The sequence below is a fragment of the Natrialba sp. SSL1 genome, assembly GCF_001861355.1.
Classification (GTDB): domain Archaea; phylum Halobacteriota; class Halobacteria; order Halobacteriales; family Natrialbaceae; genus Natrialba.
Genome location: NZ_MASN01000060.1, coordinates 229,511 through 287,181 on the forward strand (window position 1 = coordinate 229,511; position 57,671 = coordinate 287,181).

A 57,671-nucleotide genomic window follows, 5' to 3' on the forward strand; every position below is an offset into this window, starting at 1 on the left:
CGAGGAGCCAGTCGCGAACGCGCTCAACGCGCCCTCGATCGACGAGAGCGCCTTCCCGCGTCTCGAGCCCTACATCGAAATCGCCGAGACCGGCGGCAAGGTCGCCGCCCAACTCCTCGATGGCCGCATCGAGAACATCGAGGTCACCTACGAGGGCGACATCGCAGACGAGGACATCGAGTTCGTCACGGCCTCCGCGCTGAAGGGCGTCTTCGAACCGCTGGAGTGGCAGGTCAACGCGGTCAACGCCCCACAGATCGCCGAAGACCGCGGTGTCGACGTGACGGAGTCGAAGACCCGCCAGGCCGAGGACTTCCAGAGCCTGATTTCGGTGACGGTCAGCAACGACGACGATTCGATCACCGTCGACGGAACGCTCTTCGCGGGCGACGACCCGCGGATCGTCCGCGTCGATGGCTACCGCGTGGACGCCATCCCGCACGGAAAGATGGTCGTCACGCGCAACACGGACGAACCGGGCGTCATCGGCCTCATCGGAACCGTGATGGGCAAACACGGCGTCAACATCGCCGGGATGTTCAACGCCCGCGAGGCCCACGGTGGGGAGGCGCTGACGGTGTACAACGTCGACAGTCAGGTGCCCGACGCGGCGAAGGACGAACTCAACGAGGACGAGCGGATCATCGGCGTCGATTACATCACGCTGAACGGTCAGAACTGACGGCTGACGGTGAAGTCCGAGGGCTGAGAATCGAGTATACCAGAACGCCGTCTTTTCGCCACACTCACACGGACTCTCTGAACGCGTTCCGTCAGTCTGAGTGAACACGTTCCGCCAGTCTGAGCGCCTACTCGTCGGGTCCGGGCGACACGTTCGGCGCACCGCCGGTAATCGTCACCGTCCGCCCCTCGACCTCGGTGTCGTGGACGTCGTCCGAGATACCCTCGAGTTCGGCCACGATATCGTCGGTCGGCTCGACACCCTCCTCGAGGATGAACACCCAGGTCATGGTGTCTGCCATCGGCGACTCACTCGAGACACCCCAGATGTAGATCTCGTCGAGCGAGACGTCGCTCCCCTCGGGCGCGTTGTACTCGCCGGTAACGGTCGTCGTGTGGGGGAACTGCCGGAAGAGGTGGGTGAACTCCTGGTCGATATCTTCCAGTCGGTCGTGGCTGCCGTGGTGGGCGTCGATCCGCTCCTCGTAGTCCGGGCCGATGACGATGGCCGACTCACTGACGGCGATGTCCCGCCGGCCCGACGTGTTCGGAATCGGCGCGTCGATGATCGCGAAGCCCTCGTACTCGTCGACGAACTCGTACTCGTCGTCGTCTTCGACGCCCGCGACGATAGCGTCCCGGTCGAACGAGCCGAAAAAGACCTGCGTGAGCGACTGGATCAGGTGCGCGTCCACGGTCTCCGAAGAAACCTCGAAGTAGTCGGGGAAGACGCTCCCGAAGTCGGTCCCCTCGGGGAACGCCTCGGTGTAGTCAAAACGGCGGTTGCCGCCGTTGAACGGGTCCGCGTCGGTGAGCCAGGTCCGGAAGGCGGCCGCCTCCTCCCAGTCCGCCTCGATATCACGGTCGGGAATCTCGCGCTCGAAGCCCTCCTCGCCGTTGGCATCGCCGTTTCCGTCGTGGCCGTTCGAATCGTCATCGGACTGATGCCCGTTGTCCGATGGATCGTCCATCTCTTCGCTATCCGCACAACCGGCCAGTCCCGCCAGTCCGAACGCAATGGCACCGATCGCGCCGCGGCGCGTGATCGTGGTTACCGAACTCGAGTTGCTCATGTGGTAGGCGTCGACCACGGATGGACCCATAACTGCTCGTGACTGTCTATCGCTGTGAGAACGTCCGTAAATCGAGACAGTCACGGGCCGAACGGGTTCGGTTCCGGTAAATCGCCGGGTGGCGACGTTTGCGAGGCGGCAAAAGACCTATCGCCCCGACGACCAACCCATCAGACATGGACGACAACGGCGACGTTGCGGTCGACTTCGGCGAGGACGGCCTCGTCCCCGCGGTCACACAGGACGCCGAGACGGGCGAGGTCCTCATGCTCGCCTACGTCTCGCCCGAGGCCCTGGACCGCACGCGCGAGACCGGTCGCGCCCACTACTACTCGCGCAGTCGGGACGAACTCTGGGAAAAGGGCGCGACGAGCGGGCACGTTCAGGACGTCCGCGAGGTGCGCGTCGACTGCGACGCCGACACGCTGCTCTATCTGGTCGACCAGGAGGGCGGCGCATGTCACACCGGCCATCGCTCGTGTTTCTACCGGACCATCGACGGCGAGACGGTCGGCGAGGCCGTGTTCGATCCCGACGCAGTCTACGCGGACGGCGGGACGGTCGACGAGACGATTGATGGAGACGAAAGCGGCGAGACGACCACCGAATCCGAGTAACCCAGACGATGAGTGAACGCGTCCACGACACCCACGATCACAACGCCACTGACGGCACCGAGGGCGACCGACGGGACGGCCACGAGCACGTCGACTCACCGGCACTCGCCGACCTCGAAGCCGCCCGCGACCGATTCGAGCGCGCAACTCAGCGCATCGAGGACCACGGCGGAGATGCCGTCCACGAAGCCGCAGCCGCCTACCGCGACGCCGACGAACTCCTCACGGGGTACGTCGACCGCGCGACCGGCACCGGCCGCGAGAACTTCAAGGCCTACGTTGAACTCGAGGGCAAGTTCTCCACGCTCGTCGAGAACCTCCCGGACGATCTGAAGGGGCGCGCGGCGTTCGACGACGCGCTGGATGCCATCGACAAGCGCCGCCTCAGCGAGTCCGACTTCGAGCGCGCCCACGACGCACTCGAGCCCGCCGCACAGTACGCCGAACTGCTCGACGAACGCGAGGCCGCCCGCGAAGCGATCGACGACGCCCGCACCGCCGCCGCCAAGCGCCGGCGTGAAATCGAACGTCAGATCAGCGAGCACGAACGACTGCTCGAACTCGGCACCGCCGACCTCGACGCGCCGGTCGAACAACTGCGAGACCCAGTCGAGGCCTACAACGATGCGATCCGCGAGGCGTTCACCGAGTACCGACTCGAGACACCCGCCCGCGAGGTGTTCGCCCTCGTCGACCGCAGCCGGTGGTATCCGTTCGTCGGCTTCAGACAGCCGCCGGCGGATCTCAAAGCGTACGTCGAAGAGAGTTCCGACGGCGAGTATTCGATCCCGAAGCTACTCGAGTTCGCCGGCTACTCACACTCGAAGCTCGAGCACTACGTTGAGGATGCGGACGTACTCAAGCGCCGTGTTGCGACCCAGCAGACGTATCTGGACGGGATCGACGCCGAGGCGCTGACCATCGACTGGCCGCCCGAACCTGCGGGTGCACTCGAGCGCCGTGTGCGAGAGTACCGGCCGTTCGTCGCTCGGGTGGCTGACGAGGAGACGGTCGCACAGCTTCGCGAGATCCGTCTGCGGACGTACGATGACGAGTACGACCGGCTCCAGACGGCCGCCCAGGCGGTCGAACAGCTCACTGCCGAGGAGCGCGAGCAACTCGCAAACGGTGCGCTCGCGGACGACCTCGACTCGCTGCGCGCAGAGAAGGCTGCACTCGAGTCGGCGCTGGATGTGGACGATCCGGTGTAGAGTTTGCTCGCAAGGGGCGCCAAACGAGCGAAAACGCGGAATGCAACGCCGGGTCAGAACGCGATCCCAGCGGCCGGTTTCCGAACCCCGATCCAAGCGGTGGCTTCTACCACCAGTTACCACCAGTGTCGTTAGTGAACGTACTCGTCGGCCATCTCCGCCGGCGTGATTACCTCCAGATCGCCGGCTTCGACGTGGGCATCGAGTTCTTCGAGCGTTTCCTCGAGCCCCTCGATCGCTTCCTCCTCCTCGAGTTGGTAGAACGCGAGCGACGTGATGCCGCCGTGGGTCGCGGTCCAGTCGAGTATAGTAGCCGCTTCGCCGGGCGCAGGGTTCGACACCGTCGAACAGAGGTGTGGGTTGCCGGCATACCCCTGTGCCTGTGTCTGGCCCGCGAACGCGAGGTCGTAATTGTCCTGGACGAGTTCGTAGGCAGATTCAGTGTACTGCGAGCCGGGGAACGCGAAGAAGCGTGCGCCGTCGTCGTACCCTTCATCCTCGAGCCAGTCGATCGGTTCGGTGATATTCTCCTCCATTTCGTCCGGGCCGATGTTGCTGACGTGCGTTCCGTAGTGTGAATGGCTGCCGATCGTCCAGCCGTCGTTGGCGAGGTCAGCAACCTGATCTTCCGTGAGCCGGTCGCCTTCTACCGCAACGTCCGACCGAATGCGACTGGTCGGGACGAACGTCGTTGCCGGGAACCCGTACTCGGAGACGCGCGGCAGCGCTTCCGAGTGGTGGGTCTCGTAGCCGCCGTGGAACTGGAGCATCACTTTGCCGGCGTTCGGCTTCGGAACGAAGTGGAAGTCATCGACCCACATCCGGCTGTCGTCGTCACCCTCGTCGTCACTGCTGCCAAACCAGCGGATGATCTGCAAGACCATGATCTCGCTCAGGTCCGGTTCGCCGCGGACGCGAGTGAGCCCGAAGTTTTTGCGAGCCAACGGCATGTCCGACATCACCTGTTGGCTGTATTCGACGTAGTCGCCGTCTTCATCCTGCAGTTGAAGGAGTACGACACCGTCGTCTTCCGCGGTCATCGCGAGGCCAGGGACGACATCCCGGATATCGATTGGGTCGTCGAGCGAGCGTCGGGCCCGGACCTGGCCGTCTTCTGGGTCCGGCGCGAGAACCATCGATTGCGAGCCGTCGTAGGACCGCTCACTATCGGTGTCGATCGCGCCAATGTCCTGGAACGCCTCCCACTCGTCGATGGATTCGAAGTCGTCGAAGGTGCCGACCAGACCGGATCGGTCGCCGCCGTTGCCGCCGTCGTCACCGTTCTCACTCTCGGCGTCACCACCGTTTTCGTCGCTCGGATCGTCACCGCTCTCATCACCGCCCATACAGCCCGCAAGCGCGAGTCCAACGGCCGTAGCCGATGTCGTCGTGAGATACGTTCGTCGGTTCATCGGTGTACTACCGAGGCAATTCAGGAAGCCCGATTGTTATGTACGAAATAGATCAACTCGGCCATCGCTACCACAACGGTTACCGATAGTAATGGGAGCGAACGCCGCGACAGCGACATGCTGTTTACTCGTACGCCCGCTATGCGTTTCCCAGCCCACAGACGCAACCGGATTCCCGATCCATAATCAGTGGGCTACGTGTCAGGACTCATGGGTACACGCTTGCTCGCACCGGGACAAGTGACCCAGTCGACAGCGCAAACGTCGGACTAGTCGAGCTGGTCAGCGTGCCTACTGTCGGTAGGTCCGTGTTTCAACTGGTCCCGAGTGATGACTCTCTGGCGGATGGAAATAACTTATATTCGACACGATGAGGAAGCGCCGTTCCATGGCCCTCGATACCATCGTGGAACGGTCCCTGTCGCTGCTCGGGTATCCGTCCATCACTCACGGGCTGCTCAATCGACGCGTCGACGCAACTGCGCTCGATGTCGCACCCTCGGCACGAATTTCGATGGGATGTCTCCTTCGAGGGCACGTCACACTCGGCCCGCACGTCCGGTTGAGTCGTGGCTGTATCCTGAATGGCTCGATCGATGTCGGACGACGAACGAACTTCGAACCAGACTGCGACCTCGTTGGCGACATCGAGATCGGCAACTACTGTGCAATCGCCAGGGAGACGACGTTCCAGCAAACGAATCACGAAACGACGAAACCCGCGATGCAGATCAGACTGTACGACGAAGTTCTCGACAGTGAGCTGCCACCCACAGCAGACGGGCCAATCGAAGTCGGCAACGACGTCTGGATCGGAACGGATGCGACGATCCTCTCCGGCGTCACGATTGGGGATGGCGCGATTATCGGTGCCGGTGCCGTCGTGACGAGCGACGTCGATCCGTACGCGGTCGTCGCCGGGGTCCCAGCCAAGCGAGTGCGGTGGCGGTTCCCAAAGGAAACGCGGGAACGGCTGCTCGAACTCGAGTGGTGGGAGTGGGACGAGGAGACGATGCGCGAGAATCGCGACTTCTTCGAGCGGACGCTTCCCGACTCACGGGCCGTACAGGATACACTATCGCTTGAGACGGTGAACTGACGCTGCACGCGAGGGACACGACAGTCGAACAGCCGTCGAATAGTGGTGGAGGTCAGCGGCGTTCGGCGGACACAGCAGCGGACAGATGCAGTGGCCAGCATCGAGCCGAGCGCGGAAGGGGCCGGGGATTTTCACGGAGAACCCCGTACGAACACCCATGACCCGGCAGCTGCTCGTTCCGATGGACGACTCCGAGCCCGCGCGTGCGGCATTCGAGCATGCTCTCACAGTCTATCCCGATGCCGAGATCACGGTCGTTCACGTCGTCGACGACCTCGAAACCGGCTATGCGGGAGAGTCGGCTCCAGCGGACGCTGACGAGGCAGAACCCGAGTTCTTCACCGAGGTGCGGGAGCTGGCGACAAGACGCGATCACCCCGTCGAGACAGCCGTCATCGAAGGTACCTCGGCCGAGGCGATACTCGAGTTCGCCGACGAGGAAGGGGCCGACCAGATTGTGATGGGCAGCGCTGGCCGGTCCGGCGTCTCGCGGATGTTGCTTGGAAGCATCGCGGAGGGTGTTGCACGGCGGTCGACGATTCCGGTGACGATCGTTCCGCGAGGGTAATAACGACACGCGGAGGTGCACAAGGCGACCGCAGGTCCGGGCGCGGCAACGTGAATCGGGGGTGTTTTTCGCATCACTTTCCAATGGGGGGTATGGACGACCGGACGGGAACGACGCTGCACACCGGCCTCCTTATTCTGACCACTGCTGCGGTGGCGTGGCTCTCCGGATTGCCGATGTTGTTCCCGAGTCTCGGTCCCTCCGCGTTCGTTCTGGCGCTCTTTCAGGACAGCGACGCGACCTCCCCGCGACGGGTGATCGGCGGCCACGCGATCGGCGTCGCGGCCGGACTGCTCGCCTACCATCTGTTCGCTGCGGGCGTGACGATGACCAGCGCGACAGATCCGGGTTCGATCGAAGGCCTTCGGATCGCCGCGAGCGCCGTGCTCGCGACGATGCTCACGACCGGCGGCATGCTCGCGACCGACACCCGACACCCGCCAGCGTGTGCGACGACGTTGATCGTTTCGCTCGGACTGCTTTCGACGGTGTTCGAGGGCGTGCTGATCGTCCTCACCGTCGTCGTGCTCGTCGTCGCCCACGAACTCCTGCTGGCGACGGAGCGACTCGGCGCACGATACGAAAGTCGACTGCGGTCCTGATGGTGCCAGGTCGGTTTCGTTTTGTCCCGTTCGGTTCCGTCCCGTTTCGCCCCATCCCGTCCCGTTTACCGGTTTTGTTGAAAGCCTCAATCGGTGATAGATTCCAACCGCCTTGCTGAATACAGGGCGCGAATGTGGCACGAGATCCGGGCCGCTTTGCGAAGGTGGTGATCGTTCAGTACAGGACAAGCAGTTACCGAAGCGGGTATCGATCTATCAGGACCATGTCAAAAGTCGCCTGCTGAATATAGAAGATGCGTTCCGCACAAAGGCTTCGTTTGTTTCGCGTCAACGACGACGAACCAACTGCTCAGTAAACCTACTTACTGCGCACATTCAGTATCGACATCTCGGGAGTTTCCTATTTTAATATAGCCTGACGGATACGTTCTACTATTGTCTCCTCATCAGTCATTTCGACTATTTCTTTCCCGCCGTCCCTCATCTTTTCTCTCGTGTCCCCACCATCGTCTTCCCTTTCTTCGAGCATTTCGTCCACTTCTTCACCACCTTCTTCGAATATTTCACCAGTTTCCTCACCGCCTTCTCGGAGCGTCCCGCCTACTTCATCGCCACCTTCTTCGACCATCTCAGCTGTCTCCTCACCACCTTCTTCGACCATCTCACCTGCCTCTTCACCACTCTCTTCGACCATCTCACCTGCCTCTTCACCACTCTCTTCGACCATCTCACCTGCCTCTTCACCACTCTCTTCGACCATCTCACCTGCCTCTTCACCACTCTCTTCGACCATCTCACCTGCCTCTTCACCACTCTCTTCGACCATCTCACCTGCCTCTTCACCACTCTCTTCGACCATCTCACCTGCCTCTTCACCACTCTCTTCGACCATCTCACCTGCCTCTTCACCACTCTCTTCGACCATCTCACCTGCCTCTTCACCACTCTCTTCGACCATCTCACCTGCCTCTTCACCACTCTCTTCGACCATCTCACCTGCCTCTTCACCACTCTCTTCGACCATCTCACCCGCCTCTTCGAGCATCTCACCCGCCTCTTCACCACTTTCTTCGACCATCTCACCGATCTGTTTACTTCCCTCTTCGATCTGATCGCTGAGCCCCTCGCTGGACTCTCTAATTCGATTGGCGACGTTCTCCGTCGTCTCTTCCGTCTTTTCTGCTACTTTTTGACCACCCTTCTGGACTTGATCAGCCGCGCCGTGGGTCATCCCCCACGTACGACTTTTGACGGTGTCAGTGACTCCATGACCCTGCTTTGAGGGGCCGTCGCCCTCAGAACTGACCTTTTCGCTTACTGAACCAAACCAATCTCGGAGTACGTAACCAAGGCCGATGAGGGTGACTACATCAATTAGACGGGGACGAGATTTCCCCTTCTCAGTAGTCATTCTCTCCTCATCGCTGGTCGGCATTTCCTCCTCGATCCTCCTTCCCCCTTCGTGTCTGGTCGTCCCCCCGTGTGGAGGGGTTATGTCTGTCTTATCTGACATCATTAACCTCATTGGCCCCTACAGACAGTATACTTCGGCCAGCAGCAGCAAGTCGAAAAATGGCGGCCGAATTGTTATTAGCCAAACAGTATGTGGCGGATAACAGATGATACGGAGCGCATACGAGAGATAAACGTGTGTGTTCACTTGGTAGAAGACTGTCCGATCTGAACAGGGGATCGACGTACCGCTGGTTGGCCAATTAGTGAGCAGTACACGCTATGCACTGAGCATTCACTCTTCCGCATTGATTGCCTCTCAGCTCGTGTCACATTCGTGCTGTGTATTCAACACAACGCTACAAACCTCTCTCGGACCTGATAGAACGTTCGCTGGTCAACAAGCACGTACAGTGAGCAGATCACTACGTTTCGTTTCAATGTATCTTGGGAGGAACACGCTGATCAGTACAGGCGGACGAGATAACGAACGTTGTTATCTGCTATTAGTCAATCTCCCACTCTGGTCGCTTCTCGTCGAAGTGCGAGCCTTTCGTCACGATGTGTTCGTCTCTGTTCCAGTTGACCAATCCCTCCTGTTCTAATTCCGAAAGAGAAAAGCTAGACAGTTGGAGACGGAGCTTCGCCACATCCTCGTCAGCAGAAGGTGGATCATTACGCGAGTTGGCTTTGGATACTTGGTATTGTGCATCAACTGTATAAGACGCCGGAAACGCTTATGTTCCCAACATTTTCACTGACTCCCTGTGTTTTGATTAACTGAGGAACAATCTGCATCACACGATCAGTTCGCAAACCAGACAGTACATAGCCTCTTGAGAGTGCAAGCCTCGCCGTTTTCCCTATTCTACGGGTAAAAAGGGCGTTCGTCATGAGCAATACACCAACTGACACCGAATCGACCAGCGGTACCGAAGCTACTCGTGATACCCTCAATACGGACACGATGCAGTGGGTGAGCGCAATCGTTGCCTTGGCAGGATTAGGGCTCATAGCCTACCCGTTCATGTTCGAGTCCACAGAGGCGGCGATCTGGAATGACACCATGACCGGGACGGCAGTGTTCCTGCTCGCCGGATACAACTTCTACCGATTGACGAAGGATCGACTGGCGAACGTCGCCGTCGCGTCGCTGGCTACACTGCTCGGCCTGTGGGCGCTCGTCTCCCCGGCAGTCATCGAGATGGGCAGCAACGAACTCGCGATGACTACCGCCGGTGGCGGCCTGCTCATCGCTGTCCTCTCGGCGTACAGCGCCTACGCGAACAACAGTGCCGATACCTCCGAGACGGCCCCCGCTCGCGCGTAATCAACTAATCCACTTTTCATCCCAAGAAGCCGAGGACACAGTCGGTACACGGGACCGTAACCGGTACATTCGCACGTGTGGTGAGCAGATAGTTCACTGATTTGGGCGTGAAACAAACAGCGCTCTCGTGCTGCACTTATCCTCTGTATTCAGTAGTCAATACGTATCATCTATTGAGGGTTTCAGCAGAGCCGTTTCTCTACATCCCGCCCCACCCCACCACATCCCGTTCTGTCATGCTCAGGAACGTCCCTCACTCCAGCGCGTACCGTCCGTGCTCGTCTCGCTCGAACGACTGGCCGGTATCGACCCACTGGTCGGCCGGCTGACTCCCCGCCGCTTCCCCACCGAGGTACCCGTCCGCGACGACCGTCCCCCGCACCTCGAGCGTTCCGTTCCCTGCACCCTCGACGACGGCACCGTCCGACCCGACGAGTCGCACTCGACAGTCCAGAACCGGACGCCCGATACTCGCCGTCTCGGCAGCCTCGTCTCTCCCGTCTCCGTCGTCAGTCCCCGCAAAACCACCGCTCGCAACGGCGCTTCCCGCGAGTATCGTCGGACACTCGAGTACCCCGTACACGCGCGAGACTGGAATCCCGCGATCTCGATACGGATCGAGCAATGCCGGGTCGACTGTCGCGTCTGGCAACACACACCGGACGGACTCGAGTGCGGCCGTGAACGCGCCGTCCGCGTCGCCTGCCAAGTCACGAAAAACGCTCGTCCGGCCCGAAAGATGTGTCGCGTTCTCCGCAGCCATCGCGGTCAGCGCATCGCCCGGATCGAACGCCCGGTCGAGTAACAGCCGGCCGCCGGCGTACAGCACCGGGAGCGCCAGCCGAACGAGTCCGTCGGGTGCCGATAGCGGAGTCGGAATCGGCGCGACGGTGTCCTGCGTGAACCCCCACGTCAGGACCGCCGCGATGCAGTTGGACTCGAGCGTCCGCGCAGAAAACGTAACGATCGGCTGTCCGTTGTCGCCGTGGAGGGCGAGCAGCGCCCGCGATGCATCCGGATCGCTGCCCCAGCGGTCGGCGGGCTCGACATCCGTGAGGTCGGGCAGCGTCACCGAGCGGTCGAACGGTATCGAACGGACGAGGTCGCGCTGGGCCGGTTCAGCGACGACGAGGTCAGGATCGAGCGCGTCGAACGGTCGCTCGACAGTCACCGGCGTGAGCAGGTGTGAAATCGGGGCGAGCGTCGCACCGAGGCGGCGACACGCGAACAGCAGCGCGAGCGAGGTCACGCGGTTTCGCGAAACGAGACAGACGGTGTCGCCCGCATCGATGCCGAGTCCCGCGAGACGCGCGCCGAGCCAGTCTGCGAGCGTCGAGAGCCCCTCATACGTAATCTGATCCTCGTGGATCGTCTCGGCGGGTGCGTACAGCCGCTCCTCCGAAATATCGACGATAGCGGTGCGATTCGGAAAGCGCGCCGCCCGCCGTGCGAGCGAGAGAGTCACGAGAGGGATGACGACGCTCGCAGCCGTAATACGAGCGGAGTCATTCGCAAGCCGCCAGCTCTGTGGCTACGAGTCCGCCGACTGCGACTCGGACTCCAAAAACCCGAGCAACCGATCGTTCACATCCCGCGAGCGCTCGATAAAGCCGAGATGGCCGACGGACTCGAGTGCCTCGAACTCGCCGCGGGGCAGCCCACGCGCGAGGTCGCGGCCGGCGTCGGGATCGACGAGCGAGTCGTCGGTTCCGTGGAACACCCGCGTCGGCTGGGTTACCTCGACGAGCCAGTCCGTCGCGTCGAAGTCGTCGAGCGCTGCGACCTGTGCTTCCCAGTCCGCACGGTCGGCATCGCCATCGGCTCGCCAGTCAACCATTCCCTCGACGACCTCCGGTTGGGACGCGAGAAAGTCAGCAGAGAGCACCGACTCGAGTGACTCCCGAATCGCGTCCCGGTCGGCCGGCGGGGCGAACAGCGACTCGAGGGAGAACGCATCGCCGGTGGCTGCCGTGCCGAACAGCGAGAGCGTTTCGACGCGACTCGTGGAGCGAGCGGCCGCAAGCGCGATCGCGCCACCGAGGCCGCAGCCGACGAGGTGGGCGCTGCGAACGTCACACGCTGCGAGGACCGCTTCGAGGTCGGCGACGAAGTCAGCGAGGTCGTACGGTCCCGGCGGCCCATCAGAGCGGCCGGTGCCGCGGAGGTCCCAGACGATGGTTTCGAACGGGCCAGTGAGGGCCGCGTGTTGCCAGCCCCAGAGCCAGCCGCCGAGACCGGCATCGGAGATGAAGACGACGGGAGCGGTGTCTGCCGCGGCGTCGCCGTCGCGGGAGTAGTGCAGTGAGACGGAACCGTTCGACGCGGTAGGCATACTAGAAGCGAGTGGATGAAGAAAGGCGACGGTTTCGGTTCTATCTGCGCTCGCGCCGCGTTCAGGCGTCGAGGACCTGCCGCAACACGTCAGGTGCGTCCGCGAGTGCGTCGTCCAGGTCCTCGGTGTTCGGACCCCCACCTTGCGCGAAGTCCGGCGGACCGCCGCCACCGCCGCCGACGCGAGCGGCCAGTTCGCCGACCACTTCGCCAGCGTTGACGCCGACGCCGTCCGGAACGGCGACGACGAACGTCGCACCGCTCTCACCGCTGCCCAGAACTGCGATGCTTCCTTCGTCGACGATCGCACTCGCGGTCGCACGGAGTTCGTCCATATCGGCATCCAGTCGGTCGACGACTGCCGTCGTCTCGCCGACATCGTACTCCTCGCCGCTGCCACCGCCGCCCGCACGGGCCGCTGCGAGTTCCTCCGTCAGGTCCTCGATCTGCTTGCCGCGGTCCTTCCACTCCTCGAAGAACCGTTCTGCGGTCTCGGGGACCTCCTCCGGCGAAACGTCCAAAATCTCGGCCGCCTCGTAGAGGGCGTCCTCGTTCTCCTGGGTGGACTCGAGTGCGGCATCGCCAGCGGCGAAGGTAATGCGCTCGACGCCGTCCTGGACGCGCTCGGTGGTGAGGATCTTGATCGAGCCGATATCGCCGGTGCGGTCGACGTGGGTGCCACCGCAGGCCTGGACGTCGTCGGCGACGTGGATGAGGCGGATCTGTTCGCCCGGCGGGATGCCGCCCTGGTAGAGGTTGAAGCCGTGTTCGGATTCGGCGTCGTGGCGGTCGGGCCACTCCTGGCTGACCGAGGTGTTGTCCATTACGAGGTCGTTCGCGACGCGTTCGATCGTCTTGACATCCTCGCGGGAGATGCGGTCGTAGTGGCGCAGGTCGATCCGCGAGGAGTCGACGCCCTTCTGAGCGCCGGCCTGGCGGACGTGCTCGCCGAGGACCTGGCGGGCGGCGTGGATGATGATGTGGGTCGCCGTGTGGTGGCGCATGAGCTGGCGACGCCGGGCGGTGTCGAGTTGGCCGTTGACGAACTCGCCCTTGCCGAGTTTGTCGTCCGTGCGGTGGAGGATCACGCCGTCCTCGCGCTGGACGTCGCGGACCTCGACGGTCGCGTCGTCGGTCGAGAGCGTCCCGGTGTCTGCGGGCTGGCCACCACCCTCGGGGTAGAACATCGTCTGGTCGAGGACGATGTCGTAGCCCTCCTCGCGTTCGAAGACATCGAGCACGACCGCCTCGAACTGCGTGCGCTGCTGGTCGTCGTAGTACAGCGTCTCCGTCTCGGGGAGGTCGGCAAAGCGCTCGTCGGTCTCGTCTGCCGTCTCCTCGGCCGCGTCGGGCGTGTCGTGGCGCTCGGCGACGAGACTGTAGAAGTCGTCCGGCACGTCGACGTCTGCACCGGCCTCTGTGGCGATTTCCTCGACCATGTCGGGCTGAAGCCCGTGGGAGTCGTAGAGTTCGATCAGTTCGTCGGTCGGAATCGGCTCGCCCGACTCGGCGTGCTCTGCGGCGAGCGATTCGACGCGACGACTGCCGCGTTCGAGCGTCTCGCGGTACTTCTCGACCTCAGTGCGGACGATGTCGCGGATCGTATCGCGGTTCTCGTACTCCAGGCGCGCTGCCTGCATGTCGACGAGTTCGTCGAGCGGCGCGTCGACGCCGACGGTGTCACAGAGGCGCTTCGTTCGACGGAGCACCATTCGTGCGAGATAGCCCGTGCCGACGTTCGAGGGGACGATGCCGTCGCCGAGCATGTACGCGAGCGTCCGGCAGTGGTCTGCGATGGCGTAGATGTCCTCGAGTGGTTCCATCAGGGATTCGAGTTCGCCCGGATCGACATCGAGTTCGGTCGCGATTTCGCCGCGAGCGGTCTCCATGTCCTCGGCCTCGTCGATGTCCATGTGGCCCGCGAGTTTGGCGGCGCGGTGGATGAGCGCCTCCTCGTCCTCGGTGTGCTCGAGTCCCGCGTTGTCTTTGAGGAACTCGATCATGTCGGGGTAGACGGCCTCGTAGACGGTCGGGGTTCCCTGGGACACCCAGGTCCACCGTTCGAGCCCGTAGCCGGTGTCGACGATGTAGGTGTCCATGTAGGAGTAGCGGTTCCCGTCTTTCATCTCGAACTCGCCGTCGGGGTCCTGCTCCATGCACATGAAGACCAGCGTGGCGAGTTCGACGCCGCGGTAGATGACCTCGATTGCGGGCCCGGCGTTGCCGCCGCCGACCCACGGATCTTCGATGTAGATGACTTCCTCAAGGTCGACGCCCATCGAGTCGAAGAACTCGTCGCAGAGTTCGACGGTGCGGTCCTTCCAGTAGACCTCGCCCTGGTAGGCGTACTGGTCAGGGTCGTCTAAGTCCTCGCGCGCGTTGAACGCGTGGTGGGCCATCATCTCGAAGGCCATCGTGTGGCGGCCGGTCTTTCCGACGTTGTCGATGTCCTGCATCCGGATGCAGGGCTGGGAAACGGTGAGCGGGTTCGCCGGCGGCGGCGTCTCACCGCTCGTGACGAGCGGCTGGAAGTCGTAGATCGACGCCTGGGTCAGCAGAACGTCGTCGCGCCAGCGGTTCGCTGCGACCGGATACGGGTCGATCCGCTCGTGGTCGTGTGTTTCGAAGAACGAGAGGAACTGCTCTCGCATCTCCGAGAGGCTGTACGTTTCGTCGAATCCGGGGTTCTCGATGAAGTCGTACTCCTCACAGGGCGGTTCCCCGCAGGTTTCTCGGTCGTGGTCGCGCGTCCAGAACTGCGCGCCACAGGAGGGACACTCCTTCCGGACGAACCCCTCCGTCTCGAAATACTCGAGACGGTACTCCTCCTCAAGTTGGCTCATTATACACGTGTTGGCCATGCAGGGCGTAAAACAGTTCCGCAACACTCACTCGGCGAGAATCCGCCCGATAGCCGTCCGCTCGTCTCAGAGACCGGGTGTTCAGTTATTCATTATGTCGGATAGATATTAGTGAGATTGGTGTGAATTAGTGAATCGGAGCCGGGTTCTGGACGCTGTATCGACGGCTCTCTGAGAGCTGGCTAATGTCTTGATTGTTACAAGTCTGCTGCCGGCAGCAGAATCTTTATCGTGGTGATACGGACAGTACGAATAGACGACGACTCAGGGGCAGGGCTACGATGGGAACCGGGACACCACAACATCGGCCGCAGACAATCCTCTACGTCGCCGCGTCCGAGGACGCGGCCCGCGACGGAGCGGCGGCGCTCCAGCGCGTGCCGTCGGGTCCCGACCGCGCCGTCCGGCCAATGACCACCGTCGAGCGGGTCGAAAGCTGGGCTGCGAACGTCGACTGCGTCGTCTTCGCGGAGACGCCGACGACACCCGACGGCGCGCATCTCCTCGAAGTTGCCGACGCCTGCGGAGAGACGCCCCTCGTCCTGTTCTCCGAGAGCGGCTACGGTGCGACGGCCGCGCGCTCGACGGACGGCATCGACGGCTACGTCCGGCGCGATACCGACGACGCCGTCTCCCACCTCGCGGACGAACTCACGTGGTTGTGTTACGGGAACGACGGTAGGTCGACGGAGACGAGCGCCGACTCAGTCGAGCAGCGCGACGGCGACGACAGCGAGGGTGACGCTGGTACCGATACTGACACAGAGACTGACGACGGCACCGATACTGACACTGACGCCGCCATCGTCGCCACCGGTGAAACGAACTCGCAGACGGACACGGACACAGACGCAGACACAAACCCGGAACCACTCACGACAGCAACGACAGCGACCACCCACGACAGCACAAACACACTGCTCGCCGGCATCGCCAACCTGCTCTCCTGTCGCGATCGCGACCAGCTACTCGAGTCCCTCGTCTCACTCACGGCAAACACGGTCGACAACGCCGAGTGTTGGATCTCGACGGTCAACTTCGGCGAACTCGTGGCCCAAACGACGGCTGCGGGGGTCGATGCAAACGCAATCGATGCGATGCCGACCGACGGCCCGGTCGGGACGGCCTTTCGGGCGGGCGACACGTACGTTGTTTCCGACATCGCGGCCAATGGGGACATCGAGCCACCGCTGCCAGACGTCCGCTCGCTGTGTAGCGTGCCGATCGACGACCTTGGGGTGCTGGTAGTCGCGAGTGAGACGCCGGAGCGGTTCGAAGTGGGGAACAGCGATGCAGGCGAGGGAGACGGACGTACGGACACGGATACGAACACGAACACAGAGACTGACACCGGCGCCGACACCGACACCGACACCGACGAACCCGCCACCAACGCAGCCCCAGCTCCAACCCCAACCGCTGTCGACCAACTCGAGTTCCTCTGTGAAATCGCAACCGCAGTTCTCGACCGAAACCGGGCCGAAGCACGTCTGGCAGCCGAGCGAGACCAACTCGAGACGGCCCGCGACGAAATTGCAAGCGAGCGGGATCGGCTCGCAGAGGAGCAGACAGTCATCGGCGAGGCCGCCGAGCAACTCGCAGCTGAACGCGACCGGTTCCGGGCGGCGTTCGCCGCCGCGCCGCTGCCGGCGTTGCGGTACGAACTCGAGGCCGGGTCCGAACCCGATGGGGACGCCGAGGCGGTCATCACCGACATCAACGCCGCCTTCGAAGCCACGTTCGGCGACGACCGGGAAACCCTCCGCAGCCGCTCCGTCCAGGAGTACACCATCCCCTCCGGCCTGAGCGAGCGTGCAACCGCACTCACCGACGCACTACACGCCGGCGAACAGCGGGTACTCGAGTGCCGTCGGGAAACGGTCACAGGTGTGCGAGAGTTCGAGGTGACGGTGGTTCCGCTGGATAGCAGCAGCGGAACCGAGCAAACTGCCGAGGAAAACACGTCTGCGAGCGCTCAGACCGGACTCCTCTACTACGTCGACCGCACCGAACAGAGCGAGACGGAACGAGAACTCACGGCGACCAGGCGCCGACTCGATGCCATCGCGACCATGCTCGAAGACGAGGTCCAGACGCCGCTCAACGTCGCCCGGGGCTACCTCGAACTCGTCGAGAAGACCGGCGACGCCGAACACTTCGAGGTGATCGACGACGCCCACCTGCAGCTAACGGACCACGTCGAGTCGTTGTACGATCTCGCTGCGAGCGACGACGTGCTCGCCGAAACCGAGCCCGTCGCGATTCACGACGTGGCTCGGCGCGCCTGGATCACCGTCGACACCGGTACGGCCGAACTCGTCACCGAATCGACGCTCGTCCTCGAGGCCGACCGGACGCGACTGCGTGAGCTGTTCGAACTGGTGGTGCGGCTCGTACTGGCAGATAGTCGGATAGGCGACCGCTCGGACACCGAGTCAACGCCGTCCGCAACGGTCACCGTCGGCGCGACGGACGACGGGTTCTACGTTGCTCGTGATGGGCCTTCGGCGACGAGTGCCGGCGACGGCTCAGTGAGGGAAGGACAGGGACAGGGAGAGGAGGCCGACTCGAGTGTCGCCGACGAGACGGCGGCTGCGGCGAACGCGGATGCACAGGCAGCATCGGCATCGGCATCGGAATCGGCATCGGCATCTGCGGAAACGCAACTCGCTGCTCCAACCGAGAACGCAGCGGAAGTCACAGGCGATCTAGCGGGGGCCCGCGAGCGCGTCGAACAGATCGCCGACGCCCACGGCTGGGACGTCGGTATTGCGGCGGACGACGAGCGTTCGGCGTTTGCGTTCCGCGGCGTCGACTCGGTTGAGCTCTAACTGTCAGCGCTGACCGCGACTCCCGCGAGAATGCCGTTGAAGACGAACCGGAAAAACAGCCGTTACTGATTCTCGAGCGCCAGCGACGCCAGCATCGCCTCGAGTTGCAGTCGCTCGTTCGCGCCCTCAGTGATCCGGAAATCGACCTCGCCGAGGCGTTCGAGTAGCCGAACCGTCTCCTGCTCCGGAATGTCGAACGCCCAGGCCGAGCGGTGGAGCTGGTCGATGACGTCGCCACCCGCAAGGCCGCGGTCAGTAAGGAGGTCCTCGAGTGACGCGCGTGCGGCGGTGAAGTCGCCGGCGATGGCCTGGTCGACCATCTCCTCGACCTCTTCGGGCCGTGCGGTCGCGGTAATCGCAAAGACGGTCTCCTCGTCGACGGTTTCGCCCATCACGGCCGCAGCCTGCAGGGCGTTGATCGCCTTTCGCATGTCGCCGTCGGCCGCGTAGACCAGCGCGTCGACGCCGTCGTCGGTGACCTCGATGTCCTGATCGGCAGCGATTTCGCGGACCTGCGCCTCGATAGCGGTCTCGGTGAGCTGCGTAAAGCGGAACACCGCGCATCGAGACTGGATCGGATCGATGATCTGACTCGAGTAGTTACACGAGAGAATAAAGCGGGTGTTGTTCGAGAACTGCTCCATCGTCCGGCGCAGGGCGGACTGGGCGTCGGAGGTGAGTGCGTCGGCCTCGTCCAGGAAGATGATGCGGTGGTCGTAGCCGCCGAAGGAGGCGCGCGCGAAGTCCTTGATGCGGTCGCGGACGACGTCGATGCCGCGCTGGTCGGAGGCGTTGAGTTCGAGGAAGTTCTCGCGCCAGTCGTCGTCGTAGACCTCGCGGGCGATGGCCTGTGCGGCGGTCGTCTTCCCGGTGCCGGCCGGCCCCGCAAACATGAGGTGGGGTAGGTCGTCCTGTTCGACGTATCGCTGGAGTCGCGGGACGATGTTCTCGTGGCCCTTGATCTCGCCTAAGTACTCCGGCCGATACTTCTCGATCCAGACCTCGGTCCGGCCGGCAGTCGACTCGGCGACCTCGGTGTCGGTATTGGTCTCGGCCTCAGTCGCGCCGTCGGCGTCGCTCATATCGGGTCAAGGGACGGGCCGAAGATAAATCGACCGAACGATTCCATCGAGAGGGCTGCGGGGGAGCGGTTCACAGATCTGTTTCCACCGAACGGCGACGGTAAACGCCGTTTCCACTGAGCAACCACGCTGAACGCTGTTTCCACCGAACGGCCATGGTGAAGCCGAGCTCATCGATCCGGAAGCGTCCCGGAAACGGACTGGTACAGAAGTTGACCGAATGACAATTTTTTCACCGATTGCAGCCAACAGTCAGTATGGAACGTACTACCAGTAGCCGGTCGACCGCCTCGACCGCGTTCGTCCTCCTCGTCGTGATTCTCCTCGCCTGTAGCGCGTTTGCGGCACCAGTCGCCGCCCAGTCTGAGTCGCGCACCGGCGGGACAATCACCGTCGGCCCCGACGAGACCGTCAGCAGTCTCAACGCCTTCGGCGGCACTGTCGTCGTCGAGGGAACGGTCACTGGAGACGTCAGCGCCGCTGCGGGCGACGTTCGAATCGATGGCGACGTCGGCGGCGACGTCGAGGCCGGTGCCGGAAGTGTCACGATCACCGGTGATGTCGGCGGTGACGTCAACGCTGCAACTGGCGGACTGGAAATCGCCGAGGGCGCAACGATCGGTGGCAGCCTCGCGGCCGGCGCGGGGAGCGTAACCATCGACGGAACGATCGACGGCGACGCAGAGGTCGGTGCCGAAACGACTACGCTCGGTGAGGAGGCCGCCATCGGCGGCGATCTGCGCTACGGTGGCGACCTCGTCGGCAACACCGACGCTGTCGCGGGCGAAATCGAGTACGACTCCACGCTCGGCAGTGAGTGGGTCCCGACGTTCGAACCGATCGGATCGCTGCTCGCCTCGGCGTACATCCTCGCCCTGAACCTCCTCCTCGGGGCCGCACTGCTCGCTATCTTCCCGCGGTTCTCCGATAGTGTGGCGGGTCAGGTTTCCCAGAAGCCGGTCCGCTCCGGCCTGGTCGGGCTCGGCGTCCTCATCGGCGTCCCGCTCTTGCTGATCGCGCTCGCGATCACGATCGTCGGCATCCCGTTCTCGCTCGTCGGCGGGCTCCTGTTCGCGCTGATCGTCTGGATCGGCGTCATCTACGGCCGCTTCGCCGTCGCGGCGTGGCTGCTCTCCGCTGGCGGGATCGACAACCGGTGGCTCGCCCTCGTCGTGGGCCTGGTCGGCGGCGCACTCCTCGCGCAGATCCCCTGGATCGGCGGGCTGTTGAACTTCCTGTTCTTCCTGCTCGGGCTGGGTGCGCTCACCCTCGCGCTGGTCCAGCACCGGCGAACGAGTCGCAAGCAGCGCCACGGGCAAGAGCCACAGCCGTACTCTCATCCCGGCCCGCAGCGCGACCAGCCACGCCGAAGCGATCCGGACGGCCGTGACGGGTTCGATCAGGACGACCCGACGACGGACTAGCGCGACGAACCCTCACCGACGCTGAGAAGCGAGCACGACGGTCATGAACAGCGAACAACGAACGACGAACAACGACCGGCGAACAACGAACGACGTGCTCAAGTTTCACCCGCCGCAACACCGCCTATGCGCGTCACCGTCGACGTCAAGGGCGAGGAGACACACGAGATTTCGCTCGCAGACCTCCGTGAAGAGAGCGGTGGCGACTCGAGTGCAGACACTACTGAAGACAAAGAAGGACCAACGTACGCCGACCTCCTTCGGGAGATCGACCTGAGTCCCCACGAGGTGAGCGTGCTGGTCGACGGACGGCCAGTACCGGAGGATCAGCCGGTCGAGAGCGAGCAGGTGACGGTGTTGCGGTTGATTAAGGGTGGGAGTCGGTAGCCGTAGCCGGTTGCTGATAGCCAACAGCACCGCGAGACGACCGCCCCTCAAGCGTTGACGTGCGTTACCTCGTAACCGTGATCGCGAATCGAGCGGATAATTGCCCGCGCCTGCCCCGCGCCGCTGGTCTCGATCTGGAAGTCGAGGTGCGCCTCGCCGACGTCGAGTTCCGGTGCCGAGCGGTCGTGGCGAACCGTCTGAATGTTAGCGTTGTGGTCGGCGATCACGCCCGAAATTTCCTCCATCTTGCCGGACTGATCGTCGATCCGCACGCGAAGTCGCAGCAGTTGTTCCCGATCGGAGAGCGCGTGGACGAGCACCGTCTGGAGCATCGTCATATCGAGGTTCCCCCCACAGAGTAGGGCCATCACCGTCTCGCCTTCGACGTCGAGTTCGTCGCTGATGATCGCTGCAACTGAGGCCGCGCCGGCCCCTTCGACGACCTGCTTTGCGCGCTCGAGAAGGAGCAAAATCGCTCGTGCAATTTCGCCGTCGGTCACCGTCACCACGTCGTCGACGTACTCCTCGATGAGCGAGAGCGTCAACTCCGAGACGCCGCCGGTCGCGATGCCGTCCGCGATCGTGTTCACCGACTCGAGTGAGATCGGTGCACCCTTCTGGAGGCTATCGGGAACGGTGGCTGCGTCGGTCGCCTGCACACCCACGACGCGAGTCTCAGGCGAACGCTCGGCGAACGCGGTGGCGATGCCAGCGATGAGACCGCCGCCACCGATTGGGACAACGACGGTGTCGACCTCCGGTAGATCCTCGTACATCTCGAGACCGAGGGTACCCTGGCCGGCGACGATCGCCGGGTCGTCGTAGGCGTGGACGAATTCGGCGTCAGTGCCGGAAACGAGCTCTTCCGCGAAGTCCATGGCCTCGCGGAAGTCGGTGCCGACGAGTTCGACGTCCGCGCCGTACGATCGCGTCGCGTCGACCTTCGCCTGTGGTGCGGTGCGGGGCATGACGATGGTCGAGTCGATACCGAGTTTCGTCGCGGCGAGTGCGACGCCCTGTGCGTGATTGCCGGCGCTCGCGGCGACGACGCGGTCGGTGTCGTCCTCGGCGACACACTGGGCGATCTTGTTGTACGCGCCGCGAGTTTTGAACGAGCCTGTCCACTGGAGATGCTCCATCTTGAGGAACACCTCCCCGCCGGTCAGTTCGTCGAGCGACGTGCTGCGCTCGACGGGTGTCCGTTTGACGACCGACTCGTCATCAAACCGGTCGCGAGCGCCCTCGATATCGGAGATGTCGACGGAATCTGAATGTTGCACCATTGTACAGCGTTAAGTACCTCATCCCAGCAATCGGGAATAATAGTTCGGGTTGCATTCCGACGTTCGCGACACGGGCCGCGATTCACGATCTCAACTTAGAGGTCCGAGACCAGTGACTACAGACTCACCAACCAACGCACTGTTGACGCCCGCCGGCGAACACGACCACATGGCCGGCGATATCCACGTCCGTACCGCCACAGCCGCGGACGAACTCGAGATCCGTCGCATTCTCGACGCCGCGATGCTCACGTTCGAGAACCTCGAGGAACGACTCGCAGCGGGAGACGCACTCGTTGCCGGCGACCAACAGGGTGGTTCGACTGACTCCGACCACACTCCAGAATCCGAGGACTCTAGCGCGCGAGCCGACGAACGAATTCTCGGCACACTCGTTCTGGCTCAAGTTCCACCTGAAACGGACGGGTACAGAACTGGAACAAAGGGGGCTAACAGGCCAGACGAGCCCACAGAACCGGTCCGCGAGAGCGCACACATCGCTGCAATCGCCGTCCGGCGACGCCACCGCGGGCAGGGAATCGGACGTGCGCTCGTCATGGACGTACTCGAGTCCGAGTCTGAATCCCAGTTCGAGTCCGAATCTAAGTCCGAACCCAAGCGACGAGTGACGGCACACTTCGATGCGGATGTGCGGCTCTTTTACGAGTCGCTTGGGTTCGCGATCGAGCCGCTCGAGGCAGCCCAGGCAACCGAGGCGGGCAAATCAGTCGAGGCCGACAACGTGACCGGAGCTGATCGGTTCCGCGGTATCGCCGTCGTCGCCGACGACGAGTCAGACGCCGACACTGAAACTAACGGCGAAACAAACACCGACAGTGAAACCGACCTCACGACTGGTCGATAGTACTCGAGTTCGTCGAGTCTAGTCAAGAGTAGACGACTCAATCGATCCCGGTCGCTGTGAGAAACAGTTGGAACTAATACGTCGGCTCGCTGTCGTAACGGTATGGCTCCCCGTCGACCCGGTTCGAACTCGCGTTCTCGGGAGTGGCACGCGCTCGTCGAACAGTATACACCGGATGGATCGCTCGGCCGATTCCTCCTCGGTGCACCGATTGGGACGATCGGATTCTGGTTTCTGTTGATTGCGCTCCTCGAGATACCACGCGGCGGGATCACACTCGGGGTGCTGTTCTGGACACCGGCATTACTCGGTACATCAGTTGCGATGATGCTGTTCGCCCTACTGATGCTCTGGCCGATCTATCTCTCGCTCATCGGCAACGTCGAGTCGACGGACGCGTACGCGGAGTCAGTAACCGGCGAGTCGAAATCAGCGGGGACTACGCCCGTGAGTGGTTCGACCATGGGACGCACTACGTCACCGGCCGAAACGACGACGGCGGGCACTCGTTCTCGGTCAACTCGAGACGCGACCCGCTCGGAGTCCGGATCGAGTGATCCATTCGAAGAACTCAAGCGGCAGTACACAGCCGGCGAGATCAGCGAAGAGGAGTTCGAGCGACGACTCGAGGCACAGCTCGACGGCGATACCGGGGCCAGCACAGACCGAGCGAGCGATGACGACACCGAACTCACGGAACGTCGCTGAACAGTCGGCCTGCACACACCGAACCAAGCGTCCTGAACAGCCGGCAAACACACCACACTGGCGTCGCTGATCAGGACAGCTTCGACTGGAACCGATCCAGCCCGAACTCGAGCATGTCCGGACTCACAGTCTGGAATTCGTCGTCGTCCGGGAGGAAGGGAACGACGGAGTCCCAGCTATCGCGAGCGTAGCGCTCGTCCAACAGCACGCGGACGCCCGTATCCTCGGGTGAGCGGATGACCCGACCGATCGCCTGCCGGGCCTTGCGAACCGCGGGAATCGTTAGCGCGTAGGTGAAGCCATCCTCGAACGCGTCGTCGTAGGCTCGGCGCACTGCTTTCGTCCGCGGACTCGAGGTGTTGACGATCGGAACCCCACAGACAACCGCAGCGGAGAGGCGGTCACCGCTGTAGTCGACCCCCTCCGTCAGCGTCCCGCGGAGACTCGTCACGAGCACCTTCCCCTCGCCCGCGAAGAACTCGCTCTTGAGCGACTCCGTCGCCTCGTCGTCGCTCGAGGCGTCGCGGAGCACGGGTTTCTCGAGACGGTCCTTGAGTACGTCGGCGATCCACTCGGCCTCGGCGTAGCTCGGCATGCCGACGAGCACGTTGCCGGGAAGGCGGCCGACCTGCGTGATGGCGTCGGCGTAGTGGGTTCGCGTCGGGTTCTCGTCGCCGGTTCTGCCGCGGTTGTCGTACGTGAACTTCGGTGCAGCGACTGCGAAGCTCTCGCGGTTCTCCTCGGGGAAGTGCAGTCCGTAGCGGCGTTCGACGACCGGTCGATCCTCCTCGCGGGCGAGGTACTGCAGCCCCGTAACCTCGGTGAAGGCGTCCATCGGCTCCAGCGTCGCGCTCATCAGAATGCCGCCACCGAAGGCTGCGAGACGGTCGCCGATCGCGTCGCTGGGAACGCAGTTGTGCAGCGCGATACGAGCGGTGTAGGCCCGTCGCCAGGAGTCCGCCGGCTCCGTATCGTTCCAGGTGCGCTCGAGTTCGATCTCACGGAAGTACTCCGTATGGCCACAGCGGTACCACTCACCCAGCACGCGACCGACGCCGGGTGCCGCACGGGTTCGGTCCTCGTCTTCGGCCTCGTTCAAAATCCGTGCAGCGACAGCGCCGACCGCCTCGACACGCACCCAGTCGGCGTCGCCGTAGCCCGCCTCTCTTGCCCACTCCGAAAGTTCGTCCTCGGCCGGTTCACCGGGGTCGCGGAGTGGAATTTCTTCATCTGGGAGGTCGGTGAGATCCGACCTCCACCCCCTGTGTTTCCGGTCGAGATGAGCGGTCACGCGGCGGTCGAGTTCCTCCCTGAGATCTCGGATGAACTCGAGTGTCCGGTTGAGTTCGTCGTAGGTGACGTCGCTGTCCTGGAGTTCGGCGCGGACGAGGTCGGCGTCGGCGGTCTGGGAGCCGCCGGTCGCCTGGCGGCCCTCGCGTTCGAACTTGATTGGCTGGATGACACGCGAGAGTTCGGTTTCGGCGTCTCGCAGCGTGGTGTCGGCGACCCCGTCGCTGACGAGGTCGCGCACGCGCGGTTCGAGCATGTGGGCCTCGTCGCAGACGACGAACGTGGAGTCGTCAAGCAGTGCGCCGGTGAACGAACCGGTCGTTCGTGGGTCGAACGCGTGGTAGTAGTTTCCGATGACGACCTCGGTGTGGGCGAGCGCAGCGCCCATGACCGAGTGCGGGCAGGTGCCGTTGCGGACCGAGCGCGCAACGAGGTCCTCCGGCGTGATCATCCCCGCGTCGGTGAAGTCGTAGGGGACTGCCTCGCTTGCGTCGCCGTCACTCCCTTCGTCCGGCAGGTCGTCCAGGTACTGTGCGTAGAACGGACAGAACTCGGTCTCGGCGCTCACCGGACCTCCGTCGGAGTAGGTCGGCATCTCCGGCGGGTAGGCAGCCGTCTCGCCCGCAGTTTCGAGGAATCGTCCCAGAGAACCGGAGCGGCCGCTGTCGGCGAGGCCGGTCTGTTGCTGGCGTGCGTTCGCGGTCAGCGCGGCGGCGGTCGTCTCGCCGCCCTCGCCGGTCAGGTCCCGCGTTCGATCGCGGAGCGTCTCGCAGCGGTCGTAGACGTTGCTGTCGTCTATATCGCCCGCATTGGCCCGGTTGTACGGGCAGACATCGGCTTTCCCGACGAGTGTGAGCCCCGAAACGGGGTCCCAGTCGTCGGGCAAGTTCTCGTTGATCGTTTCGAGATCCGCTTCGAACTGGCGCAGTTGCTGCTTGACGCTGGTGAGGACGAAGACGCGCTCGTAGTCGGTGTCCGGGTCCCGCACGAGGTCGATGCCGGCGGTGAGTGCGATCATCGTCTTCCCCGTCCCGCAGGCTCCTTCGATCACGGTGTAGCCACCGTCACGGGCCGCGTCAGCGGCGGTTTCGATGCCGTCGACCTGCTCGTCGTAGGGCTCGGCGTGACCGAAGATCGGTCGCCAGTCCGTCATTCTTCCCGTACTCATGGTCGGGTAGTCAAAGCGTTGACGGACCACTCTCGGTGCGCGATCGGATATAAACCTCCGCACAGCCGGTCAGCACAGTTCAACGGGTGGGTTTCAATGCCCGCTGTCGGACCCGTTGGATTCTGGCTCTGGTTCTGGTTCTGATTCGGTTTCGAACGAGGAGTTAACGTCGGTGTCGAGGTCGCCGTGTTCGGCGTCCGCATCCTCGACGAGCGCCCACTCGCGCGTGAGCGACGGCGTTCCGCGGACCGCAATGCCGACCGCAGCGAGTCCGAAGACCGCGATGCCGACCGCGCCGACCGGGTTGACCACGAGTTCGGAGCCCCCCTGTGCGAAGACGATCAGCGTCGTGCCGAAGGCGTTGAACGTGCCGTGGAAGATCGCCGGTGCGATGACCGATTTGGCGCGAATCGTGACGTAGGTGTACACCGGGGACATCGCGAGACAGGCCGCGGTCATGACGGCGACGCCGACGAGCGGATCCGTCGTCGGATAGTTGTACCCCTCGAGAATCACCGGCGCGTGCCAGAGTCCCCAGACGACGCCGATCGCGGCCGACGCCGGCCAGAAGCCGTAGGGTGACAGCTCCGTCAGGAAGACGCCGCGCCAGCCGAACTCCTCGCCGAACGCGAGGACGGCGTTGATCGTCGCACCGGTGATGAGCGCGGCGACGATCGTCACGAGCAAGTTGAACGGCCAGTCGGGAAGCGACGGCCCCTCGGGCTGGTCTGCGGGGTCGGCCGGTGCGAACTCCGTTCCCTCACCCGTGAACGGGTTCGCGTCGGGGACGAACTCGACGCCGGGCAGCGCGAGCGCGATGGCGATGCCGAGCAGGACGAGCGCGATCGGGACGATTGCGGCGATCGCGAGCCAGCGCAGTCGTTGCCAGGGGAATCGAAGGCCAGCAGCCTCGAACGACGGCGAGCCAACGATACAGGTAGCGATCCCGGCGAGCATCGGTGTGAACATGTACGCGGGCGCGAGCGCGACCATGCTCACGTCGAGTGCCTGCGAGACGAGGACGAACGCTCCCGAGAGCACGACGAGCGAGGCGAGGAAGACGGCGATCGGCCGCCGTCCGGGATCAGGAGCGGGGTCAGATCCAGGTCCAGGTCCAGATTCAGAATCAGAACCAGGGCCGCCATCGCGCTCGGTCACAGCCATCCCTCCTGTGTCTGCGTCGAACCGTCGGCGTGCTGTAACATGGCTGAACTGTACGTCCCGTGAGAATAAGTATTGCACCGTCTCCCCCGCTCGGAAACAGGTGACGAGAGCCAGATTCACTGTTCGGCGTACGCACTCTCACGAGACAAACAGTACGCATACTCACCACGGGACACAAACGCTACACCTCCTTCACGGAACACTACCACGGGACACCTCCACCACGGAACACAAACGCTACACCCCCACCACGAACCACAGAGCACAACACACACCCGTCACCACCCCGAACACCACCCCATGAGCGACACGAGCGATTCGACCCACAACGTCGACACCGAGCAATGGCGCACCGAACTCCAGGAGAAGCGCGCGGAGAAAAACGAGTTCTTCGCCAGCCACCCCCAGTCACCCGTCCCACCCGAGGAGCGCGATGAATTCGAGGCACTCGAGTACTTCGACCCAGATCCGGAGTACCGCGTCACCGCGAGCGCCGAGGTCCACGACGACCCCGAAGTCGTGCTCATGGACACGACGACGGGCCGCGAGATGCGATACCTGCGCGTGGCGACACTCGAGTTCGATCTGGAGCGCACGGACGAGGAACTCGAGGATGTCAGTACGTCGCTCGCGGCGTACCAACTCGAGAGTCCGAACCAGGAGCCGTACTTCATTCCGTTCCGCGATAAGACGACGGGCCAGCAGACCTACGAGGGCGGTCGGTACATGGAGTTGTCGGCGGATCGTGATCTGGAAACGGGTGACGAGTTGGTCGTCGACTTCAACCTGGCGTACACGCCGTTCTGTGCGTTCAGCGAGACGTACGACTGCCCGCTTCCGCCGAAGGAGAACTGGCTCGACGTGACGGTTCCGGCGGGCGAGCGGTTCGAGTAGCTGAATCGATGCCGACCGGTATTGTGGTGCCGGCCAGTGCTGTAGTGTCGATCAGTGTTGTGCTGCTGAAAGTTGGCTGGACAACACGAACAGGCACGTTTCCACTGGAACGGAAGCACTGTTTCCAGCGTGCTGGTGGGGTGAGACAGACTTCGAGTGGAAATAGAGGGGTTTTGGTCTCGGCGGGTTTGTCGGCGACAGTTGTGACGGTGATGTAGTTATGATGCGGCGTCGACGTAGTTACGGTGCGACGCCAACAGTGAGCAACGTCCCGAACTCGCGGTAGCGTTCGACCATCTCCGCGCGGGTGTCCCAGTTCTCCGTCGGGAACTCGGCTTCGGCAGGAATTGTGATCTCACGGTCTGGAACGTTGTCCTGCTCGGCGACGTGCAGTCCGGCGTTACGGAAGGCCTCGCGGTACTGGTCGCGGTCCCAGCGAGTCATCTCGATCGAGATCTTCTCCTGCCACTCGTGGGAATGGACGTTCTCCTCGTAGTAGTTCACGGCGCAGTAGAACGTGCCGCCGGGGCGGAGCACGCGAGCGATTTCGGCGAGCGTTTCGTGGGGATCGGCGGCGTAGTAGAACGCCTCCATCGACCAGACGTGGTCAATCGTGTCGTCACCGAAGGGGAGCGAACCGAAGTCGCCGACGACGTACGAAACCTGCGGGTCCTGTGTGTAGCCCGCGGCGTTGTGTGCCATTTCGGGTGAGCCGTCGAGCCCGTAGATTCGTCTCGCATCCTTGGTGTCTCGGAGTGCGCGGCCGGCGTAGCCGCTTCCACAGCCGAGGTCGAGGACGGTGTCGCCGGCCTCCACCGGCATCCGTGCGAGCGCGTGCTTTGCCGTGTGCCAGTGGCGTTCTTCCATCCCTCGGTCACGACCGCTCGTCGCCCAGTCGTCGAACTCCTCGCGTACGCTCATACTGGACGCGTCGGCCTCCGTGAGCAAAACCGGTTCGACTTCCAGTGGGACGAACGTGGGGGCGTCGGCGACAGATACTTTAGGATGGCCTAAAAAGAGTAGTGTAGAGAGGTTTAGGCTGGCCGAAATACCGTGGGCATCGGTGTCGGCCGAAGAGACAGCAACCGCTGTCTCTGCCTCTCGTCCGTTCTCTCGGCACTAATCGGAAGGTATAAGTGTTTTAGGTCGGCCTAAAACCAAATATGCAACAGCGAAGCAGCGAGCAGATGGGCCGGTTTGGTCGACGAACGTATCTTGCCGCCGCAGGCGGCGCTGTGGCCGGTCTCGCCGGCCTCGCGGGCTGTCTCGGTGACGACGGTGACAGCACGCCAATCGCAGAGGTCGACCCGATGACACAGGGTGTCGATTCGGGTACGCTATCCTGGGACGACCTCGGTGACCTCGAGGGCGAAATCACTATTTACTCCGGTCGAACGCCCGATCAGATTTCCGGCGTCTTCGAAGCGCTCGAGCAGGAGTACGACGATCTCACCGTCAGTGTTGATTACGACGACAACGACGTGCAGGTCAACCAGATCCTCGAAGAGGAGACCCACCCGGCAGACCTCATGTACTCACAGGATCCCGGTGCACTGAACGCACTTCACAACGACGGAGTCCTGCAGGAACTCCCTTCGGACGTTCTCGACGCTGTCCCTACCAGCTACCAGCACAACGACGGATACTGGACTGGCGTGACCGGACGTACCCGTTCGATTCAGTACAACAGTGACCGGCTGGACGAAACCGACTTCGATAGCTGGGATGAGCTGCCGACGGATATTACGGAGTACGCCACCGACGAACGATTCGAGGGCATCATTTCGACTCGACCGAACTCCGGAACGTTCCGCGGATTCATCCAGGCGATGGTCGAACGGAAAGGCGAAGAAGAAACCCGCGACTGGGTCCGCCAGATGGCCGAGGACCAGGACGCCCAGCTTTTCGAGGGCGGCTCCGCCCAGGCAGAGGCCGTCAACAGAGGTGGCGACGACGACCCGATCGTTGGTCTCGGAAACAGCTACTACGCTGCTCGTATCCTCAACGAGGACCCCGACGCCCCGATCAGGACCACGTTTACCGAAAACGACGCTGGGTGTCTGTTCAGCGTCGCCGGTGTCGGCGTCCTCGACCAGGTCGGAGACGCCGAACTCGTCGCGGAGTTCGTTCGCCACCTGATCGCCGAGGAGGGACAGGAACTCATGATGGAAGACAACGGCGAGTACCCGGTCGTCGAAGACATCGAGTACGTCGGTCCACTGTCAGATCTCGACGAGATCAACCCGCCAGAGTTCGACCTCAGCGGCTTCGATATGGACCTGCAGGAAGCAGGCGACCTCATCGAAGAAGAAGGGATGTTCTCGTAACGACCGATCTGCACGAGTGAGCGCTGGTCGAGCCCGAACCGGCGGCTTTCACGTACCTGCTTTTTGTGAACCGTTCGGCTGCATTGCCAGACGGTGGGACGCTTCGGAGGATTTAGGAGCACCTAACTCAAAGTGACCAACCAGATTCGCGCCGCCGCCGACCTGCTCGGCTCAGAGACGGGAGGCGACAGACGACAGCGATTGACGATTGACGATTGACGATTGACGATCGTCGACACCCGACTATAATGAAACCACTTACGGACTATCTCGATCTCTCACAGCAGTTTCCCCTGACCCGCCAACAACTCCGAGAGACCGATCGATCCACGGCTGCACTGGTGCTCTCGAGTGCCATCGTCGCCTTCCTGGTCATGTCCCCGATGCTCTGGTTGGTCTTTCGGGCGACTGAGGTTGATCCCGCTCGTGCCTACAGCCTCATCGTCTCCTCGCAGACGGGCTGGATTACACTCAACAGCATCGTTCTCATGGCTGTCGTGATGCTGTGTTCGATTCTTCTCGGAGTTCCACTTGCCGTCCTAACGGCCCGAACAGATCTTCCTCACCCCCGTTTCTGGACTATCGTGGCCGCACTCCCGCTCGTCATCCCCAGCTACATCGGTGCAATCGCGTTCGTGGGTATGTTCGGCTCTGGCGGCGAGATTGACTCGGTTCTCGGAACCACGATCCCCGCAATCGACGGTCTCTCCGGATCGATATTCATCATCACGCTGTATACGTACCCCTACGTGTTCCTGACGACCCGAGCGGCACTGCTGTCGATGGATAGCTCGATTGTCGACGCCGCTCGCACACTGAACGCCAGCCCGTTCGAGGCGTTCAAACGGGTCACGTTCCCCCAGATCAGACCCGGGATCGCCGCCGGCGCACTGCTCGCCGGACTCTATGCAATTTCGGACTTCGGAACACCGGCGTTCATGGGTGCAAACGTCTTTACAAGTCGAATCTACTGGGAAACCACTGGCTTTGGCCGTGAGTACGCCGCCTTACTCGCACTGCAGTTGATCGCGATCGTTGCCGTCGTCCTGGTCATCGAGGCCGGAATCGGGCGCGACGAAGACGCTACGAGCAGCGGCGACGGCGAGGGGAGTACGATTCGACTCGGAAACTGGAAGTGGCCCGCGATGGGATTCGTCTCACTCCTCGGCGTACTCACCCTCGTCATCCCCGTTGCGATCTTCACCCGCTGGCTCTTCCGCAGCGAGGGCGATCGAATCCCGGCCTACGAGTTCCAACTCGAGTTCGCGTTCAACTCGGTCTACCTCGCGCTGTTGGCCGCACTCGTCGCATGTCTGTTTGCCCTGCCGGTCGCCTACTACTCTGGTCGAGTGAACTCGCTCACCTCACGGATTCTCGAACGGGCGACCTACGTCGGATTCGCCGTTCCCGGCGTCGTCATCGGACTTGCACTGGTGTTCCTCGGAAACAGGATGCTTCCGTCGCTGTACAGACAGGGCGTCTGGCTGCTCGTCTTCGCGTACGTCGTTCGATTCCTCCCACAGGCAGTCGGGACCATTCGGTCGTCCGTGCTGCAGGTCGACGAGAAAACGATCGAGGCTGCCCGGACGCTCAACGCCGGTCGACTCGAGACGTTCCGTCGCGTGACCTTGCCGCTGATCATGCCCGGCGTTGTCGCCGGCAGCGTCCTCGTCTTCTTGACGACGATGAAGGAGCTACCGGTTACGCTGATGCTCAGGCCGATCGGGATGGAGACGCTCGTCAGTCTGATCTGGAACGCCCAGGATTCGCTGGCCTACCGCTATGCCGCCATCCCCGCGCTGTTTCTCATCCTCATTTCGGGGCTCTCGATGCTGCTCTTGCTCCGACAGGAAGGCGGCAAACTGAGCTAGGGGTTGCGCTGGTGCTCATACTCTCCCGGCTGCTCGGCAACGAAGTGAGTCACCGCGAACGCTGCGAGGTCCGCAACAGAGACGCTGGGCCAGCAAATACCCCGGTAGATCCTCACTATTAAGTCCGTTCCAGCAGTTGTTCACTCCAGTATGGATTACACGCTCGAGATCGAGGAGACACCGGACAGCGTACCAGGTGGGACAGGCATTCTCTTGCTCCACCCGAGCACCGGCGAAACGGACCGCATCGACACCGACTTCCTCAAAACCGACACCGATCACTTCCTCGTCGTCTCCACGCGAACCACTGCCCGCGAAGTCAAGCAGAAACTCGAGTACTACGACGTCGACGAGGAGCGCGCCGAAATTTTAGACACCCTGAGCATCGAACACGGCTACTCTCGTCGCAAGAGTGACACCGTCCACTACGTCGCCGCTCCCGACGACGTCGACGGCATCATCGAACACATCGACGGCTTCCTCGACACTCACGACGGCAAACTGCGACTCAGTTTCGACTCGATCACCGAACTCGCCTACTACGCCGGCGACGACGAAGCACTCGAAGCAGTCGACCGGATTCTCGACCTACTCGAGTCCTACGACGCAGTCGGGCTCTTTCACGTCTCGGAAGACCCACACGATCCGGAACTAGTCGAGGCGTTCCGCGACCGCTTCGAGGGCGTGATCGATCTCGACGAAGACGGCGACGTCGACGCGGAGTTCTAGCGCCCATTCTGGACGAACAAGCGAACAGGTCAACAAGTTAACAATCGAACAAGCAGCAGTCGGTTTGAGAATCGATACAGTAAGCGCTATTTGGAGAGCGAATCCATCACTCTGCGAGCGCGTCGAACGTCTTCTCCGCCCACCGGATCGCGTACTCGGGGCCGTGATCCCGGTAGGCGCTCGTATCCAGTGCTGCAAACGGTGCCGGCAACTCGATCGCGTGCTTGATCGACGCACAGGCGAGTTCGGTCGCGTCCGCGAAATCCGTCTCGCCGCGTGCGACCGCACGCGGGAGTCCAGCAACCCGATCCTCGAGTCGTGTTCCCGCGTCCTGCCAGGCGTCACCGAGTTCTGCGCGGTCTGCGTGGTCGTGCCACTCGGCAAAGACCGCCCTGGTCTGGAGCCCGAGCCAGCCGTCGTACAGCGCTGCCGCGATCTGGTAGGTGCTGTTCGGGTCGAGATCGACCGCCTGATCGAGCTTCGAATACTCGTCCTCGAAAAAGCCGATGAAGTGCTCGGGGGCATCGAGCCCGAGTTCGACGAACGCCTCCGCAAGAAGGAAATCGACGAACGACTCCGGCGACCCCTCGACTCGGGGCTTGACGAGGACGAGCGGCGGCTCAGTCTGGCGCGTCCAGACGACGCTGCCGTCACCGGGCATCCCGATCGTCAGATCGGAACTCGCGTATCGCGACAGCAGCGTGGGTGTCTCTTCGGGCAGCCACGCCGCCGGATAGCTCGCCGGCTCGAGTGTGTCGACCACGAGCCCGAGATCCTCGGCGAGCGCCGGCGGGAGTGTCTCGAAGTCGCGCTCGCAGTCGAAGACGAGCGCGTCAGGCGCGTGCTCGTCTCGAACTGCCTCGACCGGGCGTGAGAGGTCACGAGCCTCGAACATCAGACGAAAACGTTCTGGAAGATCAGCAGGATCGACAGCAGCGCCGATACAGCGACCGTCGTGACGACGACCTTGGTTGCAGTGCTCATGGTCGGGAACTGTCGCCCGCGTCGCTTAAATCCATCTGTCCCGGCCGAACAGTGGGTTCACTCTGCTCGGCCGACCGATGTGCTCACTCTTCGCCGCCATCTCGCCAGGAATCAGGAACGTCGATCACGTACCGGCCGTCCTCCTGTAACGAGATAATGTACTCCTCGCGGTTGTAGAGCTCCATCAGATTGAGTTCGTACTGACCGGGACGAACGATCCGAATGCTCTCGAACTGCTTGTTGAGTTCTTCCCGGAGTTCTTCCATCGACGGGTTCTCACCGCTTGGCTCACTGACGACGCGACCGTGGTCCGGCGGACTGTCGTCGGCTGGCTGCTCCGACTCGCCACCGGGCTCTGCGTTCGCAGACGCCGCTGGCTCACCAGACTCGCGCTCGACAGAGGCCTGACGTTCCGCAGCACTCTCTCCGTGCTCATCACTCGTCGGTGTCGACTGCGACGAGGCGCTGGTCGCCGTCCCCGTTGGCAACTCGTCCGACGGGACGAACTCGCTTCGTGCATCCGACTGCGCCGTGTTCTCGCTGTTCGCCATCGTCGTCGACCGCGATGTCGCAGTCTCCGAACTCGAGTCCGACCGCTGCTGGCGTGAGCGTGGTCCACTCGAAGCAGACCCCTCGCTGCTGGCAGCCTCGTCCGTGTCGGGAGACGAACGAGCGGACGAAGATGCCTGTTCCCAGGAAGAGGAGGCAGCTTCGCCGGCAGACGACCGATCCTCCGGACGCCGGGCGCTGTCCGGCCACTCCTTGAAGGAGCCGAACTCATCCGACTGTGATTCCGACTCCGGTCCTGTCGCTGCCTCCGAACTCGCGTCTACGTCGGATCCGCGCGCAGGGTTGGCGTTCGAGTCGAGGGTGCCTGCGGTATCGGCAGTATTGTCAGTGGTGGTATCGGAGGTACCAGTAGTTTCAGCGGCATCGGTGCCACCGGTAGTTTCGGTGGTTTCAGCAGCATCAGCAGTACCGGTAGTTTCAGTAGCACCACCAGCATCAGCTGACGATGGATTCGAATCCGTCTCCGACGCCGGCGACGTTGGCCACGCCGTCGAGGGATCCGGTGCATCCTCGGTGTCGTCTCGAGTGACCCAGTCGCGGACCGTTTCGGCTGCGCGGCTCGTGACACCACTCGAGTCCGTGCCCTGATCCGGGGGTGAGTTGGAGCTAGGGTCGGAGTCGGAACGCTGTGTTCCAGATCCGTCACGGGAGTCGGCTGAACCGGGCGAGTTGGGCGAATCGGACGAACCAGCACTAGCACCAGCACCACCAGACGCATCCGACGCTGACGTTGCATCCGCGTTCGTCGCAGACGACGGCGTGAACTGGAACTTGTTCCCGTTGCAGTCAGGACAGCCCGAAAGCATCTCTTTGGAGCCATCCGGGAACGTCCGACCGCAGTTCGTGCATTCGTGTGGCATTAGTCTCTCACTCTCCTCACTGACTGTGCGCTAATCACGGGAGACGAGTGCGCTGATGAGTGTTTCGTCCTTGTGGAGTGTCTCGATCTGGTTCGCTGGTCCGATCACGGTCAGTTTCGCCTCGGTCTCGTCCGACCCCATGAGTCGACCAAGCAGCGAGGAATCGCGCGTCTCCGACTTGGGATAGGTCTCGATTTCGATCCCGTTGAACTCGTCCGGGCTGATCTCGGACATCGTCACCTCGATGAGTCGACTCTCCTCGTCCGGAGTCAGCCCCTCCTCGAGGATGACGATATTCCCGTCGTGGACGCCGTCTAAGATCATCCGGATCTTCTCCATCGTCGCCATGCTATCCATGCGCTCACCGCTGATGAGATCGATCTGGACACCGTCGGAGTCCGGCGGATCGGAGTCGTCCGCGTTAGTTGCTGTTGGCATCGGTGCTCACCCGAAGTACTCCGCAATATTCTCGTAGACTTCGTCCATGTTCTCACCCTCCTTTGCGGACAGCGGGATCGTTTTGTGCTGCGGGAACGCGTCCTCGATGCGCTTGACACTCGAGTCGTCCAGGTCGATCTTGTTCGCGAAGATGAGAACGGGCAGGTCCCGAGACTCGATGATGCCAATCAACATCGTGTTGACCTGCGTGATCGGATCCTCTGCGCTGTCGAGGACGTAGATGACGCCGTCGACGTCTTCGCGAAGCCAGTGCATGGCCTCGGCGACGCCTTCGGTCGCCTCACGAGAGCGACGGATTGCGTCGTCCTCCTCCATTTCGTCGGTGAACTCCTCGTAGTCGACTTTCGTCGTGACACCCGGTGTGTCGACGATGTCGATCGTCACCGTCTTGCCGTTGCGCTCGATCTCAACATCTTCTTTCCTGCGCGCGCGCCGCGTTTCGTGTGGAACGTGGCTTTCAGTCCCGATCGCATCGCCAGTCCAGTCGCGAGCGATCCGGTTCGCGAGCGTCGTCTTTCCAGCGTTCGGTGGACCATAGATACCGATTCGTTTGGGTTCCTGTTCGGAGAACAGGCGGTCCGTAACCCGAGAGATACTATCTTTGAGTTCTGTGAACAGTCCCATCTGTAGGGCCCTCCAGCACCGCGGGGTGCATCTGCGCGTACTACTGACTGAACTCACTTAAGCCTACGTCAAACGTGTTGATTTTCAGATGAAAAAGCATAGATTCCTGTCAGGTTCGTCGGCACAATCGAACTGTGGTGTTGCTGCGACGGTGCGGATTACCGAAATACAGGGTGAGCGTGCTTCAGAGACCAAGCGACACCGATAGGTCTGAGCAGTATCTGGAGACTGAAACCTGAACTCCAGTTGAAGATTGAAATCTAAGCTGTATCTGTGGCGTGAGAGTGAGATCGGAGGTGTATAGAAATCCAGAGGGATTGATAGAGGTCGATAACGGTTCGGTAGAAGCTGGGAGAGGTTAGTAGAAGTTGGTAGGAATTGGTAGAAGTTGATAGAGATTGTATTTCTCATAGAGTACTAGATGTAACAAATGTGGACTAGAATACGCTAGATCAATATAAGGTAGTCAGATTTCAGAGGTGTTGTCGAAACATAGCGCGTTCTGAACACCCCCACCCCTTCGTTTCAACTGGAGAGTGACGAGGTTGTGGGGTGGAACAGTGGCAGATGATCGGTTGTGATGGCCCTTGTTTCGTCTCGAACGCGAATACAGAGGGTCTGTCGGGAGAAAACAGGGAGTACGGATGGTCTAGTAACAGATCTCTCTGAAAGGAGCAGATCTAGTAACAGCTAGCAATAAAACCAACAGCTCTAGTAAAAATATCAATCTGCTAGTGGTACGGACCGTATTTCTCACCCATCATTATAAATCCATTCGTTCTAGAAGTCGTCCCTCCCCACCCCTCTCTCACAGCTCTCCAGTTGAAACAAGGGGGTGGGGGGCATCGATCCATCGCGCTACAGAGTTCTTGATTCGCTGCTGGTATGACTCGTGGCAACAGTTCACATCCGAATTCACATTCTCAGACCCACGCATTCTCCACACCTATGCCTCAGATCGACGCATACGTGTGACTCTCACTCACAACTGCTACTCACAGTCCGATGCCGATTCAACCGTCGATGAGCTCGTTACTACTTCACGTCGTATACGTACGCACACGCTGTATACGTACGCACATACGCACATACTGTAACTACACACGTACGCACACGTTACACTCTATAAGTGCTGGTATACTGCGACTGTCGTTCCACAGCCTCTTCGGCCACTCTCGTCTCTCACGGTCTTCGTATCCCTCTCCGTACAGACTATCGACACCCTCCTGAAATCGGTCCCAGATACTCTCACGGACCACCCGAATAGACAAAAAGACGAATCGCTCGATTAGGCTGGTCACCGATCACCACATGAAGGATCACCGACCACAACACGAACTGTACCACCCGCTTGAGTGCCAACTCTATCCGAAAGTCGGGTAGTGCGTTCTGACTGTTCTGTTCCGTGAATCACTCACCGTCCGTGAATGGAAGGGAAGAATTTAATATCACCGTCTTCCTCTGTTTCGTTTGCATCAACTGGATCCGAACCGGGTCGTTAGGAGAGTAGACCAGCCTCGTTGGCTCGCCTACACCGTTATATCCTCGCCGTCGGGTTTGGATCTGCACTCGAAACAAGGGGGTACGTGTACGACGAATGTCAGACGACGAAACGGAACAAACAGGTTCGAACACGGACACAGGAATGGGGTCAGAGGAGAACGATTCCACAGCCGACGACCGTTCCTCTCAACAGACCGACCCGTCTTCGTCCACGAGTTCGGACCACGACTCGAGTTCGGCTACAGAGGCGGCTGATGGATCGCCAAACCCACCAGCCCAGAACACATCCACAGCGGAGACTACGCCTACTGCGAGCGAGTCAGCATCCAGTGACTCCGATCCAGTATCGACTACCCACACTCTCGATTCCGAAACCGTCGATACTGAGGGTTCTGTCGGGACTGAGACGTCCGTCGAGAGTGGTGGTACTGCCGCCGATACCGATTCGGAGATCGACGCTGGGGCAGGCACCGATACTCAAACCACCACTGGCGGTACACTCTCCAACACGGACAACACACACGGCTTCTCGACCGATTTCGGCGACACCGACCTCGGAAGTAGTGACGAGGACTCGAACCAGGGCCTGTTCGATGACCTCCTGAGCGGCGAACCGATCTTCGAGAACAAGGAAGTCCTTCGCCCGTCGTACACACCACACGAACTCCCCCACCGAAGCGACCAGATCAACAAGATGGCAACCATTCTGGTCGCCGCGCTGCGTGGCGAAACACCATCGAACATCCTCATCTACGGGAAGACCGGGACGGGAAAGACCGCGAGCGCGAAGTTCGTCAGCAAGGAACTCGAGAGCACCTCCCAGAAGTACAGCGTCCCGTGTGACGTCGAGTACATCAATTGCGAGGTCACCGACACACAGTATCGCGTGCTCGCACAGCTCGCGAACAAGTTCATCGAGAAGAACAAGGCGCGAATCGACGACCAGATCGAGTCGCTGCAGGCGCTTCGTGACGATGTCACGGCATACGAGGAGGCGTCCGCACAATCCGAACACGAGGACGCTGCGGGCTCACCGTCGACCCAGCCAGAATCCGAACACCACCGCAACGTTTCGACTGGAAACGACCCTGGACAGAGAGGATCTGTGGGTGTAGACGGTTCACAGTCTCCAGTCGAACAAGAGGGGTATAGTAGTAGCCCCTCGAATCGGCCATCGCATCCACTCGAGGAGACCGCCTTCGAATCGGTTGCCGACATCGACGCACGGATCGAGTCCCTTCGCGAGGACAAGGATTCGTTCGAAGAGGTACCGATGACCGGGTGGCCGACGGATCGCGTCTACAGCGTCTTTTTCGACGCTGTCGACTACGACGAGCGGGTGGTTGTCATCATGCTCGACGAAATCGACAAACTCGTCGAGAAGAGCGGTGACGACACGCTCTACAATCTCTCGCGGATGAACTCCGAACTCGAGAACTCTCGCGTCTCGATCATCGGCATTTCGAACGACCTCAAATTCACTGACTTCCTCGACCCGCGCGTCAAGTCCAGTTTGGGTGAGGAGGAGATTGTTTTCCCGCCGTACGACGCCAATCAGCTCCGGGATATTCTCCAGCACCGTTCCGAGGTCGCGTTCAAGGAGGGCGCACTGTCCGCGGATGTCATCCCGCTGTGTGCGGCCTTCGCTGCACAGGAACACGGGGACGCGCGTCGTGCACTTGATCTCCTTCGGACGGCGGGCGAACTCGCGGAGCGCTCGCAGGCCGAAACCATCGTCGAGGAACACGTTCGCCAGGCGCAGGACAAGATCGAACTCGATCGCGTCGTCGAGGTCGTCCGCACCCTCCCGACCCAGAGCAAACTGGTCCTGTTCGCGATTATCCTCCTCGAGAAGAACGGCGTTCACAGCATCAACACGGGCGAGGTGTTCAACATTTACAAGCGTCTCTGTGAAGAGATCGACGCTGATGTTCTCACGCAGCGCCGGGTCACGGATCTGATTAGCGAACTCGACATGCTCGGGATCGTCAACGCCGTCGTCGTTTCCAAGGGTCGCTACGGCCGAACCAAGGAGATCAGCCTCTCGGTACCGATCGACGAGACGGAGGCTGTGTTGCTCTCTGACTCCCGGCTTTCGGATATCGACGACATTCAGCCGTTCGTGCAGGCGCGCTTCGAGAACTGACTGCAAGCGTGTCCCCGCCTGTTCTGCTCTGTTCTGTTGTTCCCTGTCCTATTCTCCCTATTCTCCCTATTCTGCCCTGCCCTGCCCTGCCCTGCCCTGCCCTGCCCTGCCCTGCCCTGCCCTGCCCTTCCTTGCCCTTTCCTGTTCAGTTCTGGTTCCCGCTCGCTCGGACCGTCCGAAGAACGCATAACTGCAGACTCGCTTTCCTCCAGTATGCAGCGACGAACGGTCCTCGCGGGACTCGGTAGCCTTCCCGGATTCCTCGCGCTGAGCGGCTGTCTCTCCGACGATCACGGCGGTGAGATCGAGGAGTTCGAACGCGGCGAGATTGAGATCACCATCGACGGCGAGTCGATCGAGTCGATGGACAAGATCCAGGCCGAACACGCCGACAACGACTCGATAGACTTCCACCTCCACGAGTTCGACGACTACTGGTACATGGAGGGCGAGGAACGAGCGACCGTCGCGGAAGGACTCGACCTTCTCCCCCATTTCGAGTACGAGCGCGTCGACGACTCGAACGTGGTAACGTTCGACGGAACGGTGTATGACGAACGCGATTCGGAGACAACGATTACGGTCGAAGTCGACGGCGAGTCAGTTGATCCAACAGTCCACGAACTCGCCGATCGTGAGTCGCTGGTACTCGAGATCGAGTCCGGCGAGAACGACTGACTGCGTCTTGGTTTGACAGACCGGCTGTGGTCTGTTCCTGGTTGGCTGTACCTGTCTGGATGTTCCTAACCGGATACTCCCGACCGAACTACGCCCTGAATCGGTGTGCTGCAGCAGCGACTCCAAGCCCAGCGCTGGCACCAACACCGATTCCGGCAGTACTCATGAGATTGAGCAGTTCGCCGTCGATCAGTCCCGTCGCGCCGGGTGCGATCGGTCCGAGCATGCCGCCGAAGAACTCGTCGAACGCGAGGCGAATGTGGCCGAGCCACGGGATACGGAACATCGCCTTGCCGGTCACCCAGTCGGGATGGACGATCGTCGTCGCGGCTCCGCCCTGGTACTGGTCGTAGCCGTTATTGTTGTCTCCCATCGTGACGAACCCGTCGTGTGGCGCTGGACAGGTCCGAACCTGGTCACAGGTTGCGCCGCCGACGATTTCCTCGTTTGCCTTCGTGTCGACCCAGTTTTCACCCTCGTCGACCCAGAAGTGTGCCCGGTGTATCACCGGCGTCTGTCCGGTGTCGCCATCAGGCATGAAGACGATCACGTCTCCAGGCTCGCCGAACTTTTCGTGGCCGCCGTCCTGGCCGTTCTCAAGTGTCACCACGCCGGTCTCGTCGGCGGGATCGTCGCCGACGAAGCGGTCGTCGTCGACGACGAAGATGAGGTCGCCGCGTTCCATGTTGGGTTCCATGCTGCCGCTCTCGACGGCAACCAGCGGTGGCCAGATCCCACTCACAGCGAACAACAGGAGACCGATCGCGGCGACGATCGCAACACTGCTCAGAATGTCTCTGACGATGACGACCGTTCCGTCGTTCGAGCGCAGAAACCAGCGGATGACGCCGTCGTCTTCGATGGTCACGCGGTCGCCATGGTCGCCGCGGTCGCTGCGGTCGTCGCGGCCGCTGCGGTTGCTGCGGTCGTCGCGTGGGTTCGGTCCGGCTTCCCGTCCCTGTTCGCGTTCGCGTTCCCGTTCGTGGTCACGGTCACGATCGGATTCGGTCCCGATTTCGGACCCGGATTCGTGTTCGTATTCGTGCTCGTGCTCGTGATCATGCGCTCGCTCACTGTCGCTGTCGCTCTCGTGATCACGCTCACGACGCCGATCGCCAACATCGTCGTCAGTCCCACCGGGATCAGGGCCGCTCATCATCCCGCTTTTTGCTGGGGGCTACAATCAACCTTCTGCTCAGTCGAATCACGTGAAGTCGCCCAGATCACGTCCCGAGTCGTTCTTGATTCGCTATCCTTTTGCCCCAGGTCACGAATACGATTGGTGTGCCACTCGAGGGGCCGGCCCGGATCGTCAGCGAACTCACGAGCCGCGGCTACAACGCTGAACGCGAAGCGGTGACCCATATCGCCGCGGCGGACCAACCCGCGGCCGTCCTCGAACAGGTCGTCGAAGGGATGCCCGACGATGCGCTGGTCGTTCGAACGGATCACGTCGAGGCGGTGCTCGCGGCTGGCGAAGACCCCTCCGTTTCGACTGGAACTCGTCCCGCAGATCAGCACGACTCGGCAGGGTCAGTTCCAGCTGAAACAGGGGGGTCTGTACCGGCCCCAACTACCGACTCGGAGCCCAACGCGCAGATCGAACGCAACAGCGATCCCTCGCTTCGCTCGCTCGAGATCGCTGGCGACATGACCGGTGACAGTACGGGAACCGGCGAGTACGAGGACTTCGTCGCCGTCTTCCGTGACCGACTCGAGCGTCTCGGCGGAAAGCTCCGCGGGCGGGTCAACCACCGGCCCGCGACGGCTATTCAGTCGATGCCGGGCGGCAGCGAGGCGGGAATGGTCGGCCTGGTCAACGACATCCGCTCGACGGCGAGCGGCCACTGGCTGATCGAACTCGAGGACGCCACGGGCACGTTCCCGTGGCTGGTGATGAAAGACCGCGAATTCGCCGATATGGTCGACCAACTGCTCTGTGATGAGGTGCTGGCGATGGAGGGTACCCTCTCGGACGACGCGGGGATCGCCTTCGTCGACTCGATGTACTTCCCGGACGTACCACGCACGCACGAGCCGTCGACGGCGGACCGTCACGTGCAGGCGGCGCTGATCAGCGACGTCCACGTCGGCAGCCAGGAGTTCATGGCGGATGCCTGGAACGCATTTGCGGACTGGCTCTACACGGAACAGGCCCAGCACGTCGAGTACCTGCTGATCGCGGGCGATATGGTCGAGGGCGTCGGTATCTACCCGAATCAGGACGAGGAACTCGACGTGGTCGACATTTACGAGCAGTACGAGGCTTTTAACGAGCGCCTCAAGCAAGTTCCCGGTGATATCGACATCGTCATGATTCCGGGTAACCACGACGCGGTTCGGCTCGCAGAGCCCCAGCCAGGGTTCGACGACCGGCTTCGCGATATCATGTCCGCTCACGACCCACAGATCGTGAGTAATCCCTCTACTATTACCGTCGAGGGCGTTTCTATTCTCATGTACCACGGCGTCTCGCTGGACGAGGTCATCGCCGAACTCCCCGAGGAGAAGGCGAGCTACGACGAGCCGCACAAGGCGATGTACCAACTCCTGAAGAAGCGCCACGTTGCGCCGCAGTTCGGGGGCCACACCCGCCTTGCACCCGAAGAGGAGGACTTCCTCGTGATGGACGAGGTGCCGGACATCTTCCACACCGGCCACGTCCACAAGCTCGGCTTCGGAAAGTACCACAACGTGCTCGCGATCAACTCGGGTTGTTGGCAGGCCCAGACGGACTTCCAGAAGAGCGTCAACATCAATCCTGATTCAGGGTTCGCACCGATCGTCGACCTCGACACGCTGGACGTAACGGTACAGAAATTCAGCTAACGGCTCGTTCCGGCGCGCGTGGCGCAGTCGACGACACGTACACCGCCAGCATCAGCTACGACGGCTCCAGTCGAAACCGAACTGTCTGCGAGCCGTCGAAGCGCGGTCCGCGCCCCTCCCTCGTGAATCCGAGTTCGTCGGCCGCCGATTCGATCGACTCGTTTTCTGGGGGCGCAAGTACCTCGACCGCCATCGACTCGCGCTCTGCGAACCGGACCGGCTCCGCCAGCAACTGCCGACAGGCCTCGCCCGTCCCATCGAGTTGTGTCACGTGCACCGTGTTCTCGCGCGCATCGAAGCTAATGAAGCCGAGCAGGTCCTCCGGATCCGAGCCGCCGTACTGCGAGCCCGAACTCGAGACGTCGGCGTTCGGGTCGTGGCTGCCGTCCTCGGCGACGCGGACGGTACGATCGTGGACGAGGTTTCGCATCACGTCGGTTGGCGAGTCGGCGATTGCCGCCAGCGCGTCCGCGTCGGCCTCGAGTGCGTCCCGTACGTTCATCGGTGTGTGGTAAAGACACGCACAAATATAAATCCGTCCGCAATTCGGCGCCGACTTGCCCGGGTTCTCCCATATCCCGACTGGCTGATCGGCTCACAACAACCGGCTCAATAGCGTGGACAGTGGTCGGTATCGTTGATGGTTGAAAATGTGCATTCGCCGACGACAGGGGACAGAACACCGGAAAAATACGTGGAAGGGAACACAGTTATCTGCTCGCTCTGGTAACGGACCCAGTATGAGCCACGCCACCGGTATTCGCTCGATTGGACGAACTGAGGTGTCCCTATGCGCGTTGTAGCCAAGTTCGGGGGGACGAGCCTCGGTAGCGGTGACCGTATCAATCGAGCCGCAAACTCGATCGCAGCCGCCGTCGAAGACGGCCACGAAATCGCCGTCGTCGCGAGCGCGATGGGGTCGACCACTGACGAACTGCTCGACGAGATTTCGTTCGAGACGGACGAAGCCGACCGCGCCCAGATCGTGAGCATGGGCGAACGGACCTCCGTTCGGATGCTCAAGGCCGCGCTTTCGGCCCGCGACATCGACGCCAAATTCTTAGAACCCGGCAGCGAGGGCTGGCCGGTCGTCACCGACGAGTACGGTGAAGTCGACGTCGAGGAGACGAACGAGCGCGCTCGAGCAGTCGCTGCGGAAATGGACGAAACCGTCCCGGTCATCACCGGCTTCCTCGCCGAAGGGCCGGACGGCTCGATCACGACGCTCGGCCGCGGCGGCAGCGACACGACCGCCGTGATGATGGGCAAGTACATGGACGCCGACGAGGTCGTCATCGTCACCGACGTCGAGGGTGTCATGACCGGCGACCCGCGAGTCGTCGAAGGCGCGCGAAACGTCGGCGAGATCTCCGTCGACGAACTGCGAAATCTCTCGTTTCGCGGTGCCGAAGTCGTCGCCCCCTCCGCGCTCTCCTACAAAGACGAGATGCTCAACGTCCGCGTTGTCCACTACCAGCACGGCGACCTCCTCTCGGGCGGCACGAGCATTGAAGGCGAGTTCGAGAACCTCGTCGACCTTCGCGAGCGCCCCCTCGCCTGCCTCACCGTCGCCGGCCGTGCGATCCGCAACGAACCCGGCATCTTCCACCACCTCTCGGCCGCACTGAGCGAGAGCGACGTCAACATCGACGCCGTCGCCAGTGGCATGGACTCGGTCACGTTCTACATCGACGAGGACGAAGCCGAACGCGCCGAGAACATTCTCCACCGCGAGGTCATCGCCCGCGACGAGCTCTCGAGTGTCACCGTCGACTCGCCGGTGGCAGTCATCCGCGTGACGGGCGGCGAACTCCCCAATCAGCCCGGCGTCATCAGTGAGATCGTCAACCCGCTCGCCGAGGAGCGCATCCACCTGCAGGACGTTATCACGAGTGCGACCAGCGTCGCGCTGTTCGTCGACTGGGACGACCGCGAGAAGACACTCGAGTTGACGCAGGATCTGTTCTGAAGGCGTCGACTAGTTTTGCTTTCGCGTTCCAAGTTGTCCTAGCGTTTCGAACAGTTGTTACTATACCATAGTGACCGCTACTGGGTTGTGTTGCTGAGTTGCTGTAGCGAGTCTTCAGGCCCTACGAGGAGGCCAACGATCGAGAGCGCAAGTCCTGCGTACACCAGCAACCCAGTCGAGGGACCGAAAAAGGTTGCTGCCAGTACGAGATTTATTCCAACGAGTACGAATTTCAAACCTAACATACAACACCTATTGGCATAATTGACAATAATTTATTCATTCGTTATCGTACTCTTCGTGCCCGCTCTCTGTAGCACGCTCGCGATTCCGTCCATCAATGTCCCTGTCTGGCCGTAAACGCACTCCTCGAGACGAAAGCGAACACGAGGTTCCAGCTAGACTGAACACGCGTGGCGTTCTCGAGTCCCTATGGTCGCATACAAGTCGAAGATGGTCGAGCGAATCCGGCTCCCCTCTCGAGAACAACGCGAGCGAAATCTCGAGGCTGCCGGCTACAATCTCTTCAATCTTTCCTCGAAGGAGGTCTTCGTCGATCTGCTCACGGACAGCGGCACCGGCGCGATGAGCGACGCCCAGTGGGCCGCCCTGATCCGCGGCGACGAGTCCTACGCCGGCTCTCGCAGTTTCGAGGAACTTGAGGCGGCCGTCGCAGACGTGATGGGCTTTTCGAACGTCGTCCCGACGCACCAGGGTCGCGGTGCCGAAAACGTCCTCTACGGGTCGCTTCTCTCGGCTGGCGACGTCGTTCCGAACAACACGCACTTCGACACGACGCGTGCGCATATCTCGAATCAGGACGCTGACCCGGTCGACTGCCCGGTCGAGTTTGCGCACGATCCGGACGCCGACGAGCCGTTCAAGGGGAACTTCTCGCTCGAGCGCGCCCGTGCCGTGGTTGAGGAACACGGTGCCGAGCGCATCCCGGTCGTCGTTCAGACGATCACGAACAACTCGGCAGCGGGCCAGGCGGTCAGCGTCGAAAACACCCGGAAGGTCCGCGAGTTCGCCGACGAGATCGACGCCACGTTCGTCATCGACGCCTGCCGATTCGCGGAGAACGCCTACTTCGTCAGCCAGCGCGAGGAGGAGTTCGCCGACGCCTCGATCGCCGACATCGCCCGCGAACAGCTCGGCTATGCCGACGCACTCGTGATGAGCGGCAAGAAGGACGGGCTGGTCAACGCCGGCGGCTTCGTCGCCACCGACGACGATGCGCTGTTCGAGCAGTGCAAGCAGCGCGCGATCCTCTACGAGGGGTTCCCGACCTACGGCGGGATGGCCGGCCGCGACGTGGCCGCGATGGCAGTGGGCCTCCGCGAGGCCGTCGAGGACGCCTATCTCGAGGACCGCATCGAGCAGGTCCGCGAGTTCGGCGCACAGCTCGCCGCCGTGGGGGTACCGGTCTACACGCCGACCAGCGGCCACGCGGTGTACATCGACGCGGGCGAACTCTTCCCCCACCTCGACGCCGCGGAGTTCCCCGGTCAAGTGCTCGCCTGCGAACTCTACCGTGAGGGCGGCGTTCGCGGCGTCGAACTCGGCAGCTTCGCGTTCCCAGACACCGACCGGCCGGAACTCGTTCGTCTCGCCGTCCCGCGGCGCACGTATCACCGCGAGCACTTCGATCACGTCGTCGAGACTGCCGAGGCCGTCCTCGAGAAGCGCGAGACGGTCTCCGGACTCCAGCTCGCGAGCGACCCAGTGATGCCCGAGATTCGACACTTTACGGCAGAACTCGAGCCGGTTCCGTCCTCACAGTAGCCGACTCGGTCTCGGTGCGTTTCGCTTTCCCGTTTCGCAGTAACTGGTCGACTACCTATAGAGAACTCAATACTTCTCGCAAAAGTTACTTATAATTGTCCGTGATTATCTCTGGCGATGTTCGGAGATGACATACCACACGACGGGGAGTCGAGCGAGAACGGCCTCACACGCCGTGAGGCACTCGGAACGTACGCCGCTGCCGGAATCGGTGCGGCGGTGGTTCCCGGAGCAGCCACCGCAACTACGGCGACGGACGCCGATGGTCCGGTCTTCGAGGACGGGCGCGCCCAACCCGTCTTCGCCGAGGACGATGTCCTCCGCGAGGAGTTCTGGGTCGAAACGGAGACCGACACGACCGGCACCGGTGATCTGGACCGGATTCACGTCGAAATTGCCAGGCCGGAATCGACCGTAGACAGTGACCTCGCGCTGCCGGTGATTATGGAACCCAGTCCGTACTTCGGCGGGTTGGATATGAGTACGGCCGACCTCTACGATGTCGACGTATCGCTGTACGAACCCGATAAACCGGGTCGCGATAATCGGCCCCGAAGCGATACGTCGACCGAGCAGACGGTCGACACCGACGACCTGACGGCGTTCAGCGGCAGTGCAACCGACTGGATCGGACCGAGCACGTACGAGGAGTACTTCGTTCCCAGAGGATTCGTCTTCGCGTACGCCTCCTCGCGCGGCACGCACAAGTCGACCGGTGCGAACACCTGTGGCGACGAACACGAGGTGAACGGCATCAAAGCCGTCGTCGACTGGCTGAACGGCCGTGCGACGGCCTACGACTCCCGCTCCGGCGGCGACCCAGTCGAGGCCGAGTGGACCACCGGCAAGACCGGCATGATCGGCGCGTCGTACAATGGCACGCTGCCGAACGGCGTCGCAGCGACCGGCGTCGACGGCCTCGAGGCCATCGTCCCCGAAGTCGCAATTTCGAGCTGGTACGACTACTTTAGAGCGAACGGCCACGTCGTCGCCCCCGGCGGCTGGCAGGGCGAGGACGCCTATCAGCTCGCCGCCTGGGTCACGACAAGAGAGGACCGGGAGGTCGCCGAACCGATCCTCGAACAGATCGAAGCCGATCAGGGGCGCGAGACTGGCAACTACAACGAGTTCTGGGACGCCCGCAACTACGTCCACGACGCCGACAACGTCGAGGCCGCCGTCCTCGTTACCCACGGGCTCAACGACGACAACGTCAAAACCAAGCAGTTCGCCCAGTGGTACGACGCACTGCGCGAGGCCGGCGTCTCGCGCAAAATCTGGCTCCACCAGGGCGGGCACTCGAGTCCACTCAGCCATCGGCCGGATGACTGGCTCGACGAGTTGAACCTGTGGTGGACGCGCTGGCTCTTCGGCGTCGAGAACGACGTGATGGACGGGCCGACGGCGACGGTCCAGCGGGAGGGCGACTCCTGGACCACGTACGACGAGTGGCCGGTTCCGGGGACGAGCGAGGCCGAACTCAACTTCACGCCGGGTGGCCGAACGTCGGGCGGGCTCACACTCGAGCACACGCGTGGCCGGCCGGTCACCGAGACGGTCGTTGATCCAGCGGAGCCGGACACGCCGGCGGATGAGCTGATCGCGGCCGAGGAGTCCGAAAACAGGCTGCTGTATACGACGGCGCAACTCGCGGAGGAGGTTCACCTGAGCGGTACAGTCGAACTCGACGTACGGCTCTCGTTCGACTCGGAGTCGGCGAACGTGACGGGTGTTCTGGTCGACGTTGGGCCGGACGGGGAGACCGAAATCATCAACCGCGGGTGGATGAACCCGCAGAACCGTAAGTCGGACTCGGAGACGTTCGCCATCCAGCCCGGCACGCCGTACCGGCTTTCGTTCGACCTCCAGCCGGACGACCACGTCTTCGCGTCGGACCACCGGATCGGTATCGCCGTCCTCTCGACGGACTACGACTTCACGCAGCGGCCGCCGGAGGAGAAAGAACTCACGCTCGACGTGAAACAGAGCGCCGCTCGGCTTCCGATCGTCGGCGGTACGGGTGCGCTGAGTGACGCGCTTTCAGACGACTGACGAAGTCGATAGTTACCAGTCCGACGGCTGGATTTCTGGTTCCCTGGTTCTGATTTCCCGTGTTCCCGATTCCTTGCTCCGCCGATTTTTCATCGGTCCCGTCCGCTTACCAACTCGAGAGCAGTCCGCGCGCTCGATCACGGATACCCGGCTCCGGTTCCGGCTGGGAGCGACTCCGCAGTCCGCGTTCCGCCGCGCTTTGGACCGCTTGCTTCGCTGCTGCGGATTCGGCGACATCGAACGCCCAGTCGGGAACCTGGGACTCGATCTCCGAGCGCTTCTCCGCTTTGAGCTGACTGTACTTTCTGAGCGCGAGACCGACGCCGATGAAGAGCCCGGCGTCCGTCAACTCCTGTCTGAACCGATTCTTGTCGTCTCGCACTGCAATCGCTTTGATCAGCGAGAGGGCGCCGATCGCGAGGTAGAGCTTCGACGTCTTCGAGGGGTCACCGCTGAGTATCCGTTGTAGGGCCATGCGCGGCGACGTACCACGTTCGCCGTCTTAAAACTGCACCGAGTTCTCACTGCCTTCTGTGGCTCAATCTGCGATTTCGTCGGTCCAGGTCTCGAGCCAGGTCGCGAACTCTCCCTCCAGGTCGTCGTAGGTGAGCGTTACTGCCTCGGCTGGCTCCTGTGCGTTCTCGAGGAACGTCGCATCGAGGTCGACGTACTCGTCTTCGACGGCGGGGAACTGCGCGTTTCGCGTCGCGAGCTCCCCCTGCGCCGGCCGCGATAACAGGAGATCGACGAACTCGTAGGCGAGCTCCGGCTGCGCCGTGTCCGCGAAGATTGCAGCGCCCTCCGTACTCTGATATCCTGTGTCGTCGAGCGACGCGATTTGGTGGCGTTGCATGTCTCGGTCAGTCGCCGCCGCAACCACCTGATCTGTCGAGTAGGAGACCACCATCGGCCGATCGCCCTCGAGATAGGCGTCCCGGTAGGCGTCCGTCCAGCGCTCCTCGATGCGAACGCCGTTCGCCTGCAACTCCTCCCAGAAGGAGAGCATGTCAGAGCCCGATCCGAACTCCGCGACCGTCCACAGGAAAAACGCCTGCCCCGGATTCGACACGCGCGGATCCTGTGCGAGCAACGTATTCGCATACGTCGGCTCGAGAAGGTCCTCGAACGTCTCGGGTTGGGACTCGAGTACCGCCTCGTCGTAGACGAGCGAGAGGTAGCTGGTGCCCACGGGGAGTACGCGGTCGCGCGGGTCGTCGAAGGCAAGATCGGACTGAATTCGGTCGGCGTGCTCTAAGCGGTCGCGCTCGAGCGATTCGAACAGTCGCGTGTCGCCGTGGGCGTCGAGCACGGAGTCGACGAGTGCGAGTTCGCTCGCGGTGAGGCCGAGGATGACGTCGGTGTCGATGTCGGCGTCGAGGCGGGCGCGCTGGATGTAGTGTTCGATGCCGGATTCGGGGACGGTCCACTCGATTTCCTCCTCGAACTCGTCTTCGACGGTTTCTCGGAACCAGTCGCCGGCGGGGGTGGGGGCCTGCTCGGGATTGGGACCGGTATCAGTATCGGTATCGGTATCAGGTCCGTGGTCTGAGCCGGTTGCGAAGGAGGTGTAGGTCGCGACCCGCAGCGGGCCCGTTTCGGCGGCGTGTTCTTCGTTCTCGCCGTTGCGGGTCAGACAGCCGGCGAGTGTGGCGACCGAGCCGCCGCCGACGCCGCGGACGAACGTCCGTCGGTCCATTAGTCGCATATTATGCCGCGCGGGCTTAAGGTCCCTGCCCAGTCACAGGACTCGGTTGGCAGTAGTCGTTGCTTTCTGCGTGTGTGCACGCAGCAGTAGGTGCGTTCAGTCGGAAGTGGTTCCGTATGGACAGTGACAATCTAAACGAAAAGCAGCGCGAGTTCCCCGCCCTTCCGAAAACCTACGGTTTTCGGCTTTCGCAAATCTCCGATTTGCGTCAACACCATGGGCGGGGGTGAAGCGCGTCACTCCGGCGCGTGTTCCGTCTCTTCGATATACCGTTCAACCACTTCCTCCGACACCGCACCTGTCGTTCCCACGTAGTATCCGACCTTCCAGAATCCACCGCCCCAGAAATTCGACTCTCGAATCTCGGGATACCGCTCCAGCAAGTGCTTTCCAGAGTACGACTTGAATTGCCGAGCGATGTCTGCTGGACTGTGCTTCGGGTCTGTTTGTACGAACAGGTGTATGTGGTCGTCTGCAATCTCCAACGCCAAAATCTCGTGTCCGAAGTGGTCAGCGGTCTCACCAAATAACTTCCGCACGTCCTTTTGCACCACACCGAGAACAGGATGGCGGTACTGAGCGGGATCAAAGATCCCGCGAGGTACGCAAAGCTTCGCTTTGCTTGACTTTGGACACCACACGAAGTGATACTTGCAGGAACTAACCGAATGCGCATGAATGCGGTACTCCTCCATCCTGAATCCCCACATTTATGATTGGTTAGAACGATTGTCAAAGTATGGGTCAGGAAGCCACGAAGACAATTCAGACGCGCCTTCACATAGCGTCTGGTGAACGGTCGTGGCTTCACGACGCCCGCCTCGCGTCACGTGAGATATTCAACGACACCATCCGTCTCAAACGACAGGGATACAATCGCACCGAGATACAGAGAGAGGTTGACCGCGACGACTTCTTGCGAAACAACAAGTGCGCGGTCGTCGGCAAAGCCCTCCAAACGTGGGGGTCCTACCAATCGCTCAAAGAGTGGTGGGAGAACCAAGACGACCCTAACGGAGGGAAGCCGACGCCGCCGAGTACGGACAAATCTGGTGCATACCCGCTCGTGATGGCTCACACGGAAGGTTATCGTCTCACTGTGGACGACAACACGAACCGCGTCCAAGTTCGAATCAGTCCGAAACCCTACAAGAAGGTGAAAGGCCACCTGCGCGGTGAGCCGGATGCGATGGATGACCTGCGAGACGCGATCACGTCGGATGAGGTGGATGTGGGGCAGGCTGAACTCTTGTACCGCGATGGCGTGTACTACCTACACGTCACGGTCACACGCGAGTTCGACGTGCCCGAACCCGACACCGCTGAGACTGTGGTCGGCGTAGACATCAACGAGCGTAACGTCGCTCTCACCGCCTTTGACCGCGAGACGATGCGGACGAAGGGCACACTCGTCCTCGACTACGGACGAGTCAAACAGGAACGCCAACGCTACCACACCATAACTACCCGCTGTCAGGAACACGGCAAGACGAGCATCCACCGGAAACTCGGTGACAAGGAGGTGCGGTTCACCGAGTGGGTGCTTCATCGTCTCTCCCGTGCTGTCGTGGAGTTCGCAGCGCAGTTCTCGGACCCGGTCATCGTGTTCGAGGATATGAGCGGCATCCGCCACGAAATGCAGTACGGGACGTATATGAACCGTCGATTGCACAAACTGCCGTTTCACAAGTTCGAGACGTTCGTCTCGTACAAGGCGACATGGCGGGAGGTTCCTACGGACACGGTTGATGCCTACTACAACTCGAAGACGTGTTCGTGCTGTGGTGAGCGTGGGTATCGGCAAGGACGGCGGTTCCGCTGTACGAACGACGAGTGTAATCTGGCGCAAGATCACGCTGACCGGAATGCGTCGGTGAACATCGCGTGGCGCGAAAAGGCGAAGCTCGACGGTAATACGACGAATTACCGGACTCACAAAACCCAACCGCAGGTGCGGGTGGTGCGTCTGTCCGGGTCGGGGCGCGTAAGCCGCCCAACCTCATCCCGTTCCCTCGCGGAACAGGGAGTGCTAGCGCACAGCTGAGGGAACCTAGAAAAGCCTCGGGCCACCGTGCCCGAGGCTGTTTACGTTCCTTCACACAGATATGACGACTATGCATGTGCGATCGTGGAGCTTCACCAATCTTTCAGGATTGACAACCCCTCCTAGTATTCTTTCAGGCGAGACATCTACCGACGTACGTTGGCTGGAGCCCTCTAACGAAATCGTCGTTGAGGGCGTCTTCCCAACGGGGGACGAAACGCATCAAGTCGTCTTGGAAAATATGATCATAGAAGATGGCGAAATAACGATCATAATCTGTATCAACAAAGTAGATTCTGAAATTGTCTCGGATGTTGGCCGTAATGTTCCCTATCAAGTCACGCTCGAATTGATGTCTGGGTTCCCTGAGCGCCTGACTATCATCCACAAAAACGAGCGATCTGAAGAGGTCCACTCAAAAACAGTCGCTAACCCTGGGTGAGTTGCTACTGGCATTCCCACCACCGTACCGACTGAAACGGTTCTCACGGTGGTCCACAGCCCTCGTACAATCTGGTGTCTCGTGATTTTCAGCGGCTACTATAGACCGTGCCTAGAAAAGGAGTGAACTGGACAGCGCTCGGAAACGAGTCGTTTCGACCACGGGCACTTTTCTCGCTGCCCGTCGTTGGTTGCCTATGAGTCGTGGCCGAACCGTCATCAACGCGCTCATCGGGGCGGTCGTCGCCGTCGTCCTCTCGTTCATCCCCTTCTCGACGATAATCGGGGGCGCAGTCGCCGGCTTTCTCGAGGGGCCGGAGACGAGAGACGGCGCGCTCGTCGGCGCACTCGCCGGTGCGGTTATGTTCGTTCCGATTATCGGAATCGCCTTCGTCTTCCTCGGGTTCTTCGGCTTTGGCTTCGGCGTCGCTGCCGTCCCGCTCGAGGGCTTTGTCGTCGTGCTCGCCTTCTTCGGACTGCTCTCGACGGTCGTCTTGCTCTACACCGTCGGCCTCTCGCTGCTCGGGGGCGTCCTCGGGTCGTACCTCGCCCGCGAGTTCCCGTCGGCGCGACACCGGACGAATCAGACGATCGGGACGGAGCCGTCACGGCGCGAGGGGCCACGCGGCCGCCGCGTGCGCGCGCCACGGTCCTCACGTGCTCCCGGCTCGACAGAGTCGTCTACGACGCACCACGACCGCGCTGACCGCTCGCGATCGCCTCCCAATGGGCCACCTTCGTCCGATCGATCGGATCGCTCTACTCGTCCCGACCGCTACGGGTCTCCAGCGGCTGACCGCCGTCTTCGCTCGGAGACGGACCGCGATCACGACGCCGAAACCGATTCTTCCACCGACATGACGGCACCAGACCGTTCCGATCGAGAGGCGACACGATGGCGCGAGACCGACGAGGACACCGACGCTGATCCCTCGGAGACCGACGATTCAGGAGCCGATGGCGACGGCCGGAATCAGCCGTAACTCGGTTCTTCCCGTTTGTCTCCCAGTAGGTGTAGATGTGGACTATTGTCTTCTGGAAACAAGCCTGAGTCATTTTCTTTTACGACAAACGACTTTCATTGACCGTTCGTCTTTATTGCGGATTTGTTTATGTTTACCGGTGACATATGTATAGCTGCCTCAGGGGAGGCAGACGAAGTCGCATGAGCACCGACAGATAACAACAGAAACAGGACGAGCACGCAGTGCTCGACCGACGAACAGCCCTCCGAGCGGCCGGTGTGACGGCTGCGGCCGTTGCCGTTCCGACAGCGTTCACGGGGTCAGTTGCGGCACGTCGTAGCTGGCTCAAAGCAAAGAAATCGAAGCCCTCGGCTACCCAGACGAGCCGGGTCAAACAGTCAAACAGTGCTACGGTGTCAGGAACCGATTCGGGATCCGTCTCGATCAGACAATCGAACCGCAGTAAGCAGTTCCCAGGTGGTAACTGTAAGTCGACCTCGTCGACGACGGTGAACGGCGTGACCGAGAAGACGACGAGCACCGACTGCAAGACCAACCAGGAGAACACGTACCCGTAGTCGTACCGGCATCGGGACGTCCAGTGACACGTCGTCCGTACGACGGTCGCTTCTTTTTGCCACCTCACTCGTACCGGAGCGCGTCGATCGGATCCGTTCGAGCGGCTCGCCAGGCGGGATAGAGCCCCGAGAGAACGCCGACGAGAATTCCTACGGCGACCGCGAGCGCGACGTACTCGTAGGGATAGACGAGCGGAATATCGATGTACCACGCCCCGGCATAGCCCACGGCGAGTCCGAGTACCGTCCCGAGGATAGCACCGATAATTCCCAGCACTACCGCCTCCGTCAGGAACAGCCCCAGTACGTCCCGGTTCTGTGCACCAACGGCCTTCATAATCCCGATCTCACGGGTGCGCTCGGTGACGCTGACCAGCATGATGTTCGCGATGCCGATCGACCCGACGACGAGCGAGATAGCCGCGATGCCGACGATGAAGTTTTGCAGCAGGTCGAGTACGTCCTGTAGCTGCTGGAGCAACTCGGTACTCGTCTGCATGGTGATCTCGAGGTCGTCGCCGAGCAACTCACTCGCGTCGGAGTCGCCGCTCTCGAGTACGGCCAGTGCGCTGTCGCGAGCCTGATCGATATCTCCCTCGTCGGCGGAGGGTGCCTCGACGACGATTGCGAGGAATCTGGCGTCCTCGGCGGTTGCCGGTTCGTCGTTATCGTCGTCGGCTGGCTCTGCCTCGCCCGCTTCGTCTTCAGCTGCTTCGCCATCTTCAAATCCGGCACCGATCCCGTCTACCTCCTCCGTGTAGTACGGATCCGTCGGCACGTACACCCGCGGCGACGGCTCGAATCCTTCGAACGGACTCAGTCCCTCCGAACTGTCGGTGATGCCGACGACGGTCACCGAGGTTTGCTCGCCGCCCTGCCTGACGATGGTCAACTCGTCGCCGACGGAGACGTTCTCCTCGAACTGGCCGGCCACCGCTGGGTTGATCACTGCCTCGCGTTCGCCCATCTCGAACTGCCGGCCCTCGTCGATCGTTGCCGGTCTGATGTACGGCGGCCCCGCCGCTATCAACGCATCGCTCTGTGGCGTGAGCTCACCGTCGTAGGCCAGCGCCTGCGTCGAAATCGGCATATAGCCATAAGCCGCGTCGACGTCCTCGAGTTCGTCGACCCGCTCGAGATCGTCCTGCGTGAACACCGGCTGTGCACCCGCGAGCGGCCCACCTTCTGTGTCCGGATCGGCGGCCCACCCGTAGAGATTCCGCTGATCGTCCGGGCTGATGTCACCGAGCAAGCCAGCCTGCAGGCTCGCACCCAGCGTGACGAACGCGATCACCGCCGCGATACCGATGATAATCCCCAGCGTCGTCAGCGCCGAGCGCAACCGGTGGCTCCCGATCGAGCGCCAGGCAAGTCGGCCGAACTCGAGTGGTCGCATCAGCCGTTTGCTCCGCTTGCGGGTCCTGTGCGCTCGTCGTGATCGGGGTCGTGGTCGTGGCCGTGGTCACGATCGTGACCAGTAGTCTGTCCAGCGCTCGACCGCGGACTCGTCTCACTGCCATCGAGCTCTTCGATCCGCTCGATCTGCCCGTCCAGCAGGTGGACGATCCGCTCTGCGCGCGAGGCGACGTGACGCTCGTGGGTCACGACGAGCATGGTGGTGCCGGCGTCGTGGAATTCGTCGAAGAGGTCGAGCACGTCGGCCTCGGTTTCGGTGTCGAGATTCCCCGAGGGTTCGTCTGCCAGCACGATCGTCGGATCGTTCACTAGCGCACGAGCGAGCGCGACGCGCTGGCGTTGGCCGCCGGAGAGTTCGTTCGGCATGTGATCCATTCGGTCGCCGAGCCCGACGCGCTCGAGTAACTCGCGTGCGCGATCGTTTCGCTCGCCGCGGCTGATCCCCTGAAAGAGCTGTGGCAGGGCGACGTTCTCGAGTGCGGTGAGCCGCGGCATCAGGTTGAACGTCTGGAAGACGAAGCCGACCGTCGTCCCGCGGAGGGTGGTCCGCTCGCGGTCGTCGAGGTCGCCGACGTCCTGCCCGCCGACGACGACGGTGCCGTCGGTGGGGGTGTCGAGACAGCCGACGAGATTCATCAGCGTCGACTTGCCGGAGCCGCTGGGTCCCATGATCGCAGTGTAAGAGCCCTCCGGAATCTCGAGGTCGACACCGTCGAGCGCGTGGACGGGTTCGGCCAGCTGGTAGGTTTTACGAACGTGTTTGAGGCTGACTGCAGTCCCCGTCGCCATGGGATGTCCGACCACGGTGGGTGTGAAAAAGGTTCGCGGCGGTTGCAGCGCCC

The 57,671-nt window shown here is 62.0% G+C and carries 47 protein-coding genes (1 of these 47 cut by a window edge); 24 read left to right on the forward strand and 23 right to left on the reverse strand.

Annotation, left to right across the window (positions count from 1 at the left end):
- Positions 1–682 carry the 3' end of a phosphoglycerate dehydrogenase gene (gene serA, locus BBD46_RS20090; RefSeq protein ID WP_071403436.1) on the forward strand. The gene continues 905 nt to the left of window position 1, outside the view, so 682 of the gene's 1,587 nt are visible here — the last part of the coding sequence; the start codon falls outside the window, past its left edge; the stop codon is at positions 680–682.
- A gap of 127 nt (positions 683–809) precedes the next feature.
- Here the strand turns inward: serA and BBD46_RS20095 are convergent, their stop codons facing one another.
- Entirely contained in the window at positions 810–1,784 is a 975-nt protein-coding gene (locus tag BBD46_RS20095; protein WP_071403437.1) for a hypothetical protein, read from the reverse strand.
- Positions 1,785–1,930: 146 nt separating this feature from the next.
- Here BBD46_RS20095 and hisI point away from each other — a divergent pair, with 146 nt between their 5' ends.
- Together hisI and BBD46_RS20105 are read left to right on the forward strand one after the other, a co-directional pair.
- On the forward strand, positions 1,931–2,371 hold the full coding sequence (gene hisI / locus BBD46_RS20100; RefSeq protein WP_071403438.1) for a phosphoribosyl-AMP cyclohydrolase: 441 nt from the start codon (positions 1,931–1,933) through the stop codon (positions 2,369–2,371).
- 8 nt (positions 2,372–2,379) lie between these two features.
- Entirely contained in the window at positions 2,380–3,582 is a 1,203-nt protein-coding gene (locus tag BBD46_RS20105) for a DUF7118 family protein (protein ID WP_071403439.1), read from the forward strand.
- A 131-nt stretch (positions 3,583–3,713) separates the two neighbouring features.
- Here BBD46_RS20105 and BBD46_RS20110 read toward each other — a convergent pair whose 3' ends face one another.
- Positions 3,714–4,994 (reverse strand): polysaccharide deacetylase family protein, encoded by a 1,281-nt coding sequence (locus BBD46_RS20110; RefSeq protein ID WP_071403440.1) that lies wholly within the window; start codon positions 4,992–4,994, stop codon positions 3,714–3,716.
- A gap of 388 nt (positions 4,995–5,382) precedes the next feature.
- Between BBD46_RS20110 and BBD46_RS20115 the strand changes: the two genes are divergently transcribed.
- The 3 genes from BBD46_RS20115 (at position 5,383) to BBD46_RS20125 (ending at position 7,263) form a co-directional block, all read left to right on the forward strand.
- A complete protein-coding gene (locus tag BBD46_RS20115) occupies positions 5,383–6,093 on the forward strand; it encodes a CatB-related O-acetyltransferase (RefSeq protein ID WP_071403441.1) in 711 nt (236 codons plus the stop codon).
- Between the two features lie 157 nt (positions 6,094–6,250).
- Positions 6,251–6,661 (forward strand): universal stress protein, encoded by a 411-nt coding sequence (locus tag BBD46_RS20120; RefSeq protein ID WP_071403442.1) that lies wholly within the window; start codon positions 6,251–6,253, stop codon positions 6,659–6,661.
- Positions 6,662–6,753: 92 nt separating this feature from the next.
- Positions 6,754–7,263: an HPP family protein gene (locus tag BBD46_RS20125; protein ID WP_071403443.1), complete on the forward strand. Its 510-nt coding sequence runs from the start codon at positions 6,754–6,756 to the stop codon at positions 7,261–7,263.
- A 361-nt stretch (positions 7,264–7,624) separates the two neighbouring features.
- Here the strand turns inward: BBD46_RS20125 and BBD46_RS23295 are convergent, their stop codons facing one another.
- On the reverse strand, positions 7,625–8,737 hold the full coding sequence (locus BBD46_RS23295) for a hypothetical protein (RefSeq protein ID WP_253184613.1): 1,113 nt from the start codon (positions 8,735–8,737) through the stop codon (positions 7,625–7,627).
- Positions 8,738–9,568: 831 nt separating this feature from the next.
- Here BBD46_RS23295 and BBD46_RS20135 point away from each other — a divergent pair.
- The gene (locus tag BBD46_RS20135) at positions 9,569–10,006 is read left to right on the forward strand and encodes an SPW repeat domain-containing protein (RefSeq protein ID WP_071403444.1); all 438 of its coding nucleotides are present in this window, start codon (positions 9,569–9,571) and stop codon (positions 10,004–10,006) included.
- Positions 10,007–10,259: 253 nt separating this feature from the next.
- Here the strand turns inward: BBD46_RS20135 and BBD46_RS20140 are convergent, their stop codons facing one another.
- The 3 genes from BBD46_RS20140 to alaS form a co-directional block, all read right to left on the reverse strand.
- Entirely contained in the window at positions 10,260–11,471 is a 1,212-nt protein-coding gene (locus tag BBD46_RS20140) for an AMP-binding protein (protein ID WP_071403445.1), read from the reverse strand.
- 66 nt (positions 11,472–11,537) lie between these two features.
- Complete coding sequence (locus tag BBD46_RS20145; protein ID WP_071403446.1) at positions 11,538–12,338, reverse strand: alpha/beta fold hydrolase; 801 nt, start codon at positions 12,336–12,338, stop codon at positions 11,538–11,540.
- A 61-nt stretch (positions 12,339–12,399) separates the two neighbouring features.
- Positions 12,400–15,180 (reverse strand): alanine--tRNA ligase, encoded by a 2,781-nt coding sequence (alaS, locus tag BBD46_RS20150; RefSeq protein WP_071403447.1) that lies wholly within the window; start codon positions 15,178–15,180, stop codon positions 12,400–12,402.
- 299 nt (positions 15,181–15,479) lie between these two features.
- Between alaS and BBD46_RS20155 the strand changes: the two genes are divergently transcribed.
- Positions 15,480–18,029 carry a PAS domain-containing protein gene (locus BBD46_RS20155; protein WP_071403448.1) on the forward strand — a complete coding sequence of 850 codons (2,550 nt, stop codon included), beginning with the start codon at positions 15,480–15,482 and terminating at the stop codon, positions 18,027–18,029.
- A 62-nt stretch (positions 18,030–18,091) separates the two neighbouring features.
- On the opposite strand, the gene BBD46_RS20160 is transcribed toward BBD46_RS20155, so the two are convergent.
- Positions 18,092–19,111, reverse strand: a complete 1,020-nt coding sequence (locus BBD46_RS20160; protein WP_071403449.1) for a replication factor C small subunit — start codon at positions 19,109–19,111, stop codon at positions 18,092–18,094.
- Between the two features lie 257 nt (positions 19,112–19,368).
- Between BBD46_RS20160 and BBD46_RS20165 the strand changes: the two genes are divergently transcribed.
- Together BBD46_RS20165 and samp2 are read left to right on the forward strand one after the other, a co-directional pair.
- Positions 19,369–20,535 carry a bactofilin family protein gene (locus tag BBD46_RS20165; RefSeq protein ID WP_071403450.1) on the forward strand — a complete coding sequence of 389 codons (1,167 nt, stop codon included), beginning with the start codon at positions 19,369–19,371 and terminating at the stop codon, positions 20,533–20,535.
- A 126-nt stretch (positions 20,536–20,661) separates the two neighbouring features.
- Positions 20,662–20,922: a ubiquitin-like small modifier protein SAMP2 gene (gene samp2, locus BBD46_RS20170; protein ID WP_071403451.1), complete on the forward strand. Its 261-nt coding sequence runs from the start codon at positions 20,662–20,664 to the stop codon at positions 20,920–20,922.
- A gap of 47 nt (positions 20,923–20,969) precedes the next feature.
- On the opposite strand, the gene ilvA is transcribed toward samp2, so the two are convergent.
- Positions 20,970–22,205 (reverse strand): threonine ammonia-lyase, encoded by a 1,236-nt coding sequence (ilvA, locus tag BBD46_RS20175; RefSeq protein WP_071403452.1) that lies wholly within the window; start codon positions 22,203–22,205, stop codon positions 20,970–20,972.
- A 112-nt stretch (positions 22,206–22,317) separates the two neighbouring features.
- On the opposite strand from ilvA, the gene BBD46_RS20180 reads away from it, so the two are divergent.
- Both BBD46_RS20180 and BBD46_RS20185 read left to right on the forward strand, forming a co-directional pair.
- On the forward strand, positions 22,318–23,070 hold the full coding sequence (locus BBD46_RS20180) for a GNAT family N-acetyltransferase (RefSeq protein WP_253184614.1): 753 nt from the start codon (positions 22,318–22,320) through the stop codon (positions 23,068–23,070).
- Positions 23,071–23,172: 102 nt separating this feature from the next.
- Positions 23,173–23,778 carry an SHOCT domain-containing protein gene (locus BBD46_RS20185; protein ID WP_071403454.1) on the forward strand — a complete coding sequence of 202 codons (606 nt, stop codon included), beginning with the start codon at positions 23,173–23,175 and terminating at the stop codon, positions 23,776–23,778.
- Positions 23,779–23,848: 70 nt separating this feature from the next.
- Here the strand turns inward: BBD46_RS20185 and BBD46_RS20190 are convergent, their stop codons facing one another.
- Positions 23,849–26,221 (reverse strand): ATP-dependent DNA helicase, encoded by a 2,373-nt coding sequence (locus BBD46_RS20190; RefSeq protein ID WP_071403455.1) that lies wholly within the window; start codon positions 26,219–26,221, stop codon positions 23,849–23,851.
- A 108-nt stretch (positions 26,222–26,329) separates the two neighbouring features.
- Positions 26,330–27,400: a CPBP family intramembrane glutamic endopeptidase gene (locus tag BBD46_RS20195; RefSeq protein WP_253184615.1), complete on the reverse strand. Its 1,071-nt coding sequence runs from the start codon at positions 27,398–27,400 to the stop codon at positions 26,330–26,332.
- Between the two features lie 300 nt (positions 27,401–27,700).
- Between BBD46_RS20195 and BBD46_RS20200 the strand changes: the two genes are divergently transcribed.
- Positions 27,701–28,294, forward strand: coding sequence for a DUF1684 domain-containing protein (locus tag BBD46_RS20200; protein WP_071403456.1), 594 nt, complete (start codon positions 27,701–27,703; stop codon positions 28,292–28,294).
- A gap of 240 nt (positions 28,295–28,534) precedes the next feature.
- Here BBD46_RS20200 and BBD46_RS20205 read toward each other — a convergent pair whose 3' ends face one another.
- Positions 28,535–29,215: a class I SAM-dependent methyltransferase gene (locus BBD46_RS20205; RefSeq protein ID WP_071403457.1), complete on the reverse strand. Its 681-nt coding sequence runs from the start codon at positions 29,213–29,215 to the stop codon at positions 28,535–28,537.
- A gap of 242 nt (positions 29,216–29,457) precedes the next feature.
- Here BBD46_RS20205 and BBD46_RS20210 point away from each other — a divergent pair, with 242 nt between their 5' ends.
- From BBD46_RS20210 to BBD46_RS20220, 3 genes are all read left to right on the forward strand, one after another.
- Positions 29,458–30,621: an extracellular solute-binding protein gene (locus BBD46_RS20210; protein WP_171908254.1), complete on the forward strand. Its 1,164-nt coding sequence runs from the start codon at positions 29,458–29,460 to the stop codon at positions 30,619–30,621.
- Positions 30,622–30,869: 248 nt separating this feature from the next.
- Positions 30,870–32,492: an ABC transporter permease gene (locus BBD46_RS20215; protein ID WP_071403458.1), complete on the forward strand. Its 1,623-nt coding sequence runs from the start codon at positions 30,870–30,872 to the stop codon at positions 32,490–32,492.
- A 150-nt stretch (positions 32,493–32,642) separates the two neighbouring features.
- The gene (locus BBD46_RS20220) at positions 32,643–33,221 is read left to right on the forward strand and encodes a DUF7090 family protein (RefSeq protein WP_071403459.1); all 579 of its coding nucleotides are present in this window, start codon (positions 32,643–32,645) and stop codon (positions 33,219–33,221) included.
- Between the two features lie 106 nt (positions 33,222–33,327).
- On the opposite strand, the gene BBD46_RS20225 is transcribed toward BBD46_RS20220, so the two are convergent.
- The 5 genes from BBD46_RS20225 to BBD46_RS20240 form a co-directional block, all read right to left on the reverse strand.
- Positions 33,328–34,116 carry a DUF7089 family protein gene (locus BBD46_RS20225; RefSeq protein WP_071403460.1) on the reverse strand — a complete coding sequence of 263 codons (789 nt, stop codon included), beginning with the start codon at positions 34,114–34,116 and terminating at the stop codon, positions 33,328–33,330.
- Complete coding sequence (locus BBD46_RS23660) at positions 34,116–34,205, reverse strand: hypothetical protein (RefSeq protein ID WP_004267525.1); 90 nt, start codon at positions 34,203–34,205, stop codon at positions 34,116–34,118. Before BBD46_RS23660 ends, BBD46_RS20225 begins: the two co-directional genes overlap by 1 nt.
- Before the next feature lie 83 nt (positions 34,206–34,288).
- Positions 34,289–35,635 carry an OapC/ArvC family zinc-ribbon domain-containing protein gene (locus tag BBD46_RS20230; protein ID WP_071403461.1) on the reverse strand — a complete coding sequence of 449 codons (1,347 nt, stop codon included), beginning with the start codon at positions 35,633–35,635 and terminating at the stop codon, positions 34,289–34,291.
- 30 nt (positions 35,636–35,665) lie between these two features.
- Positions 35,666–36,073, reverse strand: a complete 408-nt coding sequence (locus tag BBD46_RS20235; protein ID WP_004267523.1) for a DUF2073 domain-containing protein — start codon at positions 36,071–36,073, stop codon at positions 35,666–35,668.
- Positions 36,074–36,079: 6 nt separating this feature from the next.
- Positions 36,080–36,718, reverse strand: coding sequence for an Era-like GTP-binding protein (locus BBD46_RS20240; protein WP_006653393.1), 639 nt, complete (start codon positions 36,716–36,718; stop codon positions 36,080–36,082).
- A gap of 1,597 nt (positions 36,719–38,315) precedes the next feature.
- On the opposite strand from BBD46_RS20240, the gene BBD46_RS20245 reads away from it, so the two are divergent.
- Entirely contained in the window at positions 38,316–40,367 is a 2,052-nt protein-coding gene (locus BBD46_RS20245) for a Cdc6/Cdc18 family protein (RefSeq protein WP_139173730.1), read from the forward strand.
- Positions 40,368–40,580: 213 nt separating this feature from the next.
- Positions 40,581–41,045 carry a hypothetical protein gene (locus BBD46_RS20250; RefSeq protein WP_071403462.1) on the forward strand — a complete coding sequence of 155 codons (465 nt, stop codon included), beginning with the start codon at positions 40,581–40,583 and terminating at the stop codon, positions 41,043–41,045.
- Between the two features lie 88 nt (positions 41,046–41,133).
- On the opposite strand, the gene BBD46_RS20255 is transcribed toward BBD46_RS20250, so the two are convergent.
- Positions 41,134–42,201, reverse strand: coding sequence for a S26 family signal peptidase (locus BBD46_RS20255; RefSeq protein ID WP_071403463.1), 1,068 nt, complete (start codon positions 42,199–42,201; stop codon positions 41,134–41,136).
- Between the two features lie 128 nt (positions 42,202–42,329).
- Between BBD46_RS20255 and BBD46_RS20260 the strand changes: the two genes are divergently transcribed.
- Positions 42,330–43,874, forward strand: coding sequence for a DNA-directed DNA polymerase II small subunit (locus BBD46_RS20260; protein ID WP_071403464.1), 1,545 nt, complete (start codon positions 42,330–42,332; stop codon positions 43,872–43,874).
- A 55-nt stretch (positions 43,875–43,929) separates the two neighbouring features.
- Here BBD46_RS20260 and BBD46_RS20265 read toward each other — a convergent pair whose 3' ends face one another.
- A complete protein-coding gene (locus BBD46_RS20265; RefSeq protein WP_071403465.1) occupies positions 43,930–44,376 on the reverse strand; it encodes a hypothetical protein in 447 nt (148 codons plus the stop codon).
- A gap of 288 nt (positions 44,377–44,664) precedes the next feature.
- On the opposite strand from BBD46_RS20265, the gene BBD46_RS20270 reads away from it, so the two are divergent.
- The 3 genes from BBD46_RS20270 to BBD46_RS20280 all read left to right on the forward strand — a co-directional run bounded on the left by BBD46_RS20270 (position 44,665) and on the right by BBD46_RS20280 (position 49,680).
- Positions 44,665–45,843 (forward strand): aspartate kinase, encoded by a 1,179-nt coding sequence (locus BBD46_RS20270; RefSeq protein ID WP_071403466.1) that lies wholly within the window; start codon positions 44,665–44,667, stop codon positions 45,841–45,843.
- A gap of 432 nt (positions 45,844–46,275) precedes the next feature.
- Positions 46,276–47,628 (forward strand): tryptophanase, encoded by a 1,353-nt coding sequence (locus BBD46_RS20275; RefSeq protein WP_071403467.1) that lies wholly within the window; start codon positions 46,276–46,278, stop codon positions 47,626–47,628.
- Between the two features lie 117 nt (positions 47,629–47,745).
- Entirely contained in the window at positions 47,746–49,680 is a 1,935-nt protein-coding gene (locus BBD46_RS20280) for a Xaa-Pro dipeptidyl-peptidase (protein WP_071403468.1), read from the forward strand.
- A gap of 106 nt (positions 49,681–49,786) precedes the next feature.
- Here BBD46_RS20280 and BBD46_RS20285 read toward each other — a convergent pair whose 3' ends face one another.
- From BBD46_RS20285 to tnpA, 3 genes are all read right to left on the reverse strand, one after another.
- Positions 49,787–50,155 carry a hypothetical protein gene (locus BBD46_RS20285; RefSeq protein ID WP_071403469.1) on the reverse strand — a complete coding sequence of 123 codons (369 nt, stop codon included), beginning with the start codon at positions 50,153–50,155 and terminating at the stop codon, positions 49,787–49,789.
- Between the two features lie 63 nt (positions 50,156–50,218).
- Positions 50,219–51,376: a thiamine ABC transporter substrate-binding protein gene (locus BBD46_RS20290; protein ID WP_071403470.1), complete on the reverse strand. Its 1,158-nt coding sequence runs from the start codon at positions 51,374–51,376 to the stop codon at positions 50,219–50,221.
- Positions 51,377–51,621: 245 nt separating this feature from the next.
- Positions 51,622–52,080, reverse strand: a complete 459-nt coding sequence (tnpA, locus tag BBD46_RS20295; protein WP_084777842.1) for an IS200/IS605 family transposase — start codon at positions 52,078–52,080, stop codon at positions 51,622–51,624.
- A 44-nt stretch (positions 52,081–52,124) separates the two neighbouring features.
- Here tnpA and BBD46_RS20300 point away from each other — a divergent pair, with 44 nt between their 5' ends.
- Together BBD46_RS20300 and BBD46_RS20310 are read left to right on the forward strand one after the other, a co-directional pair.
- Positions 52,125–53,429, forward strand: coding sequence for an RNA-guided endonuclease TnpB family protein (locus tag BBD46_RS20300; RefSeq protein WP_071403471.1), 1,305 nt, complete (start codon positions 52,125–52,127; stop codon positions 53,427–53,429).
- 638 nt (positions 53,430–54,067) lie between these two features.
- On the forward strand, positions 54,068–54,853 hold the full coding sequence (locus tag BBD46_RS20310) for a DUF5518 domain-containing protein (RefSeq protein ID WP_071403473.1): 786 nt from the start codon (positions 54,068–54,070) through the stop codon (positions 54,851–54,853).
- Positions 54,854–55,477: 624 nt separating this feature from the next.
- Here the strand turns inward: BBD46_RS20310 and BBD46_RS20320 are convergent.
- Entirely contained in the window at positions 55,478–56,809 is a 1,332-nt protein-coding gene (locus tag BBD46_RS20320; RefSeq protein ID WP_071403475.1) for an ABC transporter permease, read from the reverse strand.
- Entirely contained in the window at positions 56,809–57,618 is an 810-nt protein-coding gene (locus BBD46_RS20325; RefSeq protein ID WP_071403476.1) for an ABC transporter ATP-binding protein, read from the reverse strand. Before BBD46_RS20325 ends, BBD46_RS20320 begins: the two co-directional genes overlap by 1 nt.
- Between the last annotated feature and the right edge of the window lie 53 nt (positions 57,619–57,671).

Bases quoted from the DNA above. Each gene is read 5' to 3' on its own strand.
- BBD46_RS20125 (WP_071403443.1), top strand. From the start codon at position 6,754: ATGGACGACCGGACGGGAACGACGCTGCACACCGGCCTCCTTATTCTG.
- tnpA (WP_084777842.1), bottom strand. From the start codon at position 52,080: ATGGAGGAGTACCGCATTCATGCGCATTCGGTTAGTTCCTGCAAGTAT.
- BBD46_RS20285 (WP_071403469.1), bottom strand. From the start codon at position 50,155: ATGGCCCTACAACGGATACTCAGCGGTGACCCCTCGAAGACGTCGAAG.
- BBD46_RS20110 (WP_071403440.1), bottom strand. From the start codon at position 4,994: ATGAACCGACGAACGTATCTCACGACGACATCGGCTACGGCCGTTGGA.
- BBD46_RS20165 (WP_071403450.1), top strand. From the start codon at position 19,369: ATGGAACGTACTACCAGTAGCCGGTCGACCGCCTCGACCGCGTTCGTC.
- BBD46_RS20135 (WP_071403444.1), top strand. From the start codon at position 9,569: ATGAGCAATACACCAACTGACACCGAATCGACCAGCGGTACCGAAGCT.
- BBD46_RS20230 (WP_071403461.1), bottom strand. From the start codon at position 35,635: ATGCCACACGAATGCACGAACTGCGGTCGGACGTTCCCGGATGGCTCC.
- BBD46_RS20160 (WP_071403449.1), bottom strand. From the start codon at position 19,111: ATGAGCGACGCCGACGGCGCGACTGAGGCCGAGACCAATACCGACACC.
- BBD46_RS20235 (WP_004267523.1), bottom strand. From the start codon at position 36,073: ATGCCAACAGCAACTAACGCGGACGACTCCGATCCGCCGGACTCCGAC.
- BBD46_RS20255 (WP_071403463.1), bottom strand. From the start codon at position 42,201: ATGAGCGGCCCTGATCCCGGTGGGACTGACGACGATGTTGGCGATCGG.
- BBD46_RS20190 (WP_071403455.1), bottom strand. From the start codon at position 26,221: ATGACGGACTGGCGACCGATCTTCGGTCACGCCGAGCCCTACGACGAG.
- BBD46_RS20300 (WP_071403471.1), top strand. From the start codon at position 52,125: ATGGGTCAGGAAGCCACGAAGACAATTCAGACGCGCCTTCACATAGCG.
- BBD46_RS20210 (WP_171908254.1), top strand. From the start codon at position 29,458: ATGCAACAGCGAAGCAGCGAGCAGATGGGCCGGTTTGGTCGACGAACG.
- hisI (WP_071403438.1), top strand. From the start codon at position 1,931: ATGGACGACAACGGCGACGTTGCGGTCGACTTCGGCGAGGACGGCCTC.
- BBD46_RS20195 (WP_253184615.1), bottom strand. From the start codon at position 27,400: ATGGCTGTGACCGAGCGCGATGGCGGCCCTGGTTCTGATTCTGAATCT.
- BBD46_RS20275 (WP_071403467.1), top strand. From the start codon at position 46,276: ATGGTCGCATACAAGTCGAAGATGGTCGAGCGAATCCGGCTCCCCTCT.
- alaS (WP_071403447.1), bottom strand. From the start codon at position 15,180: ATGAGCCAACTTGAGGAGGAGTACCGTCTCGAGTATTTCGAGACGGAG.
- BBD46_RS20225 (WP_071403460.1), bottom strand. From the start codon at position 34,116: ATGTTCGAGGCTCGTGACCTCTCACGCCCGGTCGAGGCAGTTCGAGAC.
- BBD46_RS20200 (WP_071403456.1), top strand. From the start codon at position 27,701: ATGAGCGACACGAGCGATTCGACCCACAACGTCGACACCGAGCAATGG.
- BBD46_RS20270 (WP_071403466.1), top strand. From the start codon at position 44,665: ATGCGCGTTGTAGCCAAGTTCGGGGGGACGAGCCTCGGTAGCGGTGAC.
- BBD46_RS20205 (WP_071403457.1), bottom strand. From the start codon at position 29,215: ATGAGCGTACGCGAGGAGTTCGACGACTGGGCGACGAGCGGTCGTGAC.
- BBD46_RS20095 (WP_071403437.1), bottom strand. From the start codon at position 1,784: ATGGGTCCATCCGTGGTCGACGCCTACCACATGAGCAACTCGAGTTCG.
- BBD46_RS20320 (WP_071403475.1), bottom strand. From the start codon at position 56,809: ATGCGACCACTCGAGTTCGGCCGACTTGCCTGGCGCTCGATCGGGAGC.
- samp2 (WP_071403451.1), top strand. From the start codon at position 20,662: ATGCGCGTCACCGTCGACGTCAAGGGCGAGGAGACACACGAGATTTCG.
- BBD46_RS20115 (WP_071403441.1), top strand. From the start codon at position 5,383: ATGGCCCTCGATACCATCGTGGAACGGTCCCTGTCGCTGCTCGGGTAT.
- BBD46_RS20145 (WP_071403446.1), bottom strand. From the start codon at position 12,338: ATGCCTACCGCGTCGAACGGTTCCGTCTCACTGCACTACTCCCGCGAC.
- BBD46_RS20155 (WP_071403448.1), top strand. From the start codon at position 15,480: ATGGGAACCGGGACACCACAACATCGGCCGCAGACAATCCTCTACGTC.
- BBD46_RS20250 (WP_071403462.1), top strand. From the start codon at position 40,581: ATGCAGCGACGAACGGTCCTCGCGGGACTCGGTAGCCTTCCCGGATTC.
- BBD46_RS20215 (WP_071403458.1), top strand. From the start codon at position 30,870: ATGAAACCACTTACGGACTATCTCGATCTCTCACAGCAGTTTCCCCTG.
- BBD46_RS23660 (WP_004267525.1), bottom strand. From the start codon at position 34,205: ATGAGCACTGCAACCAAGGTCGTCGTCACGACGGTCGCTGTATCGGCG.
- BBD46_RS20290 (WP_071403470.1), bottom strand. From the start codon at position 51,376: ATGGACCGACGGACGTTCGTCCGCGGCGTCGGCGGCGGCTCGGTCGCC.
- ilvA (WP_071403452.1), bottom strand. From the start codon at position 22,205: ATGGTGCAACATTCAGATTCCGTCGACATCTCCGATATCGAGGGCGCT.
- BBD46_RS20220 (WP_071403459.1), top strand. From the start codon at position 32,643: ATGGATTACACGCTCGAGATCGAGGAGACACCGGACAGCGTACCAGGT.
- BBD46_RS20280 (WP_071403468.1), top strand. From the start codon at position 47,746: ATGTTCGGAGATGACATACCACACGACGGGGAGTCGAGCGAGAACGGC.
- BBD46_RS20185 (WP_071403454.1), top strand. From the start codon at position 23,173: ATGGCTCCCCGTCGACCCGGTTCGAACTCGCGTTCTCGGGAGTGGCAC.
- BBD46_RS20325 (WP_071403476.1), bottom strand. From the start codon at position 57,618: ATGGCGACGGGGACTGCAGTCAGCCTCAAACACGTTCGTAAAACCTAC.
- BBD46_RS20245 (WP_139173730.1), top strand. From the start codon at position 38,316: ATGTCAGACGACGAAACGGAACAAACAGGTTCGAACACGGACACAGGA.
- BBD46_RS20105 (WP_071403439.1), top strand. From the start codon at position 2,380: ATGAGTGAACGCGTCCACGACACCCACGATCACAACGCCACTGACGGC.
- BBD46_RS20240 (WP_006653393.1), bottom strand. From the start codon at position 36,718: ATGGGACTGTTCACAGAACTCAAAGATAGTATCTCTCGGGTTACGGAC.
- BBD46_RS20265 (WP_071403465.1), bottom strand. From the start codon at position 44,376: ATGAACGTACGGGACGCACTCGAGGCCGACGCGGACGCGCTGGCGGCA.
- BBD46_RS20120 (WP_071403442.1), top strand. From the start codon at position 6,251: ATGACCCGGCAGCTGCTCGTTCCGATGGACGACTCCGAGCCCGCGCGT.
- BBD46_RS20310 (WP_071403473.1), top strand. From the start codon at position 54,068: ATGAGTCGTGGCCGAACCGTCATCAACGCGCTCATCGGGGCGGTCGTC.
- BBD46_RS23295 (WP_253184613.1), bottom strand. From the start codon at position 8,737: ATGTCAGATAAGACAGACATAACCCCTCCACACGGGGGGACGACCAGA.